We start from the raw sequence: 57,671 nt of genomic DNA, 5'->3' as shown, positions 1-57,671 counted from the left end.
GCTTCATCCGTCGTGATGGCTTCGGCATCACCGAAAAAGCACGCGCGTACCTGCAACCGCTGATCAAGGGCGAAGCGCCACTTCCCTACGGCCCGGATGGACTGCCGAAGTACGTCACCCTGAAGAATCTCGCGGTGAAGAAGAAACTGGACGCGTTCGCCGGGTAAGCATGCGGGGGCGTCGCCGCCGAGCATGGCGCGGCGCTACCCGTGCTTCAGTTGCAGGCCTTGCCTTCCATGCTCAGCTGCGCGGCGAACATCGTCACCGGCGGCACCTTGCCGCTTGCGGCCAGCTTCTTCGCGTCTTCCAGATAGATGCGCGACTGGCCCTGGCCGTCGCGCTCTGCAGTCGGCGTCACCGGCAGGCGCCACACGCGGACCACCGCCTGCTGCGAAGGACAGGCCGCCGCCGGCACCCGGATCACGTCATTCAGCTTCCAGCCCTTGTCGCTGGTGGGCTGCGCTTTGGCGTAGTCGACGAACCGGGCACGTGGCTGGCACTGCTCACTGGTACGCACCGGGGCGAATCGATAGGGCTGCGCCGCGTCACCGGTGAAGGTGCCTTCCAGCCGTGCACAGGCCTCGGGGATCTGCCGCAGTGTATGCACCGCACCCACCGCCTGCGCCGCACCCACCGCACGCTGCAGCTCGGGCGTTTCAGCGGCCAGCACCGGCAGTGACGGCAACAACAGGGACATCATCAACAAAGGCAGGCGCATTGGCGTTCTCCACGGCAGGAATGGCCGAACAGTCGCAGCCTCCGGCTTAACGGCGCGCAAAGACGCTGGCGCCCCCGCACGGCGGCCCGCATACTGCGGCCACCAGGGAATGCTGAACACCGCCATACGTCGGACGACCGCCAAGGTCGGCACGGGTCGGTTCCAACGTTGCAGCCCGTCGTCCCCCTCGTGGTGAAGTTCACCACCGCTGGATGCCTATCATCCACCTCGGAGGGGTCATGCTCGAACGTCATGGACTGTCATTGGCGCTGGTCTGCGCCGTCATCGCCATTCTTTACGGCATCATTTCGGCGCGCTGGATCCTGCGCCAGCCCAGCGGCAACGCGCGCATGGCCGAGATCGCCGAAGCCATCCAGGAAGGCGCGCGCGCCTACCTCAATCGCCAATACCTGACCATCGGCATCGTCGGTGCCGTGCTGTTCGTCCTCGTCGGCTTCTTTCTGAGCTGGTACACGGCAATCGGCTTCGCCCTCGGCGCGGTGCTCTCCGGTGCAGCGGGCTACATCGGCATGAACGTGTCGGTCCGCGCCAATGTGCGTACCGCCGAAGCGGCGCGCCACGGGATCAGCGCCGCGATGGATGTCGCGTTCCGCGGCGGTGCCATCACCGGCATGCTGGTGGTCGGGCTGGGCCTGCTCGGCGTGGCCGGCTACTACGCACTGCTGCTGCGCCTGGGGCTGGATGTCGCCCAGGCCCTGCATGCACTGGTGGGCCTGGCGTTCGGCTCGTCGTTGATCTCGATCTTCGCCCGCCTCGGCGGCGGCATCTTCACCAAGGGGGCCGATGTCGGTGCTGACCTGGTGGGCAAGGTGGAAGCGGGCATCCCCGAAGACGATCCGCGCAACCCGGCGGTGATCGCTGACAACGTCGGCGACAACGTCGGCGACTGCGCGGGCATGGCGGCCGACCTGTTCGAGACCTATGCCGTGACGGTGATCGCGACGATGCTGCTGGGCAGCCTGATGATCAGCGAAGCTGGGCGCAATGCCGTGCTGTACCCGCTCGTGCTGGGCGCGGTATCGATCCTCGCATCGATCGTCGGCGCGATGTTCGTCAAGGTGAAGGACGGCGGCTCGATCATGGGCGCGCTGTACAAAGGCGTGATCGTGTCGGCGGTGCTGGCGGCCATCGCGTTCTATCCGGTCACGACCGCGTTGATGGGTGACAACGTGCATGGACCCTACGCGCTGTACGGGTGCGCGCTGATCGGCCTGATGCTGACAGGTCTGATCGTCTGGATCACCGAGTACTACACCGGCACCCAGTACAAGCCGGTGCAGCATGTTGCGCAGGCATCGACCACCGGGCACGGCACCAACATCATCGCCGGCCTGGGGATTTCGATGAAGTCGACCGCCTTGCCGGTGATCGCGGTATGCGCCGCGATCTGGGGCGCGCATGCGCTGGGCGGGCTGTACGGCATCGCCATCGCGGCCACGGCGATGCTGTCGATGGCGGGCATGATCGTGGCACTGGATGCCTACGGACCGATCACCGACAACGCGGGCGGCATTGCGGAGATGGCCGAACTCCCGCCCGAGATCCGCGCCATCACCGATCCGCTGGATGCCGTGGGCAATACCACCAAGGCAGTGACCAAGGGCTATGCGATCGGCTCTGCCGCACTGGCGGCGCTGGTCCTGTTCGCCGATTACACCCACAACCTGCAGGCGGCGAATCCCGGCCAAGAGTTCCGTTTCGATCTGTCCGACCACACGGTGATCATCGGCCTGTTGATCGGCGGGCTGATTCCCTACCTGTTCGGCGCGATGGCGATGGAAGCCGTGGGACGCGCAGCGGGTGCCGTGGTGGAGGAAGTGCGTCGCCAGTTCCGCGAAATCCCCGGCATCATGCAGGGCACCGGCAAGCCCCAGTACGACCGTGCGGTGGACCTGCTTACCCGCTCGGCGATCCGGGAGATGATCCTGCCGTCGTTGCTGCCCGTGGTGGTGCCGGTGGTCGTCGGCCTGCTGCTGGGGCCGCGTGCGCTGGGCGGGCTGCTGATCGGCACCATCGTCACCGGCCTGTTCGTCGCCATTTCGATGACCACCGGAGGCGGTGCCTGGGACAACGCCAAGAAGTACATCGAAGACGGTCACTTCGGCGGCAAGGGCAGCGAGGCACACAAGGCAGCGGTGACCGGCGACACCGTCGGTGACCCCTACAAGGACACCGCAGGCCCAGCAATCAATCCGTTGATCAAGATCATCAACATCGTGGCGTTGCTGCTGGTTCCGCTGCTGTAACCCCGTCAGATGCCGGGCGACGGATGGCTGTCCGCCGCCCGGCACTGCGCACATCCGTCACATCACGGCGTCGTGGCCGCCCGGCATAATGCGGGTCGATACTGAAAATGAGACTGACGCCACGATGATCACCACCGAACCGAACATGACCAACCTGTTCCTGCAGCTTGGACTGGATGAAAGCGAAGAAGCCATTGCGGCGTTCATCGTCGGCAATCAGCTGCCCTCGGACGTGAAGGTCACCCAGGCATCGATCTGGAGCGAGAGCCAGCGTCAGTTTCTGTCCGAGTCGCTGAAGTCCGACGCGGCGTGGGCCATCGTCGTGGATGAATTGAACGAAGCGCTGCATTCCGATGCAGACAAGGCGTCATCCGGGCACTGAACGCCGCTGGCGATCACAGGCAATCCGTCAACGCGTCGTAGGTACTGATATCGCGACCGGGCAGACGCGTGTCCAGCGCATCGCGTCCGCTGAGCGTGCTGAGCAGCACCGGCAACGGCGTTCCCGGTGCAAGCGGCACACGACAGATCCACGTTCTGGCCTCCACCACCGGCAGCGGATCGTTGCCGGTGACGGCGGCATGGCTGCCCGCGAAGCTCCACGCGCACTCCGCTACGATGCCGCTCCGGGCGGTGACGGCACAGCGCAGTTGCAGCGCGCGCAGATTGCCGTAGTCGCCTTCGCAGAACGTGTCGCCACAGATGTCATCGAACCCGCGCACCAGGGCCTGCTCCATGGCCGCAAAGGCCGCGGCGCCCTGGCCAGGCAGAGGGTAATCTCGCGCGTCCACATACGCCGGTGACGGCGACATCGCGGCGATGACCAGCATCAGCAGGGGCGTCATGTGCGGCTCCCCGGCGCCGCCAGGCAGTCCTGCACGCCCTGCCGCAACGTGGCGGATGCCCCGGGCAGGCGTACCGACAACGGGTCCTGCACCTCCAATGCCGCATGGAACTGCTCCACCGCGATGGACGTAGGCATCGGCAGCAGGCACCGCCAGACGATGACGTCGGGCGTGATGTGGCCCGTCGCGCTTACCGTCAGATGGCTTCCTGCAATGACCCAGGCGCAGGCGGCCACCGTGGCCTGCGGCGTCTGCACCGAACAGCGCAACTGCATCGGCCAGAGGAAACGGCGCGGTGCACAACCGCCATCGGCACAGGCGTCATGGAAAGCGCTGGCCAGGCGATCTTCCAGCGAATGGAAGCGGTCCCAGTTGGCCTCCTGGGTCGGGTAGTCGATGAGGTCGACGAACGCGACGCTGGAACCGGCCGCAGCCACGATCGGCGGCGAAGGGGCGATGGCGGCCAGCAACGCCGCCCCGCCTGCCCGCTGCAAGCCTTTGAACGAAAACATGAAATAGCCCCCTCTGCGGTGACTGTCAGCATCCCGCTTGCAGAGCCGCAGCACGATCGGCACAGGGCCCTGCGCGCCGTGGGTGCCGCGCACCCGGCGCTGTCGGACGTTGCCACGACACGTGGCGCGGCAAAGGCATAAAATGGAGCTCTTTCGCCCCCCGCAATCGGAGCACCGCAATGGGTCTGGAACTCGTATCCCCCGGCAAGAACCCGCCGGAAGAAATCAACGTCATCATCGAGATCCCGAAGGATTCCGAGCCGGTCAAGTACGAAGTGGACAAGGACACCGGCGCGATCTTCGTTGACCGCATCCTGTCCACCCCGATGCGCTACCCGTGCAACTACGGCTATGTGCCGAGCACCCTGTGTGGCGATGGCGATCCGGCCGACGTGCTGGTGGTGCTGCCGCTGCCGCTGATCCCCGGCTCGGTGGTCCGCTGCCGTCCGGTCGGCGTGCTGAAGATGAGCGATGAAGCCGGCAGCGACGAAAAGATCCTGGCCGTGCCGATCTCCAAGGTGTTCAGCGGCTACGCCCACGTGGAAGACATCGCCCAGGTGTCGAGCCACTGGCTGGAGCGCATCGGCCACTTCTTCGAGCATTACAAGGATCTGGAAAAGGGCAAGTGGGTCAAGCTGGACGGCTGGGCAGGCGCGGCTGAAGCCAAGGCCATCCTGGTCGAAGCCCACCAGCGTTACCTGGACGGAAAGGCCTGATCGAACGGCCTGCAGGCGCTCTGGCGGACCCCGCCAGAGCGATGCAGCGCACGTTTCGGCCTTGTGGCACATCCCCCGTCACGCAGGATCGGTTAAATTGCGACACTTCACATCGACCATGGCCGTTGCCATGGTCCGCCAGGGGAACGTGTCGTGCGCATTCTGTTTGTTGGGGACGAAGCCAGCCTGCCGGCTGAGCTGAGCGAATTCATTGCCGATCTTGGGGAAGACTGGCATACCACTACGGTGATCGATGGGCATGCGGCGATGGCCGCGGTGTCGGCTACCGCGCTGGATGCGGTGATTGTCAGCCCGTACCTGCCCGACATGGACGCGACCATGCTGCTGGGGCAGATCCGCACCCTGCGGCCGCAGACCATCCGTGTGGCACTGATCGATGCACAGCAGGGCACCCGTCCGCCGCCGGCGCGATTGATCGGCGTGGCCCATCGTTTCCTGCCGCTTCCGCTGGCCCCTGAGGTCCTGCTCGAAGCGCTCAGCAGCCTGGAAGAGCTGCGCGAACTGCTGGACAGCCCGCGCCTGCGCGATGCCATCGGCCGCATCGAGAAACTGCCCTCGCCGCCGCACCTGTACATGAGCCTGACCCGCGCGCTGGAGCATGACGACGACGCCGACACTGCCGAAGTCGCCAAGCTGGTCGCCGCCGACCCCGCGATCGCGGCCAAGGTCCTGCAGTTGTCCAATTCGGCGTTCTTCAGCAGCGGGCGTACGATTTCCGACCTGCGCTCCGCCGTCACTCGGCTGGGCTTGGCCACTCTGCGCGATCTGGTGCTGGCCAGCGAAGTGTTTTCCACGCCCACGCTGCCGGTGTCGGAGCGCAATGCGCTGCAGCAGCGCGCGCTGATGGCCTCACGCCTCACCGCGCGCCTGCTGCCGGCCTCCAGTGCCGAACTGGGTGCCACCGCTGCGCTGCTGGCCGACATCGGCCTGCTGCTGCCGGGTGTGCGCAACGAACGCACCGAGCCGGCCGGCGACGAGGATGCGCGGCCCGGCCATGCCGAGGCCGGCGCCTACCTGCTGGGCCTGTGGGGCCTGCCGATGCCGATCGTGGAAGCCGTGGGTTTCCACCTGCAGCCGCAGCGCTCCAACACACGCAGCTTCTGGGTGACCGGCGCGGTGCATGTCGCACTGGCGCTGGTGAACGGTGAAGCGGTGGATGAAGACTATCTGCAGCGCGCCAACGTCCTGCACAAGCTGCCTGAGTGGCGCGAGCAGGCGAACGCCCTGATGGGATTGAGCACGGCCGAGGCGTGATCGGCTGAAGCGGGTCAAGGGCGCGGCGTGGTGTAAGCGCGTACGGCCCGCTGCGCTCGCCGACCATGGGTCGGCGCTACCGTTTCCGGACGCTTCTGTAGCGCCGAGCCACGCTCGGCGGAAGGTATGCGCGGACAGCCCGCTGCGCTCGCCGACCATGGGTCGGCGCTACCGTTTCCGGCGCTCCTGTAGCGCCGAGCCGTGCTCGGCGGAAGGTATCCGCGGACAGCCCGCTGCGCTCGCCGACCATGGGTCGGCGCTACCGGTTCCGGGCGCTCCTGTAGCGCCGAGCCACGCTCGGCGGAAGGTATCCGCGGACAGCCCGCTGCAAACGAACAAAAAAAGGGCGGGCCTTGCGGCCCGCCCTTCTCATTCATGCACCACTGCTTCGATGGATCAGAAGCGCTGGGTGTACTTCATGTACATGAAACGACCCACGTCGAAGCCGCCGTAGTAAGCGAAGCTGCTGTTCGGTGCGGTGTACTGCAGCGCACCGCGGTGGTCGAACACGTTGTTGGCGCCAACGGCGATCGTGGCATTCCACGGCGCGTTGTAGCTCACCTGCAGGTCGTGGAAGGTGTTCGAGCCGGTCTTGCGGATCGGCGCGGTCTCACCATTCTGGAAACGATCCGGGTTGGTGCAACCGATCGCGATGCAGTCTTCCTGGATGCCCGAGTAGTAACGCGCAGTCCAGTTGACGCCCAGGTCACCCTTGGTCCAGCTCAGGGTGGCGTTGGAACGCACGCGGAACAGGCCCGCTTCGCCCACGCGACCGATGGTGATGGTGTCACCGGCGCTGTTCTGGCCTTCTTCGTCATACGACGACAGGTAGCTGGTCTGCCAGTCGATGGCGAAGTTGCCGACCGCGAATTCCGGCAGACGGTACTTCACGCCCAGATCCCAGCCCTGCGTTTCCAGCTTGCCGAGGTTGGCAGTGCCGTAGGTCAGTGCGGTGATGTTGCCGGCCGGACCGCGGACGACGCTGGCGCAACGTGCGGAATCACCCAGCACGTAGCAGTCACGCAGGATGCGGTCGACGCTGTCAGCGATGATCATGTCGCTGATTTCGTACTTGTACCAATCCAGCGACACGTCCAGGCCCTGCACCCAACGCGGGCTCCAGACCAGGCCGGCGGTGGTGCTCTTCGACGTTTCCGGGTTCAGGTTCGGGTTGGCGCCGGAGATGAACTGGTCGTTGGTGGCGCACGGCAGGGTCAGGCAGGGCTGGTTGCCCTGGCCGAGCTGCGCGTAGTTGGCCGGCACGCCAGCGGCGAGGCAGGCGGCATTGCCTGCAACGCTGCCCGGAGCGCCGACGCCGCACGGATCGGTGTAGCTTTCGAAGCTGGAGCTCAGGCCGCCGTACAGATCGCTGATGGTCGGGGCACGGAAGCCTTCGGCGTACGTACCACGGACCAGCAGTTCATCCAGCGGACGCCAGGTGATGCCGAACTTGCTGTTGACCGTGTCGCCGAAGTTGCTGTAGTCCGAGTAACGGCTGGCCAGGTTCAGGCTCAGTTCCTTGGCGAACGGCATGTCCGACAGGATCGGCACGTTCAGTTCGAGGTAGACCTCGTCCAGATCGTACTCACCGCGGGTCGGCTTCTGGCCCAGGCCGGTCGACTGACCCGACTGTGCGAACGCGTCCGGCACGTAGCTGCCTTCTTCCTCACGGTGCTCCACGCCCACGGCGAAGCCGAGGTCGCCGGCCGGCAGGGTCACGATGGAACCGGCCAGGTTGGCGGTGAAGCTGGTGGTCTTGGTCTCACCACGGGTGGTGAAGGTCGGGAACAGGTATTCCTGCAGCGCCGGGTCAGACAGCGAGCCCTGACCCGCGACGCCGAACGGCAGCAGCGGGTTCCACGGCACGCAGTCCGCGATCACCGGGCCGCCGGCAACACCACAGGTCGCCACGCCGGCGCCATTGATGTACGACGGGCCCAGGGCCTGTGCGGTGGAGATCAGGCTGGCATCGCCACGGCTGGTGACGATGGTCTCGTTGCGGTTGTACAGCGCGCCGACATCCCAATCGAAGGTCTTGCCGGCGAAGTCGAAGAAGCCGCTGACGGTCGGCGCGAAGCGCGTGGTCTTCAGCTGGCTGTCGGTGGTGCGCGGCACTTCCCACAGGCGGCGACGGAACTCGACGTTCTGGCCGACCGGGTTGAACGCACTGTCAGCCGACAACGGGGTGTCGAAGGCCTGCGACTGGTACGGATAGCCGGCCAGCTGAGCGAAGGTGTTGCGCTCGTTGTACAGGAAATCGGTGTTCAGGCTGATCGAATCGGTGAAGTCGTAGGTGCCGTTGATGTAGACGGACTTGCGCTCGACACCGGTCAGTACGGTCATCTGCTCGTTGGAGTTGGCGAACTCGCTCGGCGTGATGACGTGGTAGTCAGCCGGGTTCCTCGGATCGCCGCCCGCATTGAGGGTCTGCCACACCGAGGTGGTGGAGGTCGGCGAGCAGTCATAGACCAGCGGGTTGCAGAAGCTGCCGTTCTGGCTCAGTGCGCTCCAGGAAGCCGGGGTCGAGTTCGGACCACGGTTGCCGTCACGGCTGTACCAGCGGTTCTTCGCCCACACCGGATCGGCCTTGGAATACTCAGCCGCCAGGGTCACGCTGCCGCGCTCGCCGGTGGAGCCCAGGGTCATGGAGTACTGGCTGGTGTCGCCGTCGCCTTCGCCGTACTGGCCGAAGTACGCGGTGGCTTCGCCACCCTCAACATTCTTGCGGGTGATCACGTTGACCACGGCAGCAATCGCGTCCGAACCGTAGATGGCCGAAGCGCCATCCTTCAGGACTTCGATGCGCTCCACGGCGCCGATCGGAATCTGGCTCAGATCCTGCAGGCCCGAGGTGCTGGCACCCAGGCGCTTGCCGTTCATCAGCACCAGGGTGCGCTCGGCGCCCAGGTTACGGATATCGACGTAGTAGCCACCGACGTTTTCGCCAGATGCCAGTGCGTCCGAACGCGAGATGGCCGGCGAGCCGGCCGAGGTCAGGTTGTTCAGCACTTCGGCGACCGAGGAGAAGCCCTGCTTTTCCAGGCTTTCGCGGCTCAGGGTCAGCACCGGCTGCTGCGTTTCGACGTTGGCTGCGCGGATGCGCGAGCCGGTAACCGAGATGCGGTCCAGGTCGGTGGTGCCTGCTGCGGCTTCCTGCGCCGAGGCAAAGCTCGGGCTCAGCGCCAGCGCAATGCCGGCAGGCAGCATGCCCAGCCGCACGGCGGGGTTACGAAAATTCATGTCTCTCTCCAAGGTACGTTAGTGGCGTGTTAAAGCGCCCCCAAACGTTACGATTGTGTTGCGGTCCTTGGTTTGCGTGAGGCAGCGAGAGACTTTGCCGACTGTGGCGACAGCTTGTCTGCGTTCACACGGAAGTGGGACGCTGACGTACCAAAACGGGCACGAAACGCCCGCGCAAAGCTGCAACAGTTGTCAAAACCGCTGGCTGCAGCCACTTCGCCGATCATCATGTCGGTATCACGCAACAGGTCAGCTGCGCGCTCCAGGCGCAGGCGTGCGGAAAGCGACTGCGGGCTTTCTTCGTACAGACTCTGGAAGGTCTTGGAGAGGTACCAGCTGGAGAAGTTGGTCAGCTCGGCCAGTTCACCGATCCGCACCACGCGGTGGCTGTTGCCTTCCAGGTACAGGCGCGCGCGCTGCATGCGGCCGAATACCTGGCGTTTGCGACTGCGCGAACGGCCGGGGCAGCGCTGTACGGTACCGGCCATCGTGCGCTGCAGTGAAGCCAGATGCAGCAGCATCGGGCGCAGTGCCTGCGCCGGCAGGCCGCTGTCCAGTGCGTCGCGCCACAAGCGCAAGGCGACCCGCAGCTCCGAGCGGTTCATCTGCCCGCGTCCGGCATACAGCCCGCAATCAGCCAGTTCCATCAGCATGCGCATGGCATCGGTATTGAGCGCAAGGCCGACGCACAGGCCATCGCGTCCGGCCTGGACCAACGGCCGCGATTCCTTCTCGAAGGCGATCCACTCGCCGCGCCGCAGGCGGAAACGCCCTTCCTTGGCCTCCACCCATGCACTGCCCCGCACCTGGATCCAGACCGTGAAGCAGCTGCCGGCCGTCTGCAGACTGCCCAATCGGGCGACGCTCAGGCAGATCGGCGTGGCGTCGTCGAGCGACTTGTCGAGGGAGAGGGACTGGCCGCGATCGGCGAGGGCGAGCTGACGCATAGGGGCACCACGGGTTTGCCAATACAGGGCATCCGTTTTGCCAAATGAGCTGCCAGCGGTCAGGACGTTGCGACGACTTCGCCACGAAATCGACACGAGGAGCCGACGAAAAACTTACGAAAGAAACTAGTCTTTCAGAATCAATGGCTTGATGAAGGCGGGGAACACTTCACCCGTCAATTCGGGCAGCTGCATCACGCCGACATCCGCACCATCGGATACCGCGAGGGCCACGTACAGGTCACTTCCGTCAACGCTGGTACTGAATCCGTTGCCTGAACTCAGGCGACGCGCATCCAGGCAGCGCGTAAGTGGCTCGGCGCCCGTGGTGAGGCGCTGCAGGCCGGTACTGCATCCCGCCCATGCGTCCACATAATCGATGCTGCCATTGCCGGCCACGCTCCACGTGCGGTAGCGCCAACGCGATGGCCTGTCCGCGCTGACCTGCTGCACGCTGGCGGCGGTCAGAGCATCGTCCACCGACCACAAACCGCCCGCCCCGAAGCGGGTGAACAGCACACGCCGACGTGCCGCGTCGAACCGCGCCTGCGACACCCCATCCAGAGTGGCCAGCCGCTGCCACGGCGTACTGCGCCGGTCGTACAGGATGAGTCGCGTGCGCTGCTCGTCATCGCGCTCGATCACCAGTACCCGGCCAGGATCGGCCGTATACAACGCCTGAAGGGGGCGCGACGCGGGAACCGGCAGTTGGGTGACCTGCTCGTCCCGGGGGGTGATTTCGTACACATGCGGCTCGCCATGGTCGTCACGCCCCAAGGCCAACAGGTGGCGGCTGTCCGGCGACCAGTCCGGTGGCTGGCGCGCCTCCGGCCGCAGGCCTTCGATCGGGCGCAGCGACTGTGGGTGCTCTTTGTCTGCCCACCACAACGCATAACTGCCGGAGCGATCGGAGGCGAACACCAGATGCCTGCCGTCCGGCGCCAGCATCGGCTGGCTGTCACGGCCATTGGAGGCGAAGATCCGCTCGGCCTTGCTCACATCCTGCAAAGGCACTTTGTAGAGGGCGAACTGGGCCTTGCGATGGACGAAGGCCAGCATGTTGCCGTTACGCGCCACGGCGGGCCACTGTGCATCGTCCAGGCCGACATCGCGCAGCAGGCGGCTTTCAGTATCCAGGCGGTACAAGCGGACTTCACTGTCCACGCGCCGCCCGAACACGATCTCCCGGCTGTCGCTGAGCCAGGCCCAGCCGCGGATCTCGGCGGAATCATCGGTCAACTGCTCCAGTGGTCCTCCGCCGGCCGGCATCCGCCACAAATCACCGACCTGCGGATTACGTACGAACACCAGCCAACGACCATCCGGCGAAATCCGTGGCGCATAGTCGAAGTCATCGTCCCGGGCGGCGTACGCCAGCGGCTTCCACGCACCGGTGGCCAGGTCCAACAGGCGGATGCCGCGATGCGCGTAGGCGCCGACCATGCTGCCGAAGACCAGCGAACGGCCGTCCGGTGCCCAGTCGAAGCTGAGCAGCTCGGTGCCATCGCAGCGCGTGGCCTGGCGCAGGTTGCCACCGGTCGCGCTGGAAATCAGGACTTCGCAGCGGCCGTCGTCGAAGAAGCGGGCGAAGGCGATCTCGCGACCGTCCGGCGACCAGCTCGGGAACCGGTCCGTTGCCCCTGGCGGACGCTCGACCAGGTCACGCGCCGGGGCATTGCCCGAGGTCTGCACCTTGATCTGGCCGCCCTCCTCCTCATCGCTGGCCTCGTAGGCCACCTGCGATCCGTCCGGCGACAAGGTCGGATAGGTCTCAAACCCGGCCGTAGCGGTGATCAGTCGATAGGGCCGCTGCGGGCTGCCGATGACACGCGTCCCGTTCTCCACGGCCGCATCGACGGGTGACTGCTGCGGAGTGCGCTGCAGCAGCCACGCCATCACACACAGGGCCACCAGCATCGCGACCCCTATCGCCAACAGCACCCACCGGCGCACGCGCCGCCAGGTACCCCGCCGTGAAGCGGGGACCGGCGGCGGCAGATCGGCATTCGGGCGCGTTGCAGCGACGGGCTCGCCTACGGCGGCACCCTCCAAGGCGACGGCGCGTAATTCGGATGGCGCGTCATCGATGATCGCGGCAGGTTCTTCGGCCTCTACCACGCTCACGGCGGCCAGCAGGCGATACCCGCTTTTGGCGATGGTCTCGATATAGGCGGTGGCGCCGTCCTCATCACCACTGAAGGCCTTGCGCAGCTGGGTCACCGCCTGCGTCAGCACATCGTTGGTCGGCAGCGTATCGGGCCACACTTCGGCAAACAGCTCATCGCGGGTGACCACGCGGCCACCGCTGGTCACCAGCACACGCAACACCCCTGCTGCCTTCGGCGTAAGCCTGCGCAGACGACGCACGCCCGGCACCTGCACTTCACGCGACGAGAAGGTCACGGTGCATTCGCCTATGCGCAGGATGTCCGCGTCACGCAGGGAGTTGTTGCTGATGTTCATGTATCTCGAACGTAGGGGCGCACGGGTCGCGGTACAGCCGTGCAGTCATTCCAGGACGTGGAAACCGAACGGCCAGACTCTGCACACACCATGGACGCAAACCGCAAAAAAACTGGAGCGCGCGAATACTAGCCTATGCAGGTTGACCGCACATGCAGCGTCAAACATCCGGCACTCTCTCGCCTACGTATTCAGATAATAAGTTTCATCATTCGCGCTCTCCGGGGCGCGATTTTTTTATCTGGCATTCATTTTCGAGGGTGCTGCAGCATGGTCAATCCCACCAGCCGGGATACCACCAATGCCACGTACATCACCCCGGAAAACTGCGCCAGCATTACCAATGCGCGCGCCTGCGGGTGCACGGGAACCACGTCACTCAGCCCGACCCCGGACAATAAACTGAAGCTGAGATAAAGCAGCTCCATCCACGTGCGGAAATCCGTGCTGCTCGCCGCCAGGAAACTGCCGGGGTACCACTGCTGGCACACGGAAAATGCGAACGCGAACGCCCACGCCAACAGAGTGAACGTGGCACCTGCGGCGAACAGTTCATCGCGCGTGACTTTATGGTCCTGCAGCATGTAGGCGATCAAGGCGCCTGCCGTATAGAAATACAGCAGGCTCTCCAGCAACTGCGCCGCCGTGCCCAGGCCTGTATTGCCCAGCAGCACCGCGGCGATGGAAAACACCACCGACGGCACCGCCAGCAACAGCGCCAGCCAGGTTCCCAGCGGGCTGCGCTGCACCACCCACAGGGCAAGGCCAAGCACCGCGATGCCGAAGGTGCCCACCGCCGCACGCCCTGCGGCTGTCTCGTCCATCGCCGGATACATCAACACGCCGAGCAGTTGCACGCCGAGCAGCCACGCAGAGGGGTGGCGACGGGCAATGGCCAGCCAGCGAAGGGTGGGCGGAATGGGCATGGGCGGGCCTCTCGGAGCGATCGCGGCAGCATACCCATGAAGGGCGTGATGGGGTCATCCAGCCTGGTCACGCACCTCCTGGCTGATCTTCATCGAGCAGAAGAGCGGCCCGCACATCGAACAGAAATGGGCACTCTTGTGCGCGTCCTTAGGCAGGGTCTCGTCATGGAAGGACTTCGCCTTCTCTGGATCCAGGCCGAGATTGAACTGGTCCTCCCAGCGGAATTCGAACCGCGCCTTGCTCAAGGCGTTGTCGCGCACCTGGGCACCGGGGTGGCCCTTGGCCAGGTCGGCGGCATGCGCGGCGATGCGGTACGCCATGATGCCGTCACGCACGTCCTCGCGGTTCGGCAGTCCCAGGTGCTCCTTCGGCGTGACATAGCAGAGCATTGCCGTGCCGTACCAGCCGATCATGGCCGCGCCGATCGCACTGGTGATGTGGTCATAGCCCGGAGCGATATCGGTGGTCAGTGGCCCCAGGGTGTAGAACGGCGCTTCGCCGCACACCTGCAACTGCCTGTCCATGTTCTCCTTGATCAGGTGCATCGGCACGTGGCCCGGCCCTTCGATCATCGTCTGCACATCATGTTGCCAGGCGATCTTTGTCAGTTCGCCCAGCGTGTCCAGTTCAGCGAACTGCGCCGCATCGTTGGCGTCGGCGATACAGCCCGGGCGCAGGCCGTCACCCAACGAGAACGTCACGTCGTAGGCTTTCATGATCTCGCAGATCTCTTCGAAGTGCGTGTAGAGGAAGTTCTCTTTGCCATGCGCCAGGCACCACTTGGCGAGGATGCTGCCACCTCGCGAGACGATCCCGGTCACCCGGTTGGCGGTCAGCGGCACATGGCGCTGTAGTACCCCCGCGTGCACGGTGAAATAGTCCACGCCCTGCTCTGCCTGCTCGATCAGCGTGTCGCGGAAGATTTCCCAGCTGAGTGCTTCCGCCTGTCCGTCGACCTTTTCCAGTGCCTGGTAGATCGGCACCGTGCCAATAGCTACCGGCGAGTTGCGGATGATCCACTCGCGGGTCTCGTGGATGTGCTTGCCGGTTGACAGATCCATCACCGTATCGCCGCCCCAGCGGATCGCCCAGACCAGCTTCTCCACCTCTTCGGCGATGCCCGAAGACACCGCACTGTTGCCGATGTTGGCGTTGATCTTGGTCAGGAAATTACGGCCGATGATCATCGGCTCACTTTCCGGATGGTTGATGTTGTTCGGCAGCACCGCCCGCCCGCGTGCGATCTCGTCGCGGACGAACGCCGGGGTGATGCTCTGCGGAATCGAGGCACCAAAGGCCTGCCCGCGATGCTGCTGCAGCAATCCGGCATCCCGCACCTCCTGCAGCCGCTGGTTCTCGCGGATCGCCACGAACTCCATCTCCGGGGTGATGATGCCGCGCCGTGCGTAGTGCATCTGGGTGACGTTGGCGCCGACGACCGCGCGGCGCGGTGGGTTGCGGGAGCCGAAGCGAACGGCATCCAGGCGCGCGTCGAGCTCGCGCGAACGACCGAAGGCGGAGGTGACGCGGCACAGCGCTTCCGTATCGCCGCGCTCTTCCACCCAGCCCGCCCGCAACGCCGGCAAGCCCTGGGACAAGTCGATGCGCACATCGGGATCGGTGTAGGGACCGGACGTGTCATAGACCGTCAGCGGCGCATTGTCCGCGCCGCCGAACATCGCCGGGCTGGGTGCCAGCGTTATTTCGCGCATGGGCACCTGCACATCGTCGCGGGACCCCGCGACGTGCACCTTGCGGGATCCGGGAATGGGCCGGGTTACGGCGGCGGAGAGCTGCTGTGCCTGCTGCTGCAGGCTGTCATGCGGTGCGTTCATCGGGCATCGTCCAGTAAGGTCAGGGACGAAGCGGCGGCGCACTGGCGCACGCGCACGGACACGCCAGGGCGGACTCCACGCACGGTCGGCATTGCGAAGCTTCCCTACGCCGGTATCAGCCGGATCAGGTTCCAAGGGACTATCTCAACCGCAGCCCTATGGCCGCGGTACCCCCGCTTCGGCGCGCATTACAGCACACAAGCGCTGTCGCCAGCGACACTGACAGCGCCGTGACGATGCAGCACGTACACTGCGCCCGCGCGTTCCTGCGCCTGCCCTCTGGTCCCAACCGCTGGCAATCCGTCTGCATTGCTGGCTTTTCGCTGGCATTGCGCTGCAAGCTTCTGCTCGCTCCCTCATGTCCTGAACGGAGAAGCCCCTTCATGGTGTTTCGAATTTCCATCGCACTGGTCGCCGTACTGGTGCTGCTCGCCGGCCTGATGCCCGGCCCTTTCAATTCCGTCGTACAGACGGTGCTCGCTGAAGTAGTGCGCGGGGCGGGCTGGCTGTACCTGCTGGTCGTGTTCCTTACCCTCTCCTTCCTGCTCTATCTCGCGTTTGGCCGGTTCGGCGCTCTGCGTATCGGCGGAGAAGACGCGGAGCCGGATTTTTCCCGCGCCAGCTGGATGTCGATGCTGTTTGCCGCAGGCATGGGCATCGGTCTGGTGTTCTGGGGCGCTGCCGAGCCGGTATCGCACTTCGTCAAGCCACCGGAGGGCCTGGAGCCGCTTGGCATGGAGGCCGCACGCGCGTCGATGCGTTACTCCTTCTTCCATTGGGGCCTGCACCCGTGGGCGATTTACGCGCTGATCGGCCTGTCGATGGCGTGGTTCCAGTTCAACCGCAACGGGCGCGGTCTGGTCAGTGACATGCTGCAACCGATCATCGGCCACCACCATCGTGGCTGGATCGGCCAGATCGTCAACATTGCCGCCGTCGTGGCGACCGCCATCGGCGTGGCGACCACGCTGGGCTTCGGCACCATCCAGATCGCCGCCGGGCTGGAGCGGGTGTTCGGCATTCCGGCCAGCATCCCGACCCAGATGGTCATCATCGCCGTCGCCTTCGTGCTGTACATGGCCTCGACCATGAGCGGCGTGGACCGCGGCATCAAGTGGTTGTCCAACTTCAACCTGGGCCTGGCCGCCCTGCTGCTGGCCATGGTGCTGGTGCTGGGCCCGACCGGCTTCATCTTCGATACGTTCACCACCACGCTGGGTTCCTACCTCAACCAACTGGTGACGATGAGCCTGCGCATGTCGCCGTTCTCGGGCAGCACGTGGGTGGCGGACTGGACGATCTTCTATTGGGCGTGGTGGATCGCCTGGGCGCCCTTCGTCGGCTCTTTCATCGCGCGCATTTCCCGCGGCCGCAGCGTGCGCGAGTTCGTCATCGGCGTGGTGATCGCGCCGACCGTGCTCGGCTTTGTCTGGTTCTCCGTCTTCGGTGGCACGGCGTTGTGGTCGCAGTTGTTCGGCCACGTGGACCTGGTGGCGGCATTGGGCAACGGCTACGAGACCGTCCTGTTCACGATGTTCGACAGCCTGCCGATGCCGACGGTACTGGCCAGCGTTGCGCTGGTGCTGCTGATGATTTTCTTTGTGACCTCGGCGGATTCCGCCGTGCTGGTGCTGGCCAGCATGTCGACCGACGAAGCCGGTGATCCGCCGCTGAAGCGGAAGATGGCGTGGGGGGTGGCGATTGCCTTGATCGCCGGGGCCCTGCTGCTGGCCGGTGGGTTGTCGGCCCTGCAGGGCATGATCACCATCGCCGCGTTGCCCTTCGCCCTGCTGATGATCCTGGTGATGATCTCGCTGTACCGCGTGCTGGACCAGGAATGGACACGTGAGCGGCGCAAGGCACAGCGCGCGCGGCACATGATCGAATCCTGGATCGAACGCGAGATGGCCGCACAGGAAGAGACCCGCGAAGAGTCTGCACGGGCCGCAGCGCGCGACTGATCGGTGTGGGGGTGGGTGCCGGGCTTGCAGCCCGGCGGCCCGCTTGAAGCAACGGCCACTGCAAGTGCAACTGCAACTGCTGTGCAGTGCTGCTTGCTGGCGGGGCGGGGTGGGTTGGCGGGGGGCGGCAGAAGCCGCATCCTGCGGGCCTCGTTTCGCGCCATCCATGGCGCGGGTCCACGTCATCGCATTCGCGCTGCCGCTCCCACGCTTTGCTTCGCAAACCGCGGGCCCCGTCTCACCAGCACCCACACCCCGCCGCCTCGCGGCCGCCCCTGACTCAGGGGCCCCCTCCACCCGACGGGTCAACGAGGCCTGCGGTAGCGCCGAGCCGTGCTCGGCGGAATGTCCCCGCCAACGGCCCGCTGCGCTCGCCGACCATGGGTCGGCGCTACCGCTTTTCTCTTTTTTCATACGCGGCGGGCGGCCACGGAATCTGTCAGGGCCGGGTGGGGGAGGCTGGGCGGGGGCGTTGAGTGCCATGGATGGCACGAAACGAGGCACGCATGGATGCAGCTCTTGCCGTCCCCCGACCAGCCTCCCCCAACCGGCCCAAGCTCAGCTGTGGCTCTCCCGCCCGCCACGAGGGGGTCTCACCCGTTCGACGTCAGTAACCCGCCGCCTGCCCGTCCTTGCGGCTCTCCGACGCGCCGTAATACACGCCGGTATCGGGGTCGCGCATGATCGCCTGGTAGCCACCGTACGGACCGTCTGCGAACACGACCCGATGGCCCTTGCGCATCAACGCCCGGATCGTGTCATACGCAAATCCGGTCTCCAAGTTCACCTCGCCCCCGTCGATCATCGCCGTCGCCTGGCCCGTCGGCTCGGTTGACCCTTCGTGCTGGATCCGCGGCGCATCGCCGGCTTCCTGCAGGTTCATGCCGAAGTCCACCAGGTTCATCACGATCTGCGCATGGCCCTGCGGCTGCATCGCACCGCCCATCACCCCGAAACTGGCGTACGGCTTGCCGTCCTTGGTGATGAAGCCCGGAATGATCGTCTGGAAGGGCCGCTTACCCGGCGCATACCCGTTGGGATGGTCCTTCTGCAGCACGAACATCTCGCCACGGTCCTGCAGGATGAACCCCAGTCCCGGCGGGGCCATGCCGCTGCCCATTCCGCGGTAATTCGACTGGATCAGGGAGACCATCATCCCGTCCGCATCGGCGACGGTCAGATAGATCGTATCGCCTTCCTCCAGTTGCTTCGGCGTGCCCGGCTGTACTTCCTTCAATGCCTTGTCCATCGAAATCAGCGCGCGTCGCTCGGCCGCGTACTCCTTGGAAATAAGCCTGGCCACCGGTGCGGCGGGCTGGAATGCCATGTCGGCATAGAAGCGCGCGCGATCGGCGAACGCCAGCTTTTTCGCTTCGACGAACAGGTGCACATGCTCGGGCGAGCCAAACGGAATCTTCGAGAAATCGTAGCCTTCCAGCACGTTGAGGATCTGCAGCGCGGCGATGCCCTGGCTGTTGGGCGGCAGCTCCCATACATCGAAGCCGCGATAGTTGCTGCTGACCGGCTCGATCCATTCCCCGTGGTGCGCGGCCATGTCATCGAAGCTCAGGTAGCCGCCGTTGGCCTTGAAATAGGTACCGATGGTGCGCGCGATGTCGCCCTTGTAGAACGCATCACGCCCGCCGTCGGCGATCGTCTGCAGCGTGTCGGCCAGGTTCGGGTTTTTCCACATGTCGCCCTTGCGCGGGGCATGGCCGTCCACCGTGAACTGTTCCTTGAATCCCGGGTACACGGACAAGCGCGGCACGGAGCGATCCCAGTAGTAGGCGATCACTTCAGCGACCGGATGGCCTTCGCGCGCGTAGCGGATCGCCGGCGCCAGGTTGTCCGCCATCGGCTTGCGGCCGAACCGTTCGTGCAGCGCGAACCAGCCATCCACCGCACCCGGGACCGACACCGGCAACGGACCCGTGGCCGGAATTTCCTTCAGTCCACGGCGCTTGAACTCCGCCAAGGTGAGTGAACGGGGTGAACGCCCCGAGCCGTTGTAACCATGCAGTTTCTGCGTTTTCGGATCCCACACGATCGCAAACAGATCACCGCCTACCCCATTGCCGGTGGGCTCCATCAGGCCCAGCGCGGCATTGGCCGCAATGGCCGCATCGACGGCGCTGCCGCCGTTCTTCATCACATCCAACGCAATCTGCGTCGCAAGCGGCTGCGAGGTGGCGGCCATCGCGTGCGGGGCGATCACCTCCGAGCGGGTGGCAAACCCCTGGCCGGTAATGCGATCAGCCGCCAACGACAGTGTCGGCAAGGCAGCGAGCAGGGCGGCGGCGAGCAGGCCGCGGGCAATTCGTCGGGTCACGTCGGGGGCATCCATGAGGAAGATGATCGATAGTCGCGCGTCTGCGCGCTGCTGCCTATGCGGCATAGGTCACCCTGGGAAGGTGGGCGCTGGGGATATCGCGCGGATGACGCGATCGACGTTTGCGAGACCATGGCTCACAGGTCGTTTCAGGCGCAACAATGCAGGCCCGACAAGGGTTTCGCATGGATGCACGGGTAACCAATCCGCGTGTTCCGCGAAGGGTTGACAGACCCCGTCGCGCATGTTTTCCTCGAACCCATGTTGCAGCGCCACACGCCACCGCCGACGAACTCCGAGCCCGCCATCACCGGCGCCGCCTCGCTGCGTTCGCTCCTCGTACTCGTACTTATTAGCCAGCCCACCGGAGCGGGACGAGCCAGCGTGTAAGCAACAGACACACAGGTACTCGATCAAAACCCGCACCGGTCCCGGCGCGGGTTTTTTCGTTTCAGAACATGGCAACACCCTCCCTCCTTACCCAACACCTCTGCAAGGAACCACCACGATGAGCACCAACGACCTGCCCCAGACCAAGATCGCTGTCGTCGGCTACGGCAGCCAGGGCCGCGCGCATGCGCTGAACCTGCGCGAATCCGGCTTCGACGTGGTGGTGGGCCTGCGCCCCGGCGGTCCGACCGAAGTAAAGGCACAGGCCGATGGCTTCACCGTCAAGGCACCGGCGGAGGCCGTCAAGGACGCTGACCTGGTCGCCGTGCTGACCCCGGACATGGTGCAGAAGAAACTCTACGAGGACGTGCTGGCGCCGAACATGAAACAGGGCGCGGTACTGCTGTTCGCGCATGGCCTGAACGTGCATTTCGACATGATCACCCCACGCGATGACCTGGACGTGGTGCTGGTCGCGCCCAAGGGACCGGGTGCGTTGGTCCGTCGCGAATACGAGATCGGCCGCGGCGTACCGTGCATCTGGGCCGTCCACCAGGACCGCAGCGGTAACGCCGCCGCGCATGCGTTGGCCTATGCCACCGGCCTGGGTGGCGCACGCGCCAATCTGATCCAGACCACGTTCAAGGAAGAGACCGAGACGGATCTGTTCGGCGAGCAGGCCGTGCTGTGCGGCGGTGCCTCGGCGTTGGTGCAGGCAGGATTCGAGACGCTGGTGGAAGCCGGCTACCAGCCGGAGATCGCGTACTACGAGGTGCTGCACGAGCTGAAGCTGATCGTCGACCTGTTCTACGAAGGCGGTATCTCGCGGATGTTGGAGTTCATCTCGGAGACGGCGCAATACGGTGACTACGTCAGTGGCCCGCGGGTGATCGATGCCGGCACCAAGGAGCGCATGAAGGAAGTCCTGAAGGACATCCAGGATGGCACCTTCACCAAGAACTGGGTGGCCGAGTACGAAGCGGGCCTGCCGAACTACAACAAGTTCAAGCAGGCCGACCTGGATCACCCCATCGAAAAGGTAGGCAAGGAACTGCGCGCCAAGATGGTCTGGTTGCAAGGTCAGGCCGCGTAACCCGCGCGGCCCTCCCCCACCCGCTCTGCAAGGTTTCCCATGAACAACCCCGCACCACGCAGCGCGCCGCCCAACGGCGCGCGCTGGCTGACCCAGGCCCTGGAGGCCGAAGGCGTGCAGACGCTGTTCGGCTACCCCGGTGGCACCATCATGCCGTTCTACGATGCACTGGTGGATTCGCAGCTGAAACACGTGCTGGTCCGCCACGAACAGGGCGCTGCGCTGGCTGCCAATGGCTTCGCCCGTGCCAGCGGCCGCGTCGGGGTGTGCATCGCCACCTCCGGACCGGGTGCGTCCAACCTGATCACCGGCATCGCCGATGCGATGCTGGATTCGGTCCCGATGGTCTGCATCACCGGCCAGGTCGCCACGCCGCTGCTGGGCACCGACGCATTCCAGGAACTGGACGTGTTCGGGCTGACCCTGCCGATCGTCAAGCACAGCTGGCTGGTCCGCAGCGTCGATGATCTGCCGCGCGTGGTCGCCGATGCCTTCCGCATCGCCCGTGAGGGTCGCCCCGGGCCGGTGCTGATCGACCTGCCCAAGGATGTGCAGGTCGCCGACGCCAGCCATCTGCCGGCGCACGTGCCGGCCGCCGTGGAGCCGCCGCCGGCTCCCGCCGAGCAGGCCATCGCCGACGCCATTGCCGCGATCGCCGCGGCGGAAAAGCCGGTGATCTATGCCGGCGGCGGCATCGCCCTGGGTGATGCGGTGCAGGCCCTGCGCGATTTCGCCGAGGCCAGCGGCATCCCTGCCGTGCTGACCCTGCGCGGCCTGGGCGCCCTGCCCGCCGGCCATCCACAGTCGCTGGGCATGCTGGGCATGCACGGTACCCGGGCGGCCAACATGGCCACCCAGGAAGCCGATCTGCTGCTGGTGCTGGGCGCACGTTTCGATGACCGCGCCACCGGCAAGCTGGGGGAGTTCGCACCGTTCGCCCGGGTCGTGCACATCGACGCGGACGCCTATGAAATCTCGAAGCTGCGCACGGCTGACATCGCCGTGCCCGGCAACGTGGCCCATGCAATCCGTGCCCTGCACGCGGCCTTCCCGGCGCCGCTGGCCAACCACGCCGCATGGCGCGCGCGCTGCGCGCAGAACCGCGAGAAGTTCATCGCGCGCTACGACGCCCCTGGCAAGCACATCTACGCTCCGGCGCTGCTGAAGCGGCTGAGTGAACTGGCGCCGGCCGATGCAGTGATCGCCTGCGATGTCGGCCAGCACCAGATGTGGGTCGCCCAGCATTGCCGCTTCAACCATCCGCGCAACCACCTGACCAGCGGCGCCCTGGGCACGATGGGCTTCGGCCTGCCGGCGGCAATGGGCGCGCAGTTCGCCTGCCCCGACCGCACCGTGGTGCTGGTGTCCGGTGACGGCAGCTTCATGATGAACGTCCAGGAGCTGACCACCATCGCCCGCTGCCGCCTGCCGGTGAAGATCGTGCTGCTGGACAACAGCTCGCTGGGCATGGTCCGGCAGTGGCAGGAACTGTTCTTCGCCGAGCGCTACAGCGAGATCGACCTGTCCGACAATCCCGATTTCGTCGCCTTGGCCAAGGTGTTCGGCATTGCCGCCACACGCATCGATGCGCGTGACGATGTCGAAGGCGGCCTGGCCGCGCTGCTCGCCGAGCCGGGCCCGGCGCTGCTGCATGTCGGCATTGATGCGCGCGCGAATGTCTGGCCACTGGTGCCACCGAACACCGCCAACAGCACGATGCTGGAATCCAACCCCGCCCATGTCAGCCAGGAGACCCCCAATGCAATACCGGCTTGATCTGGTGCTGCACCCGGCCGAAGGTGCCCTGCTGCGGGTGATCGGCATGGCCGAGCGCCGTGGCTTCGCACCGCGCGCCATCCATGGCGCCCCCGATGCGCAGGACCAGGGCCGCTGGCACCTGCAGTTGGTGGTGGACGGTACGCGCCCCCCGGAGACGCTGTGCCGCCAGATCGAAAAGATCTACGACTGCGTATCGGTGCAGGTCACCGCACTGGGAGTCGCCGCATGAACGCCCGCACCTCCAATGGGGTGCTGGCACGGGGGCGTCTTCTTCGCCGCCCGCCGCCGTCACCGTTCGCGCCGCGCGTGGATCGTCATGCCCGCCCCTGACCGCGCTGCCAGCGAGCCCGACGTAGGCGATGTAACCGTCGCCGACGTGCTGGCCGCGCAGGCCCGCCTGCGCCGCTTCCTGCCGCCGACGCCGCTGCACCATGCAGAACGCTTCGGCACCTGGCTGAAGCTGGAGAACCTGCAGCGCACCGGTTCCTACAAGGTGCGCGGCGCACTGAACGCGCTGCTGGCCGGGCGCGAGCGCGGCGACGCACGGCCGGTGATCTGCGCGTCGGCCGGCAACCATGCCCAAGGCGTGGCGTGGGCCGCTCACCGGCTGGGCGTACAGGCGATCACCGTGATGCCCCATGGCGCACCGGCCAACAAGATCGCGGGCGTGGCCCATTGGGGCGCCACCGTCCGCCAGCACGGCGACAGCTACGACGACGCGTGGGCGTTCGCCGTGGAGCTGGCCAAGCAGCACGACTATCGCTTCCTGTCTGCGTTCGACGACGCCGATGTCATCGCCGGTCAGGGCACGGTCGGCATTGAACTGGCCCCCTATGCACCGGATGTGGTGATCGTCCCCATTGGCGGCGGCGGCCTGGCCTCCGGCGTCGCACTGGCACTGAAGTCGCAGGGCGTGCGCATCGTCGGCGCACAGGTCGAGGGCGTCGATTCGATGGCCCGCGCCATGCGCGGTGACATCCGCCCCATCGCACCCGTTGCGTCACTGGCTGACGGCGTGCGGGTGAAGATCCCCGGCTTCCTGACCCGCCGCCTGTGTGCCTCCCTGCTGGACGACGTGGTGATCGTGCGCGAAGCCGAACTGCGCGAGACCTTGGTGCGGCTGGCCCTGGAAGAGAACCTGATCGCCGAAGGCGCCGGTGCGCTCGCGCTGGCTGCTGGCCGCCGCGTCGCCGGCCGACGCAAATTTGCCGTCGTCTCCGGCGGCAACATCGATGCCTCCGTGCTGGCCGGCCTGCTGACCGACGTGCGCCCACGCGCGCCGCGCAAGCCGCGCCGCCGTCGCCCTGAAACCCTGCGAGCGCCTGCCATGGCCGTCGCCCTTCCCCCTTTGAAACCTGCTGCTTCCCCTTCCCATTTGAACGCCGCACTGCCCGTTGTCGAGGAGACCTCCCCATGAACACGCCGACCATCGAACGAATTACCCCGCCGCGCATCCGCATCTTCGATACCACCCTGCGCGACGGTGAACAGTCCCCGGGCTGCAGCATGAGCCCGCAGCAGAAGCTGGTGATGGCGCGCGCGCTGGACGAGCTGGGCGTGGATGTGATCGAAACCGGCTTCCCGGCCAGTTCGCAGTCCGACCGCGAAGCAATGACGATGATCGGCCGTGATGTGCAACGCCCCATCCTGGCCGTGCTGTCGCGCTGCCTGGCCGCTGACATCGAAACCTCGGTACGCTCGCTGGATTCGGCGGCGCATCCGCGCCTGCACGTGTTCCTGTCCACCAGCCCGCTGCACCGTGAGCACAAGCTGCGCATGACCCGCGAACAGGTGCTGGAGTCGGTGCGCAAGCACGTGGCGCTGGCGCGCTCGTACATCGACGATGTCGAGTTCTCCGCCGAGGATGCAACCCGCACCGAACTGGATTACCTGATCGAGGTATCACGCGTCGCCATCGCCGCCGGGGCCACCACCATCAACCTGCCCGACACCGTGGGCTTCACCACCCCGGAAGAGATCCGCGCGATGTTCCAGCAGGTCATCGCCGGTGTAGCCGACGTCACCGGCGCCGACCGCGTGGTGTTCAGCACCCACTGTCACAACGATTTGGGACTGGCCGTGGCCAACTCGCTGGCCGCCATCGAAGGTGGCGCACGCCAGGTGGAGTGCACGGTGAACGGCATCGGCGAGCGCGCCGGCAATTGTGCCGTGGAAGAAATCGCCATGGCGCTGAAGGTGCGACAGGCCTTCTACGAGCAGGACACCGCGATCAACACCCAGCGCATCGTATCCACGTCGCAGCTGCTGCAGCGGCTGGTCGGCATGCCGGTGCAGCGCAACAAGGCCATCGTCGGCGCCAACGCGTTCGCGCATGAATCGGGCATCCACCAGCACGGCATGCTGCGTCATCGCGGCACCTACGAAATCATGCGGCCCGAAGACGTGGGCTGGGAGGATTCGCAGATGGTGCTGGGTCGCCACAGCGGCCGCGCGGCCGTCGAGCAGCGTCTGCGCGCACTGGGCTTCTGGCTGGAAGAAGACGAGCTGAAGCTGGTGTTCGAGCAGTTCAAGGCGTTGTGCGAGCAGCAGCGCGTGGTCACCGACGCGGACCTGCAGACGCTGATGCAGGGCGGTGCCAGCGCCCCCGGCTATCGCCTGGCCTCGATGACCATCAGCGATGTCGGCAGCCGTGCCAATGCCCTGGTCGAACTGTCCGACGCCGATGGCAACCGCGTGGCCGAGACCGCCCAGGGCGACGGGCCGGTGGATGCACTGTTCGGCGCGCTGTCCTCGGCCACCGGCGTCAGCCTGCAGCTGGACAGCTACCAGGTGCACAGCGTGGGCATCGGCGCCGACGCGCGCGGCGAGGCCAACCTGAGTGTGCGCAACGGCGATGAGGTCTTCGAGGGGACCGGCACCAGCCGCGACATCATCGAAGCCTCCGCCCTGGCGTGGCTGGACGTCGCCAATCGACTGCTGCGCCAGCGCGATGCCGTTGTGGCCAGCAACGAAGCCCCCCACCCCGCCACGGCCTGAGGACACTTCGATGAACGCTTTCGACACCGCCGCGCCACCTGTGGATGCCGGCCAGCGCTGGAACGCGCAGGACTACGCCATCGATGCCGGGTTCGTTCCGGTGCTCGGCGGTGCCGTGGCACGCCTGCTCGATGCGCGCAGCGGCGAACGCGTGCTCGACCTGGGCTGCGGGGACGGCGTGCTCAGTACCGAACTGGCGCTGACCGGCGCCCGGATCACCGGCGTCGACGCATCGCCCGAGCTGGTGATCGCCGCCCGTGCACGTGGCCTGGACGCGCAGGTGATGGACGGCCATGCCCTGACATTCGACGGAGAGTTCGATGCGGTGTTCAGCAATGCAGCACTGCACTGGATGCGCGAGCCGGACCGCGTGCTGGCTGGCGTGCGCCGCGCGTTGAAGCCCGGCGGACGCTTCGTCGCCGAATTCGGGGGACAGGGCAACGTGGCCACCATCGTCGGTGCCATCCAGGCCGCACGCGTGGCCCACGGTCATGGCGAAAGCCCGTTCGCCTGGTACTTCCCTACCGCTGACACCTACAGCGACCGCCTGCGCCAGCATGGATTCCATGTGCAGTTCGCCGAACTGATCGAGCGCCCCACGCCCCTGCCCACCGGCATCGAAGGCTGGTTGCGCGTGTTCGCCAGCCCCTTCCTGGATGACCTGCCGCCTGGCGCCGCCGCGCGCGTGCGCGAGGGCGCCGCCGCACTGCTCAGCGAACTGCCCCGGGATGCGTCCGGACAGCCGTTGGCCGACTATGTGCGCCTGCGGGTGCTCGCGCGTCGCCGCTGACCTTGACCGCTTCCCGTTCTGCCTTGATGTTCACCACCGTATCAACCTGCCAGGCCATCGCATGACCCCCGCACCCCGCACCCTGTACGACAAACTGTGGGACACCCACGTGGTCGTCCCCGAATCCGACAGCGCACCTGCCGTGCTGTACATCGACCTGCACCTGATCCACGAAGTCACCTCGCCGCAGGCATTCACCGAGCTGCGCGAACGCGGTCTGTCGCCGCGCCGGCCCGACCTCACCAAGGGCACCATGGACCACTCCACGCCGACGCTGCCCGCGCGCGCCGATGGCTCCCTGCCCTACGCCAGCGCCGCCTCCGAAGCCCAGGTGGCGATGCTGGCGCGCAACTGCGCCGAGTACGGGGTTGAACTGTTCGACATGGCCTCGGCCAGCCGCGGCATCGTGCATGTCATCGCGCCGGAACAGGGCTTCACCCAGCCCGGCATGACCATCGTCTGCGGCGACAGCCATACCTCCACGCACGGCGCCTTCGGTGCGCTGGCCTTTGGCATCGGCACCAGCGAAGTCGGCCACGTGCTCGCTACGCAGTGCCTGCTGCAGCGCAAGGCCAAAACGATGGCGATCACCGTCGAGGGCGCCCTCCCCCCCGGCGTAGGTGCCAAGGACGTGGTCCTGCACATCATCGGCGTGATCGGCGTCAACGGTGGCACCGGCCACGTGCTGGAGTTCCGCGGCAGCACCATCGCCGCCATGGACATGGAGCAGCGCATGACCCTGTGCAACATGTCCATCGAGGCCGGTGCACGCGCCGGCATGGTGGCCCCGGACCAGATCACCTTCGACTGGGTCGCCGCCACCCCGCGCGGGCCCAAGGGGGCTGATTTCGATGCCGCCGTGGCGCGCTGGTCGCAGTTGCGCAGCGATGAAGGCGCACGCTTCGATGCCGAGGTGTCGATCGATGCAGCGGACATCCGCCCCACGTTGACCTGGGGCACGCATCCCGGCACGGCCATCGCCGTGGATGCACCCATTCCCGCCGCCCACGATGCCGCCGCGCAGAAGGGCCTGGACTACATGCAGTTCCATGCCGGTGACACCCTCGAAGACACGCCGGTGGACGTGGTCTTCGTCGGCTCCTGCACCAATGGCCGCCTGAGCGACATGCGCGAAGTCGCGCACGTGCTGCAGGGCCGTCGCGTGGCCGACCGCGTGCGCATGCTGGTGGTCCCCGGTTCGGAGATCGTCAAGCGCCAGGCCGAAGCCGAAGGCATCGACGCGATCGTGCGTGCGGCCGGGGCCGAGTGGCGCGAGCCAGGCTGTTCGATGTGCATCGCCATGAACGGCGATCTGGTCGCGCCGGGCCAACTGGCGGTGAGTACCAGCAACCGCAATTTCGAGGGCCGCCAAGGGCCGGGCTCGCGCACCCTGCTGGCTTCGCCGATGACCGCCGCGTGGGCGGCGGTGAACGGCCACGTTGCCGACGTCCGTGACCTGTTCACCCAGGAGGTGGCGTGATGCCCGGCTTCCGTACCCTGAGCTCGGCCAGCGTCGTGCTGCGCCAGACCAACATCGATACCGACCAGATCATCCCGGCGCGCTTCCTGTCCACGACCGAGCGTGCCGGCCTGGGCCGCAATGCCTTCAATGACTGGCGCTGGACCGCCGACGGCACGCCCAATCCGGATTTCGCCTTCAACCAGCCAGAGAATGCAGGCCGCAGCATCCTGCTGGCCGGCCGCAACTTCGGCTGCGGCTCCTCGCGCGAGCATGCGCCGTGGGCCCTCACCGATCTCGGCCTGCGCGCGATCATCAGCAGCGAGATCGCGGATATCTTCCGGGGCAACGCGCTGAAGAACGGCCTGCTGCCGGTAGTGCTGGACGAGGCCGACGTGCAGGCGCTGATGCAGCGCCCGGACGATACCCTGACCCTGGACATCGCCGCGCGCGAGGTCCGCACCCCCGATGGTCGCGTCTACACGTTCCCGCTGGACGGCTTCTCGCAGACCTGTCTGCTGGAAGGTGTCGACCAGTTGGGCTACCTGCTGGGCCGTGTCCCCGACATTGAACGTTACGAGAGTGAACATGCACGCTGAGATCGTCGTATTGCCCGGTGATGGCATCGGCCCGGAAGTAGCTGCTGCCGGTGTCGCCGTGCTGGAAGCCATTGCCACCCGTTTCCATCACAGCTTCAGCTTCAAGGAACACGACATCGGCGGCATCGCCATTGATCGCCATGGCGCGCCGCTGCCGGCCAGCACCCTGGATGCCTGCCGTGCCGCCGACGCGATCCTGCTGGGTGCCGTCGGCGGCCCGAAGTGGTCCGATCCCAACGCCACCGTGCGACCCGAGCAGGGCCTGTTGGCAATCCGCAGGGCGCTGGGCCTGTACGCGAACCTGCGCCCGGTACGCACGCACGAAGCCGCGCTGCACGCTTCGCCGATCAAGCCCGAGCTGCTGCGCGGCGTCGACTTCGTGGTGGTTCGCGAGCTGACCGGCGGCATCTATTTCGGTGAGAAGACCCGCACCGCGGATGCGGCCAGCGACCTGTGCAGCTACAGCGTGGTGGAGATCGAGCGCGTGCTGCGCAGCGCGTTCCAGCTGGCACGCCAGCGTCGCGGCAAGGTCACGTCGGTGGACAAGGCCAACGTGCTGGAAACCTCCCGCCTGTGGCGCGACGTCGCCACCCGTCTGGGCCGCGACGAGTTCGCCGACGTGTCGCTGGAGCACCAGCTGGTCGATTCGATGGCCATGCACCTGCTGGCCAAGCCGCGCGAGTACGACGTGATCGTGACCGAGAACATGTTCGGCGACATCCTGACGGACGAAGCGTCGATGCTGGCCGGCTCACTGGGCCTGCTGCCGTCGGCATCGCTGGGTGAACCCGGCGCGGTCGGCATCTACGAGCCGATCCACGGCTCGGCACCGGACATCGCCGGCAAGGGCATCGCCAATCCCTACGCGACGATCTTCAGCACGGCGATGCTGCTGCGCCACTCGTTGGGGCTGGACGCGGAGGCCGCTGCGGTGGAAGCGGCGGTGCACGCGGCGCTGGATGCCGGTGTGTTCACGGCGGACCTGGCAGCGGCCGGTGCGGCGGTGTCGACGCAGCAGGCTACGGCGGCGGTGGTCGCACGACTGCAGGGCTGAGGGGGTTGCCGGGCTGCGCCCGGCACCCGCAGAGGCAACTGCAAGTGCAACTGCAACTGCAAGTGCAACTGCAACTGCAACGTCAACGTCAACGTCAACGTCAACGTCTGCAGGGTCGTGGGTTGGTGGGGCGGGGTGGGTTGGCGGGGGACGGCAAGAGCTGCATCCATGCGGGCCTCGTTTCGCGCCATCCATGGCGCTCAACGCCCCCGCCACCCCACCCCACCCCACCCCACCATTGACAGGTCCATGGCGGCCACGGAACGTTCGGGCCTGCGGCCATCGGTAGCGCCGAGCCGTGCTCGGCGGAATGTTCCCGCCAACGGCCCGTTGCGCTCGCCGACCATGGGTCGGCGTTACCGGTGACAGTAAATCGTCTGGTGGGGGGAGCCCCTGAGTCAGGGGCGGCCGCGAAGCGGCGGGGTGTGGGTGATGGTGAGACGGGGCCCACGGTTTGCGCAGCAAAGCGTGGGAGCGGCAGCGCGAATGCGATGACGTGGACCCGTGCCATGGATGGCACGAAACGAGGCACGCATGGACGCAGTTTTTGCCGTCCCCCGCCCAGCCCCACCACCCGGCCCACCCGCAGATGCAACTGAACGTAGCCAACCGCGAGGGGGCTCAGCCCGTTCGACCGTCTTCCTTCCGCACCCGGAACCACGCCGCGTACAACGCCGGCAGGAACACCAGCGTCAGCACCGTGCCGACGATCAGTCCGCCCATGATCGAAATCGCCATCGATCCGTAGAACGCGCTGCGTGACAGCGGAATCATCGCCAGCACCGCCGCCAGCGCGGTCAGCACGATCGGCCGGAAACGGCGTACCGTCGCGTCCAGGATCGCATCCCAGCGGTCATGCCCGGCGTCGATGTCCTGCTGGATCTGGTCGATCAGGATCACCGAGTTGCGCATGATCATGCCCGCCAGTGCGATCGTACCGAGCAGCGCGACGAACCCGAACGGCACCCGGAAGATCAACAGGAACAACGTCGCGCCGATGATGCCCAGCGGTGCGGTGACCAGCACCATCGCCGCGCGGGAAAAGCTCCGCAACTGCAGCATCAGCAACGTCGCCACCACTACCAGGAACAACGGCATGCCGGCCTTGATCGAGTCCTGGCCGCGTGCCGAATCTTCCACCGTACCGCCGGTTTCCAGCAGGTACCCACTGGGCAGCTCGCTGCGCACGTCATCCAGGGTGGGCAGGATCTGCTGCACCACGTCCAGCGGCTGCATGCCATCGCCGATGTCGGCGCGCACCGTCACGGTCGGCAGGCGATCGCGGTGCCAGATGATGCCGTCCTCGAAGCCCTGCTCCAGCGTCGCCACTTGCGACAGACTGATGCTGCCACCGCTGGCGGTCGGCATCGACAGGCTGGCCAGCAGCGCCAGATGGGCACGCTCGTCGGCCGGGCCGCGTACCAGCATTTCGATCTGCCGGTTGCCCTCGCGGTACACGCTCACGCTCTGCCCGGCCAGTGAACTGGCCAGGAACTGGCTGACCTGCGCACTGCTCACCCCCAACGCGCGGGCGCGGTCCTGATCGATCACCAGCCGCACCACCTTGCTCGGCTCGCTCCAGTCCAGGTTGACGTTGATCGTATGCGGATTGGCGCGCACCTTTGCCTCGACCTGGCGGGCCAGCGCTTGTACCTGGGCCACATGTTCGCCCGACACACGGAACTGCACCGGGTACCCGACCGGCGGACCGTTCTCCAGCCGCGTCACCCGCATCTGCACGTCCGGGAACTGCGGAATCACCTCGTCCATCAACCAGTCCCGGGTGGTTTCGCGCGCTTTGGTGTCGTTGGCCAGCACGACGAACTGGGCGAAGTTGGTGGCCGGCAGTTGCTGGTCCAGCGGCAGGTAGAAGCGCGGTGAACCGGTGCCGACATAGGCCACGTAGTTGCGGATGCCCTCACGACCCGCCAGCAGTTTCTCCAGCTTGATGGCCTGGTCGCGGGTAGCGTTCAACGACGCGCCTTCGGCCAGTTCGATGTCCACCATCAGCTCCGGCCGGGTGGAATCCGGGAAGAACTGTTGCGGCACGAAGCGGAACAGCACCAGCGAGCCGACGAACAGCAGCGCGGTGGCGGCGATGACCCACCAGCGGTGCCACAGGCAAGCGTCGAGGAAGCGACGGAAGCGCACATAGAACGGCCGCTGGTAGGGATCGTGGTCGTGGCCGTGCTGCGGCGGCGCGACCAGGTTCGATACGGCCGGCCAGCGGTCCGCCCACGCCTGCCGGCGTGCATGCCAGCGCGCGGTGAAACTGCCCGGTTTCGGCGGCTGGCGGTTGAACAGGTCCGGCAGCATCTTGTCGCCGAGGTAGGGAATGAACAGCACTGCTGCGATCCACGACACCACCAGCGCGATGGTCACCACCTGGAACAGCGAACGGGTGTACTCGCCGGTGCTGGAGGCCGCCGTCGCGATCGGCAGGAAGCCGGCCGCGGTGATCAGCGTCCCGGTCAGCATCGGGAAGGCGGTGGACTCCCACGCAAAGCTGGCCGCACGCAGGCGATCGTAGCCCTGCTCCATCTTGGTGGCCATCATCTCCACCGCGATGATCGCATCGTCCACCAGCAGGCCGAGCGCCAGCACCAGCGCACCCAGCGAAATCTTGTGCAGGCCGATGCCGAAGTAATGCATGACGAAGAAGGTCATCGCCAGCACCAGTGGAATGGTCACGCCTACCACCAGCCCGGTGCGCAGGCCCAGCGAGAAGAAACTGACCAGCAGCACGATCACCACCGCTTCGGTCAGCACCTGCACGAACTCACCCACCGACTCTTCCACCGCCTTGGGCTGGTCGGACACCTTGCGCAGCTGCATGCCCGCCGGCAGGGTCTTCTGCAGTCGTTCGAACTCCGCATCCAGATGCGCACCGAGGGCGAGGATGTCACCGCCGTCCTTCATCGCCACCGCCAGACCGATCGCATCGGCGCCCATGAAGCGCATCTTCGGCGATGCCGGATCGGCGAAGCCCCGCTTCACCTCGGCGAGGTCGCCCAGGCGCACGGTACGTTCACCGGCACGGATCGGGAACGCGCGTATCGCCTCGATGCTGTCGAACTGCCCGCTCACCCGCAGCTGCACGCGGTCGGTGGCGGTTTCGAAGAAGCTGGTGCCGGTGATCGCGTTCTGGTCGGCCAGCGCCTGCTGCACCTGCTGCATCGACACACCCAGCGTGGCCAGCTTGGCGTTGGACAGCTCGATCCAGACCTTTTCATCCTGCAGCCCGACCAGGTCGACCTTGCCCACGTCCGGCACCCGCTGCAGCTCCAGCTGGATGCGGTCGGCGTAGTCGCGCATCACCGCATAATCGAAGCCTTGGCCCGTCAGTGCGTAGATGTTGCCGAAGGTATCGCCGAACTCATCATTGAAGAACGGACCGACGATCTCCCGTGGCAGCGTGGCCTGGATGTCGCCCACGCGCTTGCGTACCTGGTACCACAGGTCTGGGATCTGCTTGGAGCGCAGGTCGTCGCGGGCCATGAAGATCACCTGCGATTCGCCGGGGCGCGAATACGAGCGGATGAACTCGAACTCGCCGGTGTTCATCAGCGCTTTTTCGATCGGCTCGGTCACCTGCCGCGACACCTGCTCGGCCGTGGCACCGGGCCACAGCGTGCGCACCACCATCGCCTTGAACGTGAAGGGCGGATCTTCGGACTGACCCAGATGCTTGTAGGACCACACCCCGATCAGGGCGAAGGCCAGCATGGCGAACAACACAAGCGGGCGGTTGGCCAAAGCCCATTCGGAAAGATTGAAACGGCGCACGGGCTTACTCCTTGCCCTTCGGCGCAGGGGCAGGACCGCGGACGGCCGGCTTCAGGACCGGCTGGTTCTGCCGGTCCACGGCCACCACCGGTTGTCCGGCGCGCAGCAGATGGCCACCGGCGGCAACCACCCAGTCCTGCGCGGTGATTCCGCTCGACACGGGCACGCTGTCGCTGCCGTAGGCACCGGTGGTCACGCTCACCGCCTTCAAGGTGGCGGTGTCGGGATCCACCACCCACACGCTGGCACGGCCGTCGGCACCGCGCTGCAGCGCGGCCAGCGGCAGCTGCAGGGCGCCGGCACCGGAGCCCGAAGGCGCCACATGCACGCGCGCGCTCTGCCCCAGGCTCACGTCGGCCAGCGCATCCGCCGCCAGGCTGACGCGCGTGGCATAGGTGCGCGACTGCGGATCAGCGGCGGCGGCGATCTCGCGGATGGTGCCCGGCAACATCGCCCCGGCACGGTTCCACAGGTCCACCTGCACGGCCTGGCCCACGGCAAAGTCACGCAGCGTGGCTTCCGGCAGATCGATCAATACCTCGCGCCCCCCATCGGCGGCCAGGTTGAAGATGGTCTGCCCGGCCGTCACGACCTGCCCGGCTTCGGCCTCGCGGCTGGCAATCACCCCGTCCGTCGGCGCGCGCAACTGCGCATAGCCGGCCTGGTTGCGCAGCACATCCAGATTGGCCCGCGCCGCATCCGCCTGGCCCTGCGCCGCTTTCAACGCAGCGGACTGCTGGTCCAGTTCGGAGCGGCTGACCAGCTGCTGCGCGGCCAGTGCCTCATAGCGCCGATGGTCGTCGCGTGCGCGCACCAGGTCGGCCTGGGCGGCGGCCAGCTGGGCCTGCGACGCACGCGCCTGCAGGGCGAAGTCGGCCACATCGAGCTCGGCCAGGACCTGGCCTTTGCTGACGCGTTGGCCGGCATCGACGTCGCGTTTGACCAGGTTGCCGCCCACCCGGAACGACAGCGCGCTTTCCTGCCGCGCGCGGACTTCACCGGGGAACACGGTGCCGCCCTGACCGGTCACCACGCCAGGATGCACGACGAGCACCGGGACGGCAGCCACCACCTCCTCCTTGTTGCCCGAGCAGGCAGCGAGCACAGCCACACCCAAGGCAAGTCCCATCCAGCGCACGATCTTCATCGATAGTCGTCCTGATAACGCGTTCAAAGTGGTGGCGGCCACGCGGTGCGGGGCGCCGGGCGATTAGTAAACCCGGCGGTATAGTATAAATATCGAACCGATTGGTCTAGTATTAGCGTGATGATGTGTCCCTTCTCCCCCAAGCGTGCCGCGAAACCTGCTGGCAAGACGGCCGGTCCCGGTCGTCCCAAGGACCTGGGCAAGCGCGCCGCGATCCTTGATGCCGCCAAGGCGCTGTTCGTCGAGCAGGGCTACACCGGTGTCAGCATGGATACGATCGCCGCCCAGGCCGGTGTCTCCAAGCTCACCGTCTACAGCCATTTCGGCGACAAAGAAGCCCTTTTCACCGAAGCGGTGAAGTCCAAGTGCATCGAGATGTTGCCCGATACCCTGTTCGTGGCAGACGCCGAAGGCCCCCTGCGCGACCAGTTGCTGGGGATCGCCCACGCCTTCTTCGACATGGTCACCTCCGATGCGGCGGTGTCCGTTCAACGGGTGATGATGGCGCCGGAGACCGACGACCGGCTGCGCGAAATGTTCTGGCAGGCGGGCCCGAAGCGCACCACGGATGCGCTGGCCGAGTTCCTGCGTGCCCGCGCGACGGGCGGTGAGCTGGAGATCGACGACTTCCCCACGGCCGCGCTGCAGTTGATGACGCTGGTCAAAGGTGAGCTGCATACGCACCTGATGTGCGGCCTGATGCCGGCGCTGGCGGCCTGCGATGCCCGCACCCATGTTGCGGCCAGCGTGGACTTCTTCCTGCGTGCCTACGCGCCGCGCCCCGTGGCCGCGGCACCCGGCGGTGGCTGATCCGTACAACCTGAACAAGCCGGAGGTCGCGATGACTTCCGGCACTGCGTCCCCGGCCGCCCTGAATACATGCTCTGGGCGCGCCGACGGCCTCCGGCACCGGTAAAATGGCCGGCCCACTGCGCTGGATTGGAACCTCATGACGATTGACTACGCACACGCCCGTGAACTGATGGTGGAACAGCAGATCCGTCCCTGGGACGTGCTGGACATCAAGGTGCTCGACGTCCTGGCCCGCCTGCCGCGCGAAGCCTTCGTGGCTGAAGCGCACCGCGCGCTGGCTTATGCGGACATCGAGCTGCCGCTCGACGGCGGGCAGAAGATGATGAAGCCGGTGGTGGAAGGCCGCACGCTGCAGGCGCTGGATCTGCAGCCGGGCGACGAAGTGCTGGAAATCGGCACCGGCAGCGGCTACCTCTCGGCCTGCCTCGGCGCGCTCGCGCGCGACGTACTGAGCCTGGAGATCGACCCGGAGCTGGCTGCCACCGCGCGTGCGCGACTGGACAGCACCGGGCTGGGCACCAATGTGCGCGTGGAAGTGGCCGACGCCCTGGCGTGGCAGACCGAGCGCCGCTTCGATGTGATCTGTGTCACTGGCGCAGTGGACAAGGTGCCGTCACAGTTCGCCTCGTGGCTGCGTCCCGGTGGTCGCCTGTACATCATCCACGGCCGTTCGCCGGTGATGGAAGCGATCCTGGTCAACGCCGATGGCAGCACCGAATCGCTGTACGAAACCGATATCGATTACCTGCGCGGTGCCGCGCCGGCCCCCCAGTTCCACCTCTGAGTCCAAGGAAGCCGCAATGATCCGCCGAACCCTCGCTATTGCGCTGGCCACCGTCCTGCTGCCGTTGTCCGCCCATGCCGCCGACCTGCTGCAGGTCTACGAAATGGCCCGCAATGGCGATCCGCAGCTCTCGGCTGCCGAGTCCACCCGGTTGTTCGACAAGGAAGGCGCCGTGCAGGCACGCGCCGCCCTGCTGCCGCAGATCAACGGCGTCGCCTCGTTGAACCGCTCGCGTACCGAAGACCGGGGCAACAACACCGGCACCTTCGAAAGCCGTCGCCGCACCTACACCATCGATGGCAGCCAGACCCTGTTCAACTGGAGCCAGTTCAGCACGCTGCGTGCGCAGCGCGAGCTGAGCAAGGCGGCTGATTTCACCCTGGATTCGGCCAACGACAACCTGATCGTCCGCACCTCGGCCGCCTACTTCAACGTGCTGGTGGCGATCGAATCGCTGAACGCGGCCAAGACCAACGAAGAAGCGGCCAAGAAGCAGTTCGACTTCGCCGACAAGCGTCTGGAAGTCGGCCTGGCGCCGATCACCGACGTGCATGAAGCGCGCGCCCAGTACGACCAGGCACGTGCCAACACCATCGTCTCGCAGAACACCCTGGCCGATGCCTACCAGGCGTTGACCGAACTGACCGGCCAGCCGGTGACCAACCTGCGCGGCCTGCCGGAAGACTTCCGTCCGGAAGTGCCGGCCAACCGCGGCAACGTCGACCAGCTGGTACAGAGCGCCGTCGCGCAGAATCCGGCGCTGAAGGCGCAGGAACTGCAGGTCAGTGCCTCCGAAGCCAGCGTGCAGTCCGCACGTGCCGGCCACCTGCCGACGCTCGCGCTGGGCGCCAGCGTGGGCCAGGGCGCAACGTGGGGTGACAGCGTCGGTTCGGGTGGCCTGAGTCCGGACACGCGCACCAACAGTGTTGGCCTGACCTTGAACGTACCGATCTTCTCCGGCGGCGCCACGCAGTCCGCGGTGCGCCAGGCGCTGGCCCAGCGTGACATCGCCCAGGACGGCTACGAGCAGCAGAAGCGCGCGCTGGACCGCAACACGCGCAATGCCTACCAGACCCTGGTGGCCGGCATCAGCGAAGTGGAAGCGCGGCGTCTTGCCGTGGTGTCCGCGCAGAGCGCGTACGACGCCTCGCAGGTCGGCCTGGAAGTGGGTACGCGCACCGTGCTGGACGTCATCCAGAACCAGCGCATCCTGTTCTCCGCGCAGCTGGACTACGCGAACGCGCGTTATACGTTCCTGCAGAACCGCCTGCTGTTGAGCCAGGCCGTGGGTGGCCTGGACATCGCCGAACTGCAGGAGATCAATCGCCTGCTGACCGTCGATGCCGGCAACCCGAGCACCACCGTCGGCAACTGATCACCGCTGCGGTGTGAACACAGGAAAGCCACCCGCATGCGGGTGGCTTTTTTCGTCATGACGGCCGCGGGCCGTCAGCCCATCACCAGACCATGTTCACCGCGACCTGCGGCACGACCACCGCACTGCTGTTGCGTCCGGCAAGCGACACCTGCGCGCCGGCCACCAGGGCGACATTGTCGTTCCAGTGGTACTGCACCGCCGGCACGACCGAGAAGCGCCAGCTCGACGGGTCACGCCGATGGAATTCCTCGCGCCCCGCGGCTGCCGGCTGCGTGCCATGCAGACTGCTCTCACTCTCACGCTCGTGCAGCAGTTCGCCCGCCAGCACCCAGGTGCGTGACAGGCTGTACTCGGCGGCCAGCAGGCTGGTCATCGCCGCACCCATCCGCACCCGCCCATCGAAACCGCTCGGGGTGCCGAAGGCGCTCTGCCCGCGCACACCGGCGTTGGCACCGGGCGTGCGCCACAACGTGCTGGCGCGCAGGCGCAGATGGCCATCGACGAAATACGCCTGGCCGTGCAGACCGAAACTGGTGGCCCCCACGCCGGTACCACTGGCCACCGAAATGGGGCGCTCTTCCAGGCGGTCGTGATGGCCGGTGGCGATGCTCTGGCGCACCGCGAGGGTCAGCGTCGGGCGGTTCGGGCCGTCGCCTTTGTACAGCCCGATCAACGCCGACAAGGTCGTATCGCCGATGTCGAACGCACGCGAGTGATCGCCATCGCGGTTGTACGACGCGTTGAAACTCGCGGCGACGGTGACCCGCTCATGCAGGCCGTACTGCACCGGCACGGCCAGGTACCACCCGTCGGGGCCACTCGCATCGTGTCGATCGCCTTGCCCGTCATACACACCGCGCAACTGGCTGTTGATCAGGTACGGCTCGATGTTGAGCATGCCCACCGGCAGCGGGGGCGCAGGACTCAGCAGAGGACCGGCGAAACGGGGCGACGATTCGGCGAAAGCGGCAGGCGTCGTCATGACGCTGCCCAACAGCAGCAGGCAGGCGCGTGACACGTGCTGCCGGGTGGTTCGTTCGTGCATGGTGTTCCTCTCTCCAAATCAGGCGTTTTTGCCTGCGCTGACGACGCTAGAGCGCGAGGCGCCGGGCGGACATGGGGAAAGTTGGAATATGAAAATACGAACTCTATCGAAAGGCACTAAACCGAACGTCACCGCTATCGACGGCATCCCACAGCGCAGACAGCATCGCGCTGCCATGTCGTATATGACGCCTCGCGACAGGTGGCAGTGGCCTGCCATTACGCAGATTCGTGCCGCATCGCACGGATATGCGCGCTTTGCAGGGATTCCGCTTGACCTCCGCGTGCCCGCCTGTCCACCATGCGCGCACTTCATCGCCCCGGGGGCCCCTGCTTGGACAGTCACAGTAGATTCTGCTTTTACTGAGCGGATCCGACACTGCCAGGCAGGTCGCGTCCGCCAGGACGAGGCCCTGCGCCGTCCCTTGCCGACGGCCTGATCTTCGAACATCGCATTCTTTACCTTCGGCCCAAGTGGGAGCCGCTGGCGTATCCGTTTTGTTTTCCGGAGTACGACCATGCGCTTCACCTCTCTTCGCCTTGCCCCGCTGTGGGCGACCCTCACCGTCAGCGGCCCCTCGCTCGCTGCGGCCAGCCTGCTGGTGGACGACGCCGGCACCACGCCCGAATCCAGCTGCCAACTGGAAAGCTGGATCCGCAACAGCACCGGCCATAGCGAACGCACCGCCGTGCCGGCGTGCACCGTGGCAGGCACGGAGTGGTCCTTCGCGCTGAGCCATCTGCGCGGTAGCGGTGATACCCCGTGGGCCATTGGTGCCAAGCGCACGCTGCGCGGTTGGCACGCTGACCGGATCCAGTTGGCCGGTGCCCTCCAGACCGGGGGTGACCTCCGCCACGGTGGGGCCCGCGGGTGGGCAGTCAATGTCCCGTTGAGTATCGCGGTGGATCGGCAAGGCGACGTGTTGATCCATGCCAACACGGGCTGGGTGCGATCACGCACCGAACGCGGGCTGACCTTCGGTGCCGGCACTGAAATCCGGATCGCACCCCGCTGGTCCGTGCTGGCCGAGCAGTACCGCGATGCCGCTCGCCAACGCAGCAGCCAGCTCGGCGTGCGCCGCCTCCTACGCAACGACGCCTCGCTGGATCTGCTCGTCGGCTACCCGCACGGCGCGGCTTCTGATTCGTGGCTCACGGTGGGTCTGAACCTGCCACTGAGCCGATAACCCTTCCCCATCAACGCCGCTGTTCGCGGCTACCTGCCTATCGCACCCTGTCCAGGAGACTTCCCATGAACCGCGAAGAGATGATGTTCGCCGTCCGCCGTTTCGCCCACGCCCCCGATCGCGCGGGCTTCGCCAAACTGGTCCGCATCTGCCACCCGTCCGATCTCGCCGATGCCCTGCAGGCGATCGGCGTCCGCCCTGCTTCGACCTTGCTGCAGCTTCTGGAGACGCCACAGCGCGCGATGCTGTTCTCGCACTTCGACGCCGAACGGCAGGATGCGCTGGTTGCCGTGCTGCCGGCCAAGGCGCTGTCGGAGCTGTTCGCGCAGATGCCAGCCGACGACCGCGCCGACCTGTTCAACCGGCTGGATGCCCCGGGGAAATCCGGGCTGTTGGACGGCCTGGATGAGATCGAGCGCGATGACGTCCTGGCATTGTCCGCCTACCCGGAATCCGCCGTCGGCTCCGCGACGACATCGGATTTCGTGGCCATCGGCAGCAGCATGACCGTCAGCGCAGCACTGGACCATATCCGCGCGACGGCGCCGGACAGCGAAACGGTGTATGTGCTGTACGTGCTCGATGCCCAGCGGCACCTGCAGGGGACGGTGTCCCTGCGCGACCTGGTGGTGGCGAAGGCCGACACCCGCGTGGCCGAGCTGCTGCGGCCGGATGCGGTGTTCGTGCGTGCGGCGTGGCCACGCGTGCAGGCCGCTGACCTGATCCGCCGTTATGACCTGCTCGCGGTACCCGTGCTGGATGACAAGGACCGCATGATCGGCATCGTGACCGTGGACGATGCGATGGACATCGACAAGCAACAGGATGCCAATCAGCTCGCACGCTTTGGTGGCACGTCCACCGGCAAGGGGGGCGACCTGGATGTGATGACCACCCCCCTGCGCAGGATGTTCAGCGTGCGCGTGTTCTGGCTGGCCGTGCTGACCTTCTTCGGCATCATCACCAGCACCTTCGTCGCCGCCCAGGAGGAACTGCTGAGCCAGGCCATCGTGCTGGCCGCCTTCATCGCCCCCATTGTCGACATGGGCGGCAATACCGGCAGCCAATCCGCCACGCTGGTGATCCGCGGCATGGCGCTGGGTGAGCTGGGATTGAACTGGCGCCACGTGGGGTTCGTGATCCGCCGTGAACTGCCGGTGGCGGCCATGCTCGGCATCACCATCGCCCTGCTGGAAGCCGTGCTGGCGTACTTCAGCAAGGGCGTGGGCACGGACGTACTGCTGGTGGTGGGCCTGAGCATGCTGGTCTGCACCGCACTCGGCGGCGTCATCGGCGCACTGCTGCCGTTCCTCGCGCGGCGCTTGGGCACCGATCCGGCGACGCTGTCCTCGCCGCTGATCACCTCGGTCATGGACCTGATCGGCGTGTTCGTCTACTTCGGCTTTGCGTGGGCGTTCCTCGGTGACCAGCTGACCGGGGCGGCGGGCTGATGCGCCTGTTGCAGCACCTGGACGTTACCGCCACGCTGGATACCGTCACCAGCCTGTCCTTGGCCTTCCTGCTGGGGGGCCTGGTGGGCCTGGAGCGGCAGTACCGGCAACGGACTGCCGGCCTGCGCACCAACGTGCTGGTTGCCGTCGGTGCGGCGCTGTTCGTCGACATCGCGATGCGTTTCCACGCACATTACGGCGGTACGCCGAACCCGCTGCAGGTGGTGGCCTATGTCGTATCGGGCGTGGGCTTCCTGGGGGCCGGCGTGATCATGCGCGAGGGAGGCAACATCCGCGGCATCAATACCGCCGCCACGTTATGGGGGTCGGCCGCGATCGGCGTGGCCGCAGGCACCGGCATGCTGGCAGAGGCCGTGCTGGGAACGGTATTCGTGCTCGCCGCGAACACCCTGCTGCGGCCGATCGTCAACGCGATCAACCGCCGTCCACTGGATTCGGACACGGTGGAAGTGACCAACATCGTGCATGTGATCGTAGGACGCCACCGCCAGCGCGAACTGATGGCAGCGCTGGAAAGCGCGCTTGAGCGGCACGCCTATCCGGTCACCGATCTGCAGGTGACCGCGTTCGGCGAAGAGGACGTGGAGATCGAAGCCGTCCTCACGGCAACGTCCGTGGATGCCGATGCCATGGACGGCATGGTGCATGCGTTGCAGTCGCTGCCTGGCGTGCGCCAGGCATTCTGGAGTCCAAGCACGAGTGGCTGATGGGCGCCGCGCCGCTACCTTCATGGCAGCGGCGCGGCCGGCATGGCCGGGGTCAGAACGCGACGTTCAACGCAACCTGCGGCGCCACGATGGCACTGGCGTTGCGCCCGGCAACGCCCAACTGGACGCCCCCGATGACGCCGACCTGGTCGCTGAAGTGGTACTCCACCGCAGGCAGTACAGACAGCCGCCATGAGGTGGGATCCCGCCTGTCCAGCGCTTCACCCTCGGCCATCCGTCCGCTTACATGCGCGCCACGATCTTGTTCGTACAGGGCCTCGGCCACCAGGGTCCAGCGCGGATGCACGCTGTATTCGGCTGCGACGCTGGAGCTGAAGGTGCTGCCCAGCCGCGCCGAACCGCTGAATCCGGCGGCAGTACCGTATACGCTCTGCCCGCGGATGCCGGCGCGGCTGCCTGGAAGGCGCCAGCCTGCCACGGCGCGTGCGCGCAGCATGCCGTCCAGGAAGTAAGCCTGGCCCTGCACGGAAAGCGCCGTGGTCTGCGCACCACTGCCACTGCCTGCGCGGTCGGTGTACTGCAGGCGATCATGGCGCCCGGTGGGCAGGCCACGCTGCGCGGTAACCGCCCACGCGGTGCGGTGGCACCCTGTACTGGCATACACCGCGTACTGGGCTTTGACTGACGTATCGCCAATGACCAGATCACGCCGTCCATCAGCGCCCTGATCGTACTGGCCAGCGAGGGTGGTGCCGAGGGTCAGTCGATCGGTGACGCCCACGTTCATCGGCACGACCAGGTCCCACTGCGCGGGCGCATCACGGTCGAGCCGATGACCGTCCGCATCGAAGCGGGACGACGATGTGCTGTTGATCAGATAGGGTTCGATGTTGACCATCCCTTTCGGCACCGGCTGGCCGCCACTGGCCAAGGGACCGAGGAATCGGGGGTGTGCGTCGTCGTTGCGATCCTGCGCCAGCAGTGAGGCGGGCAGCAGCAGGGCAGACAGCACGCCGATACGGACGTGCGACACGGGTGAGAGGTACATCGGCTTCTCCGGGAGACGCAGCCGGTGGCTGCTCTCCCGAAGCTAGGCAGGACGCGTGGACCAGAAAATCGGAAAAAGCCTAAAAACGCGGTAATCGAGCCGATTACAACTCAAGTGCTGGCGGCAGGTGGGGTTCCACCAACGCGATCGTCCGCTTCAATGCACCGCGTCCATTGCTCACCAACGCACAACCGGCCTGCGCCATGTCTTCACGTGCCGCCGCGTCAGCCAACAGGTGATGCAGGTGATCACCCACCGCCTGCGGGTCATTGCCGACAAGCAGCGCGCCGGCTTCAAGCATGCGCCGCGATATCTCGGCGAAATTGTGCAGGTGCGGCCCGGTCACCGCCGCTGTGCCCATCGCGGCCGGCTCCAGCAGATTGTGGCCGCCGATGGCCTGCAGGCTGCCGCCGACGAAGGCCACCTGCGCGCACGCATAGAAAGACATCAGCTCACCGAGTGTGTCGATGACGAAGACGTCGTCGCCTCCGCCGGGCCACTGCTGCGCGCGGCGGGTGGTCACCTGCCAGCCCTGGTCGCGGGCCAGCGTTTCCACCCGGGCGAAACGCTCTGGGTGGCGCGGGGCCCAAAGCAGCAACAGCCCGGGATGCTGCAGGCGCAACTGTCTGTGCAGTTCGATCACGGCCTGCTCTTCGCCCTCGTGCGTGCTTGCCGCGATCCACACCGGCCGATCACCGGCAACGGACTGCTGGAAGCGTTCGACGAATGCCTGCACGTTGGGCGTGGCGATATCGAACTTCAGGTTGCCCAGCGCCTGCACCTGCGACGGCGACGCGCCCAGCTGGATGAAACGCTCTGCATCGTCATCGGACTGGGCTGCAACGCAGGTGACCGTGCGCAGCGCGCGGCGGATCAACGCCGCCAGTACCCGGTACCCGCGCAGCGAACGCGCCGACAGCCGGGCGTTGAGGATGTAGACCGGAATGTCGCGGCTGCGGCAGCCGAACAACATGTTCGGCCACAGCTCGGTCTCCAGGATCAGCGCCAGGCTCGGCTGGAAATGATTGAGGAAGCGGCCCACGCTGCCCGGCACGTCGTAGGGCAGATAGACGTGGTCCACCGCCTCGCCCCACAGCGAGCGCACCCGCTCCGACCCGGTCGGCGTGATGGTGGTGATCACCCAGCGGATGTCCGGGCGCAGCGCCCGCAGCGCATTGACCAGCGGCGCCGCCGCGTTGACTTCCCCGACCGATACCGCGTGCAGCCACACACGGGGCTGGCAGCTGGAGTGGGGATAGGAGGCATACCGCTCGTCCCAGCGCCGGAAGTACTCGCGGACCCGGAAGCCGCGCCAGACCAGGTGGTACACGGTGATCGGCAGCAGCAGGTAGAGCACGGCCGAGTACAGGCCGCGCAGGATCCATTCGACGGGGTCTTTGCGCATCGCCAAAGGATACGGGAGCCCTACCGGAAAGACACGCAGCGCGCCCGCAGCGCCTTGCTAGAATGCGGGTCATGTCTGATGCCACCACCGCCCCCCGTCCGTCGCTGCGCGAACCGCGCAACTGGCCCATGTTCGCCGCCATGTTCGGTGCCTTCGCGATCGCGCGGCTGCCGTGGTTGCTGCAGCGTGCGCTGGGCCGCGGCGTCGGCTGGGTGGCCTGGCGGCTGGCCGGCAGCCGTCGGCGCGCGGCCGAAGTGAACCTCGCCCTGTGCTTTCCCGAAAAAGATGCGGCGTGGCGCCAGCGCCTGCTGCGCGACAGCTTCGATGCGCTGGGCGTGGGCATCTTTGAATTCGCCCGCGCCTGGTGGGGCAGCATCGATGCGATCCGCCCGCGCGTGCACGTGGAAGGGGTTGAACACCTGCATCGGCTGAAGGCCGAAGGCCGCGGCGTGCTGCTGGTGTCGGGACACTTCATGACTCTGGAGATGTGCGGTCGCCTGCTGTGCGACCACGTCGAGCTGGCCGGCATGTACCGCAAGCACCGCAATCCGGTGTACGAGTGGGCGGTGAAGTTCGGCCGCCTGCGCTACGCCAGCGCGATGTTCGCCAACGAAGACATCCGTGCGAGCGTGCGCCACCTGAAGAAGGGGGGCTTCCTCTGGTACGCACCGGACCAGGACATGCGGGGCAAGGACACCGTATTCGTGCCGTTCTTCGGCCATACCGCCTCCACCATCACGGCCACCCACCAGTTGGCGCGGATGACCGGCTGCGCCGTGGTGCCGTACTTCCACCGTCGCGAAGGCGGCGATTACTACCTGAAGGTGGGCGCGCCGCTGGAAGATTTCCCGACCCAGGACGTCGAGGCCGACACCGCGCGAGTCAACCAGGCCATCGAACAGATGGTGCGCGAAGCACCCGACCAGTACCTGTGGATCCACCGGCGCTTCAAGCGCCAGCCGGGCGGCCGCAGCGATTACTACCAATCATAGGTAGAGCCGACTTCAGTCGGCTGTCTCCGCCAATGCAGCCGACTGAAGTCGGCTCTACCAGTGCATTCCGCGCATCCCGCGCAACCAATGCGTTCCGCGCATTCCGCGCAGCCGCGAGCAGCCGACTGAAGTCGGCTCTACCCCGCCCGCCCGCCCGCCGGCTCTACCGTGCGCTTGGCGCCTCTTCGTCCCGTGCCAGCAGGCTGCCGGCATACAGGGCCGCGAGCAGCACCGTCAGGCCGCCCCAGAACGTGGAGTGGAAGGCCAGGTGGGTGTTCAAGGGGAACACGGTAACCGCCAAGGCCAGCATGGCCGGGCGCGCCCGTTCGCGCGCCTGCGGTGGGGCAAATCGCCACGCGCGCCACGCCTGCGCGAAGGCGGCCAGCCACAGCAGCAGGCCGATCACACCGGTTTCGGCAAGGATTTCCAGGACGATCTGATGGGCGTGCAGGGCCGGACCTTCGCCCCAGACGCCCTGCGTCCCGGCCTGCGGATCACAGGCGGGATAGGCATCGCGGAACCCCCGCGCGCCGACGCCGTTGATTGGATGCGCCCGGATCATGCAGCCCGCCGCGGACCATATCCGTCCGCGCCCGGACAGCGCCTGCTCCACGCCATCGTCGTTGCCTTCCCAGGCCTGCGCGGTGCGCACCACGCGGTCGCGCAGCTGCGGCACGCTGTACGCCAGCCCCGCGGCCAACACCGCCCCCAGCGCACCCAGCAACACCAGCTGTCGTCCGCCCAACACGCGCCAGCCGCTGTACACAGCGACCAGGCCGAAGGTGATCCATGACGCACGCGACCCGGCCAGCAGCAGCACGATACCCACCGCGCCTGTGGCCAACAACCAGCCGGGACGCCCGAAACGCGCAGCGACCGGCAACAGAAGGAAGGCGGACAGACTGGCCAGCACCTGGCCGAACTTCAGATTGCAGGGACCCAGTGCACCGCTGAGGCGGTCGGCCAAGGCCGCTTCCGCCGGGCTGCACAAGCCGTGCCCGCTGACCAGCTGCTTCACCTGGTCCAGCGACCAGAACCACGGGCTGGTACCGGCCACTGCCTGCACCACCGCATCCAGCGTCCACGCCGCGGTGATCACGGCGAGGCCACCGAGGGTCAGCGCGCGTCGTTGCGGACTGGCCACGGCAATCGCCACCAGCCACATGAAGGGGAGATAGCGCAGCCCGGCGGCCGCCTTGGTCCAGGCCGCGGCGGGGTCCACGGCATCCGGTGCGGAGATTGCCTGCGGCAGCCAGTACCCCAGGAACAGGATGCTGGTCAGGGCCCATGCCGCTGTACTGAGCAGGTGCGGTTGGCCGCGCAGGCGTCGCATCACCATCCGCGTGGCGGCGTAGATCGCCCCCAGCGCCAGTACGCCTTCGGCGATGCCGGGCAGCGGCCACAGGGCCACGAACGCCAGCACCACCCACGGGGCCCAGCGACCGGCGCGGTCGTCGATCAGGGCAAAGCGGGAGTCAACCGGCGAGGTCGGCATAGAGTCGGAGCGTGTCGCGTTGCATGGCCTGCAGCGTAAACGGGATGCGGCTCGGCAGCGACGGGGGCTGTGCAAGCAACGCAAGCGCGCGTTCACTCAATGCCTGCGCGTCACCCAGCGCGACCGCGCCTGAGGGCTGAAGCTGACGCAGGAGTTCGCCCACCCCGCCGTGGTCCCAGCCCAGCACTGGCCTGCCCACTGACAGGGCTTCCACCACGGTGCGACCGAACGCTTCGGGCTTGTCCGACAGCTGCAGGACCAGATCGCAGGCGGCGTAGGCCTGGGCGATGCGCGAGGTGGGCGGGCTGATGTGCAGCGCCGCCTCCACGCCCAGCTGCTGGGCCTGTGCACGCAGTTCGCTCAGATACGATTCGCGCCCGGGTTCATCGGTCCCCAGCATCCACAACCGTGCAGGCACGCCGGCCGCGCGGATCCGCGCCAGCAACGCCAGTGCATGGACGTGGCCCTTCAGGCGGGTGCCCCGTCCCGGCAGCAGCAGCAGGGGGCCCTGTTCTTCAAGCAACCACGGGACGTCCTTCGCCAGCGCCTGGCGGGGCCGCAGGTCGTTGCGCGCCACGCGCGGAAACTGGGCGGTATCCACACCGCGCGGTATCACCTGCAGGCGTTCGGCCGGCACCGCGGGGTAATGCTGCTGGACGAAGCGGCGTACGGTGTCCGATACACAGATCACCCGCTCGCCGGTGGTCATCACCGCGCTGTAGCGACCCGGCGTGTTGAGCCCATGCACCGTCGTTACCCAGTGCGGGCGACGGTCCACGGGCAGGCCGCGCACCGCATGCAGCCCCAGCCACGCCGGCAGTCTGGAGCGCGCATGGACGATGTCCGCGCCTGTCTCGGCGAACAACCGCCGCAGGGTCGGCATGTGCCGCAGCGTCAACAGCGACTTGCGGCCGATATCCAGGGTGAGATGTTCGGCGCCGCTGTCCAGCAGCGGCTGCACCAGGCGTCCTCCCGCCGACACCACCACGGCGCGGTGGCCGGCGGCGACCAGCGCGGCGGCGATTTCCAGCGTAGAACGCTCTACCCCGCCGGAGTGCAGCGCCGGCAGCAACTGCACCACGGTCAATCGACGCATCGGTGCGCGCTTCCGCTCAGTCGGCCAGCACGAAGACGGCGCCGCAATAAGCGCACTTGGCCTCGCCGTTGGGCTCGTCTTCGATCGGCAGGTAGACGCGCGGATGTGAGTTCCACAGCGCCATCTCCGGGGTCGGGCAGCTCAGCGGCAGGTCGCCGCGGTGCACGGTGTAACGCTTTTCAGCGTTGGCGGGAGCAGTGGCGGTATGGCTCATGGCAGGCATCGTGAAGGGAAGTACGAGGACGATGATTCTAGCATCCGCGTCGGCGCGAGGCCGTCCCGCTTGCCATGCGGTCCGCAACCCCGAATCGAAACATGGATCGATCCATATGGCGCGCCGCAGCATCCGCTTGAAACAGCAACGCAGCGATTTGGATCGAACCAAATGCACTTGTCAGCGCCAACTTGCCTGTAGCAGGATGGTCCGCGTTGCTCTGGGAGGAGAACGCAATGCCCCTGTCTGTGCCCCACCGTGCGCGCCGTGCGCCCCTGTTCGTTGCACTGGCCCTTGTGCTGGTTCCGGTGGCTCACGCTGCCCCGTTGTTGACCTCGTTCGAGCCCGGCCAGCCATCGCTGGTGTCCGGCCAAGCCGGTCCGCTGCAACTGCGTGTCGGCGCGGGCCCCCGCGATCCGTACGCGGCCAAGGCCGGAATGGGCTACACCGGGCTGCACGCAGTGCACTACGCCAGCCCCGGCGGCGCGGCGCGGCAGGTACTGCTGCAGACCGACCAGGTGATCGAGGCGGACACCACGCTGAGTTGGCTGGTGCTGCCGGAGATCGTCGACGGCGACACGGTGTCTTCCACCTACGCGTCGCTGGACCTGCTGTTGGACGATGGCCAGCGTGTATCGGCCAGCGCAGCGCGGGACCAGCATGGGGTGGCGCTGGGCGCGCGTGCACAGGGCGACTCCAGGACGTTGTATCCGCAGCAGTGGGCGCGCAAGGCGGTGCGGTTGGGCGATGTGCCCGGCCTGCAGGGACGCCGCGTGGTCGCCGTGGAGCTGGAAGTAGCCAGCGCCGCAGGTGCGCCGGTGTCGGGCTGGATCGACGACGTGCAGCTGGCGCCGCAGCCCATGCGGGCCCCGCAGCGCCCTTCGGACTGGGTCCTGACCACGCGCGGCACCCAATCGAACGGCCGGTTCTCGCGCGGCAACAACATCCCCGCGACGGCGGTACCGCACGGCTTCAACTTCTGGACGCCGGCCACCGATGCCGGCGTGATCAACTGGCTGTACCGCTGGAACGAGCACAACGACACCGACAACCGGCCCCGCCTGCAGGCCCTGTCGCTGAGCCATCAGCCCAGCCCGTGGATGGGTGACCGCCAGACGTTCCAGGTGATGCCGTCCGCCAGCCGCGGTGTGCCGGAGGCAGACCGCCGCAAGCGCGCGCTGGCCTTCAGCCATGACCAGGAAACGGCGCGCCCGCATCGCTATGACGTGCGCTTCGACAATGGCATCGGCGCGTCCATCGCGCCGACCGACCACGCGGCCCTGTTCCGCTTCGAGTTCCCTGCAGAGGGGGATGCCAATCTGTTGTTTGACAATGTGGATGCGCGCGGCGGGTTGACGCTGGATGCCGCCACGCAGACGCTTACCGGCTACACCGACGTGCGCAGCGGGCTGTCCAACGGCGCCACGCGGATGTATGTGGTGGCCAGCTTCGACCGGCCATGGCGCAGCAGTGGGGCGATTGAAACCGGACGTCCCACCGGCTACATCAAGTTCGATCCGGGCAGCGAGCGGCGCGTGCACATGCGCATCGCCACGTCGTTGATCTCGGTGGAGCAGGCGCGACACAACCTCGCCCTTGAACTGGCCAGCGACGATGACATCGAGCGCGTGGCCGGACGCGCGCAGGATCTGTGGGATGCACGGCTGGGCGCCTTCGACATCGGCGATGCCAGTGCGGACCAGAAGACCACGCTGTACTCCAACCTCTACCGGCTGTACCTGTACCCGAACTCGGGCCACGAGAACGTGGGCAGTGCGCAGTCGCCGGAATGGCGTTACGCCAGCCAGGCCAGCGCTGCGGAAGACAATACCGATGGCAGCGCGGTGCGCAGCTTCGCGCCCATCCGCGATGGCCGGGTGTACGTCAACAACGGCTTCTGGGATACCTTCCGCACCACGTGGCCGGCCTACGCCCTGTTCCGCGCCGACGACGCCGGCAACCTGGTGCAGGGGTTCCTCGAACAGTATGCCGCTGGCGGCTGGGTGGCCCGCTGGTCTTCTCCGGGCTATGCCGACCTGATGGTCGGCACCAGTTCCGACGTGGCCTTCGCCGACGCCTGGCTGAAGGGCGTACGCGGTTTCGACGTCGATCAGGCCTATAACGCGGCGCTGAAGAACGCGACCGTCGTTCCGCCGGACCGCCATGTCGGACGCAAGGGCATGGACCGCTCCACGTTCCGTGGCTTCGCCAGCAGCGATGTGCACGAAGGCATGTCATGGACCATGGAAGGCGCGCTCAACGATTTCGGCATCGCCAACATGGCGAGCGCACTGGCGACGTCTGCCAGCACGCCAGCGCAGCGCGAACGCCTCGCCACCGAAGCGGACTATTTCCGCCACCGCGCGGCAGGCTACGCGACGATGTTCGATGCCACCGCAGGTTTCTTCCAGGGCCGCCGTGAGGATGGCAGCTGGCGCGTGCCATCGAAGGACTACGATGCCCGCGTCTGGGGCCACGATTACACCGAATCCAACGGCTGGACGTTCGCGTTCACCGCCGCGCACGATGGCGAAGGACTGGCTGCGTTGTACGGTGGACGCGAAGCCCTTGCAGCGAAGCTGGATGCATTCTTTGCTACCCCGGAGACTGCGGATCCCGCCCTGGTCGGCTCGTACGGCGGCGTCATCCACGAGATGACCGAGGCCCGCGATGTACGCATGGGCATGTACGCGCACAGCAACCAGCCTTCTCACCATATCCCCTGGATGTACCTGTACACCGGGCAGCCGTGGAAGACGCAGAAGCATGTGCGCGAGATCCTTGCACGCTTGTACGTGGGTAGCGAGATCGGCCAGGGCTATCCGGGCGATGAAGACAACGGCGAAACCTCCGCGTGGTACCTGTTCGCCTCGCTCGGCCTGTATCCGTTGCGCATGGGTGCGCCGGAGTATGCGATCGGCTCGCCGCTGTTCCGCCATGCGAAGGTGACGCTGCAGGATGGCGCGGTGTTGACGGTGAATGCCGCCGACAACTCACCGGAGAACGTCTACGTGCAGTCGCTGAAGGTCAACGGCAAACCATGGACGAAGACCTGGCTGCCGCATGATGTCATCGCTGCCGGCGCAACGCTGGACTTCCAGATGGGCCCGCAGCCCTCACGCTGGGGAACCGGCGCGGGCGATGCGCTGCCCTCGCTGACCCCGCGTGGTGCCCGCCCTGCCCTGCTGCACGACCTGCTGGCACGTGGTGCGAAGGCCGCGCTGGAAGACGGACGCGCGCTGGACGCCCTGCTGGATGATGATGCCGGCACCGCGGTTCCGCTGGGTGCGAAGGCGTCCGTGGTGTTCACCGGTGCGGCAACGGGTGTGCCGTCGATGTATACGCTGACCAGCGGTGACGGCGCGATCCGCGGTGGTGAGTGGACACTGGAAGCGCGTACCACGAACGGCCGCTGGACCACGCTGGACGCGCGCAAGGCGGAAGATTTCGCCTGGGCTCGACAGACCCGGCCATTCCGCATCGCCAAACCCGGTCATTACGCCGAGTACCGGCTGCGCATCAACGCACCCGGTCGCCTGCAACTGGCCGAGGTGGAACTGCTGGCACCGGGAGCCACGCCGTGATCCGCGTCGCGCGTGCTGCCCTACCGCTCAGTCTGGCTACGTTGGCCCTGTTTGCCTCTGGGGCTGCGTACGCATTCGAGGCGACCCAGCGCCAAGGCGACGTGACCCTGCACTATCAGGACGCCAGCGACGCTGTTCCGGAGGGCGTCCGCACGCGGATCATCGATACGTTCTTCAAGGCGTATCTGCCGCAGCGCGCGGACTTCCATCCGCACGCCGCCTCCGAGTTGGCAATCGTCATCGATCCGGCTTACGACGGCATCGCCTACGTCGGCGAGAAGGCCAAGGCGTCGACGATCACCCTCAATCCGGCCTGGCTGTCCAAGCATCCGGGTGACACTGATCTGGTCACCCATGAAGCCATGCACATCGTGCAAGGCTACCCGGAATACGCCAACGCACGCGTCCCGGGCTGGCTGGTGGAAGGCATCGCCGACTACGCGCGTGACCGCTACGGGGTCGACAACGCCGCCGCCGGATGGGCACTACCGCTGACGGTGAAGGAAGGACAGACCGCCGAGACCGGTTACCGGGTGACGGGCGCCTTCCTGAAGTGGAGCGAAGCCGCCCACCCCGGACTGGTGAAGGCCCTGGACGGCGCACTGCGCAGCGGGCGCTACACCCCCGCCCTGTGGCAGACGCACACCGGCCACACCCTGCCGGACCTGTGGACCGCGTACGCCAAGGCGGCCACGCGGTAGAGCCGACCGGTAGAGCCGACTTCAGTCGGCTGCGCCCAGCGGACCGAATACCTGAAGCCAGCCGACCGGTAGAGCCGACTTCAGTCGGCTGCGTCCAGCGGATCGAATACCTGAAATCAGCCGACTGAAGTCGGCTCTACCTTCCCCGTCCAGCGGATCGAATACCTGAAGCCAGCCGACCGGTAGAGCCGACTTCAGTCGGCTGCGTCCAGCGGATCGAATACCTGAAGCCAGCCGACTGAAGTCGGCTCTACCGGTTCCGCTGCGAAAAAGGCCGTCAGGCCTTTTTCTCGGCTTCCAGCTGCTTGCGGATCTGTGCATCCACCGCCGCAATCGCGGTCATGTTGAGGATGCGGCGCGAGGTCGCGCTGCTGGTCAGGATGTGTGCCGGCTTGGCCACGCCCATCAGGATCGGGCCGATCGCTACGCCGTCGGTGAACACGCGAACCAGGTTGTAGGCAATGTTCGCCGCTTCCAGGTTCGGCAGCACGAACAGGTTCGCACGACCGGTCAGCGTGGAGCCCGGCAGCAGCTTCTGGCGCAGCGCTTCATCCCACGCGGTGTCGCCCTGCATCTCGCCATCCACGTTCAAACGCGGGTTGCGCTTGAGCAGCATCTCGCGGACCTGGCGCATCTTCAGCGCGTCCTTCGAATCGTGGCTGCCGAAATTGGAGTGCGACAGCAGCGCGACATTCGGCTCGATGCCGAACAGCTTCATGCGGTAGGCCGCCTGCAGCGTGGCTTCGGTCAGCTGCTCGGCCGTCGGATCTTCCTGCACGTGGGTGTCCACGAAGAAGAACACGCCCTGCTGGTTGATCACACCGGTCATCGCCGAGGTCGAGGTGACCTTCGTTTCCAGCGGCAGCACGCTGCGCACATAGCCCAGCTTCTTGTGGAAGCGGCCGACCACGCCGGTCAGCAGCGCATCGGCTTCACCGCGCGCCACCATCACCGCAGCGATCAGCGTCGGCCGCGAGCGCATCAGGTTCTTCGCCGCCGCCACGGTCACGCCACGGCGACCCGTCAGCCCGTGGTAATACTGCCAGTACTCGTTGAAGCGCGGGTCGTCATTGATGTTGGTGACCTGGATGTTCTCGCCGATCTTAAGGCGCAGGCCCAAGCGCTGGATACGCGCCTCGATGACGTCCGGGCGGCCGATCAGGATCGGGTGCGCCAGGTCTTCGTCCACCACGTTCTGCACGGCCTGCAGCACGACTTCTTCTTCGCCTTCGGCGTACACCACGCGCTGCTTGTCGGTGCGCGCGCGGTCGTACACCGGCTTCATCATCAGGCTGGTGCGGTACACGAACTCCGACAGCTTCTGCCGGTAGGCGGACATGTCGGCGATCGGCCGCGACGCTACACCGGAATCCATCGCGGCCTGGGCCACCGCGGCGGACAACTCCACCAGCAGGCGGCGGTCGAACGGACGCGGGATCAGGTACTCACGGCCAAAGCTCGGCGTTTCACCGCCGTACGCCGAGCCCATGTCGGTGGCGGCACGGCGTGCCAATGCGGCGATGGCGCGCACGCAGGCGATCTTCATTTCTTCGTTGATCGCGGTGGCGCCCACGTCCAGCGCACCGCGGAACAGATACGGGAAGCAGAGAACGTTGTTGACCTGGTTCGGGTAATCCGAACGGCCGGTGCCGATGATCGCGTCGGCGCGTACCGCGCGCACGTCTTCCGGCATGATTTCAGGCGTCGGGTTGGCCAGCGCGAAGATCACCGGATCCGGCGCCATCGTCTTGACCATGTCGGCAGTGAGGATGCCCGGCGCCGACAGGCCCAGGAAAATATCCGCGCCGTTGACGATTTCAGCCAGCGTGCGCTTGTCCGTGTCGCGCGCATAACGCAGCTTTTCCGGATCCAGGTCGGTACGACCGGTATGGATCACGCCCTCACGGTCGAAGGCCAGGATGTTGTCCGGCTTCAGGCCGAGCTGCACCAGCATGTTGACGCACGAGATGCCAGCCGCGCCCATGCCCGTGGTCGCCAGCTTCACTTCTTCGATCTTCTTGCCGGTGATCGCCATGGCATTCAACACCGCTGCACCGACAATGATCGCGGTGCCGTGCTGGTCATCGTGGAACACCGGGATCTTCATCCGCTCGCGCAGCTTGCGCTCGACGATGAAGCACTCCGGCGCCTTGATGTCTTCCAGGTTGATGCCACCAAAGGTCGGCTCAAGCGAGGCGATGATGTCGACCAGCTTGTCCGGATCCATCTCGTCCACTTCGATGTCGAACACATCGATGCCGGCGAACTTCTGGAACAGCACGCCCTTTCCTTCCATTACCGGCTTGCCGGCCAACGGGCCGATGTTGCCCAGGCCGAGCACGGCGGTGCCGTTGGAAATCACAGCGACGAGGTTGCCGCGCGCGGTGTACTCGCTGGCCATCGCCGGATCGGCCTTGATGGCTTCGCACGCATACGCGACGCCGGGCGAGTAAGCCAACGACAGATCACGCTGGGTCAGCATCGGCTTGGTCGCCGTGACCTTGATCTTGCCCGGCGGCGACATGCGGTGGTAATCGAGGGCGGCCTGCTTGAAATCTTCGTTGGACATCGACGTTGGGCACATGAATGGGCAAGAGGGACAGGGGATCATACCCCCGTTGTACGTTGCGGACCTGTCGCTGGGCTGTCGCTGCGGATGCTGCAGCGCACCACCCAAGGGATTCTGCCCGCATGCCGCGCGTGGTCCGGCGCGGCGGGTCAGCTCTGAAAAAAACGGCGGGGCCACGTCATCACTGACGGGCCCCGCCTCCTGACGTGGAAGGGGTCAGATGTTCGCGGTCACGGCGGGCAGGGGCGCATCCACCGGCGGCGGCAGCTCGCTTTCGCGGCCGTCCAGCGCCAGTTTCAGGCGGTCGCGATCCAATGCGCCTTCCCAGCGCGAGACCACTACCGTCGCCACGGCATTGCCGATGAAATTGGTCAGCGAGCGACACTCGCTCATGAAGCGGTCCACCCCCAGGATCAGGGCCATGCCGGCCACCGGCACTTCCGGCACCACGGCCAGCGTGGCCGCCAATGTGATGAAGCCGGCGCCGGTAACGCCTGCGGCGCCCTTGGAGCTGAGCATCGCCACCAGCAGCAGGGCGATCTGGTGACCCAGGGTCAGTTCGGTATTGGTGGCCTGCGCGATGAACAGCGCCGCCAGGGTCATGTAGATGTTGGTGCCGTCCAGGTTGAACGAGTAGCCCGTGGGGACCACCAGGCCGACCACCGACTTGCTGCAGCCTGCACGTTCCATCTTTTCCATCAGCGACGGCAGCGCCGACTCGGAAGAAGACGTGCCCAGCACCAGCAGCAGCTCGGCCTTCAGGTAACGGGCCAGCTTGAATACCGAGAAGCCGCACAGGCGCGCCACCGCGCCCAGGATCACCGCCACGAACAGGAACGCGGTCAGGTAGAACGAACCGACCAGCCAGGCAAGGTTGATCAACGAGCCGACGCCGTACTTGCCGATGGTGAACGCGATGGCGCCAAACGCACCGATCGGGGCGGCCCGCATGAGGATGTGCACCAGCTTGAACACCGGGGCGACCAGCGCTTCGAGGAAGGACAGCACCGGCTTGCCTTTCTCACCGACCAGGGCCAGTGCGATACCGAACAGCACCGCCACGAACAGCACCTGCAGGATGTTGCCATCCACGAACGCGCTGACCAGCGTCTTCGGGATGATGTCCATCGCAAAGCCCACCAGGGTCAGGTCGTGCGACTTTTCCACATAGCTGTTGACCGCGCTCTGGTCCAGGTCGGCCGGATTGATGTTCATGCCGGCACCGGGCTGCACCACGTGCGCCACGATCATGCCCACCACCAAGGCCAGGGTGGAGAAGAACATGAAGTACGCCATCGCCTTGGCGAAGACCCGGCCCACGGTGCGCAGGTGGGTCATGCCGGCGATGCCGGTCACGATGGTCAGGAAGATGACCGGCGCGATGATCATCTTCACCAGGTTGATGAACGCATCACCGAGCGGCTTCATCTTTTCGCCGACCAGCGGCTCGTAATGGCCAAGAACGGCGCCCAGGACGATGGCGACCACCACCTGGAAATACAGTTGGCGATAGAACGGCAGCGGCTTGGTGGGCACCGGTGTGGCGGTGGGAACGTGCATGACGAGCTCCGGTAGGTGAAAATGGCGCTTCCGGCACGTTGCGTGCGTGGCGCGGCATCTGATGGCGCTCTTTGTACGCGCCCGGGGCCCGGTAGCAGATAGCCTATTGGTACTACCCCCCCGGTTCAGGAAGATTCCCTGCCGGTTCTGCCCCTACACTGCGCCGGTCGCGACGTACCCGCCCACGCGGATGACGTGTTGTTCCACTTCCCGAATAGAGATCCGCCGTCCCATGCGAATGACCCCTACCCTGCTTGCCCTGTCCTTGGCCGCGAGCCCCCTGCTGGCCAACGCGGCCGGCTTTGACAACTGGCCGACCAAGGTGGCGTTCGCTGACGGCACCGAGTTGGCCGCCACCGGCAACATCGCCTACGACTGGAACAACTTTTCCGGCGACATCGAAAACGCCGACGCCGTGCGCCGCAAGGAATTCGGCGCCACGCTGAAGAAGAAGGGCGTGTACGACGCCATGGTGTACTACGACTTCCAGTCCGACACCTGGCTGGACGTGTTCCTGCGCGTGGAAAGCAAG

Annotated in this window: 44 protein-coding genes and 1 riboswitch (2 of these 45 only partly in view); of the genes, 25 read left to right on the top strand and 19 right to left on the bottom strand. The window is 66.5% G+C overall.

Features of this window, described 5'->3' with window-relative positions; genetic code table 11:
* Nucleotides 1-167 carry the 3' portion of a 6-phosphofructokinase gene (locus IFT65_RS10075; RefSeq protein ID WP_192081327.1) on the top strand. The gene continues 1,090 nt to the left of window position 1, outside the view, so 167 of the gene's 1,257 nt are visible here — the last part of the coding sequence; its start codon lies beyond the left edge, outside the window; its stop codon occupies nucleotides 165-167.
* A 47-nt stretch (nucleotides 168-214) separates the two neighbouring features.
* Here IFT65_RS10075 and IFT65_RS10070 read toward each other — a convergent pair whose 3' ends face one another.
* Entirely contained in the window at nucleotides 215-718 is a 504-nt protein-coding gene (locus tag IFT65_RS10070) for a hypothetical protein (RefSeq protein ID WP_192081326.1), read from the bottom strand.
* Between the two features lie 239 nt (nucleotides 719-957).
* Here IFT65_RS10070 and IFT65_RS10065 point away from each other — a divergent pair, with 239 nt between their 5' ends.
* Together IFT65_RS10065 and IFT65_RS10060 are read left to right on the top strand one after the other, a co-directional pair.
* Nucleotides 958-2,985, top strand: a complete 2,028-nt coding sequence (locus IFT65_RS10065) for a sodium-translocating pyrophosphatase (protein WP_192081325.1) — start codon at nucleotides 958-960, stop codon at nucleotides 2,983-2,985.
* Nucleotides 2,986-3,109: 124 nt separating this feature from the next.
* Complete coding sequence (locus tag IFT65_RS10060; protein ID WP_188326256.1) at nucleotides 3,110-3,367, top strand: DUF2789 domain-containing protein; 258 nt, start codon at nucleotides 3,110-3,112, stop codon at nucleotides 3,365-3,367.
* 13 nt (nucleotides 3,368-3,380) lie between these two features.
* On the opposite strand, the gene IFT65_RS10055 is transcribed toward IFT65_RS10060, so the two are convergent.
* A complete protein-coding gene (locus IFT65_RS10055) occupies nucleotides 3,381-3,830 on the bottom strand; it encodes a hypothetical protein (RefSeq protein WP_192081324.1) in 450 nt (149 codons plus the stop codon).
* Nucleotides 3,827-4,342: a hypothetical protein gene (locus IFT65_RS10050; RefSeq protein WP_192081323.1), complete on the bottom strand. Its 516-nt coding sequence runs from the start codon at nucleotides 4,340-4,342 to the stop codon at nucleotides 3,827-3,829. The genes IFT65_RS10055 and IFT65_RS10050 overlap by 4 nt, the downstream gene beginning before the upstream one ends.
* A gap of 179 nt (nucleotides 4,343-4,521) precedes the next feature.
* On the opposite strand from IFT65_RS10050, the gene ppa reads away from it, so the two are divergent.
* Together ppa and IFT65_RS10040 are read left to right on the top strand one after the other, a co-directional pair.
* Complete coding sequence (gene ppa / locus IFT65_RS10045) at nucleotides 4,522-5,058, top strand: inorganic diphosphatase (protein ID WP_042614993.1); 537 nt, start codon at nucleotides 4,522-4,524, stop codon at nucleotides 5,056-5,058.
* A gap of 153 nt (nucleotides 5,059-5,211) precedes the next feature.
* Entirely contained in the window at nucleotides 5,212-6,333 is a 1,122-nt protein-coding gene (locus tag IFT65_RS10040; RefSeq protein WP_192081322.1) for an HDOD domain-containing protein, read from the top strand.
* A 396-nt stretch (nucleotides 6,334-6,729) separates the two neighbouring features.
* Here the strand turns inward: IFT65_RS10040 and IFT65_RS10035 are convergent, their stop codons facing one another.
* The 5 genes from IFT65_RS10035 to thiC form a co-directional block, all read right to left on the bottom strand.
* A complete protein-coding gene (locus tag IFT65_RS10035) occupies nucleotides 6,730-9,573 on the bottom strand; it encodes a TonB-dependent receptor (protein WP_192081321.1) in 2,844 nt (947 codons plus the stop codon).
* Between the two features lie 47 nt (nucleotides 9,574-9,620).
* A complete protein-coding gene (locus IFT65_RS10030; protein ID WP_192081320.1) occupies nucleotides 9,621-10,520 on the bottom strand; it encodes an AraC family transcriptional regulator in 900 nt (299 codons plus the stop codon).
* A gap of 126 nt (nucleotides 10,521-10,646) precedes the next feature.
* Nucleotides 10,647-12,983: a winged helix-turn-helix domain-containing protein gene (locus IFT65_RS10025; RefSeq protein WP_192081319.1), complete on the bottom strand. Its 2,337-nt coding sequence runs from the start codon at nucleotides 12,981-12,983 to the stop codon at nucleotides 10,647-10,649.
* Between the two features lie 248 nt (nucleotides 12,984-13,231).
* Nucleotides 13,232-13,909 carry an ion channel gene (locus tag IFT65_RS10020; RefSeq protein WP_188326249.1) on the bottom strand — a complete coding sequence of 226 codons (678 nt, stop codon included), beginning with the start codon at nucleotides 13,907-13,909 and terminating at the stop codon, nucleotides 13,232-13,234.
* Between the two features lie 54 nt (nucleotides 13,910-13,963).
* On the bottom strand, nucleotides 13,964-15,745 hold the full coding sequence (gene thiC, locus IFT65_RS10015; protein ID WP_192081318.1) for a phosphomethylpyrimidine synthase ThiC: 1,782 nt from the start codon (nucleotides 15,743-15,745) through the stop codon (nucleotides 13,964-13,966).
* 83 nt (nucleotides 15,746-15,828) lie between these two features.
* A riboswitch (TPP riboswitch) is annotated at nucleotides 15,829-15,930 on the bottom strand.
* Nucleotides 15,931-16,128: 198 nt separating this feature from the next.
* Here thiC and IFT65_RS10010 point away from each other — a divergent pair.
* Entirely contained in the window at nucleotides 16,129-17,706 is a 1,578-nt protein-coding gene (locus tag IFT65_RS10010; protein WP_192081317.1) for a BCCT family transporter, read from the top strand.
* A 607-nt stretch (nucleotides 17,707-18,313) separates the two neighbouring features.
* Here IFT65_RS10010 and ggt read toward each other — a convergent pair.
* Complete coding sequence (gene ggt / locus IFT65_RS10005; protein WP_342029536.1) at nucleotides 18,314-20,035, bottom strand: gamma-glutamyltransferase; 1,722 nt, start codon at nucleotides 20,033-20,035, stop codon at nucleotides 18,314-18,316.
* A 508-nt stretch (nucleotides 20,036-20,543) separates the two neighbouring features.
* Here ggt and ilvC point away from each other — a divergent pair.
* The 9 genes from ilvC (at nucleotide 20,544) to leuB (ending at nucleotide 30,196) form a co-directional block, all read left to right on the top strand.
* Nucleotides 20,544-21,518: a ketol-acid reductoisomerase gene (ilvC, locus tag IFT65_RS10000; protein WP_192081316.1), complete on the top strand. Its 975-nt coding sequence runs from the start codon at nucleotides 20,544-20,546 to the stop codon at nucleotides 21,516-21,518.
* A 39-nt stretch (nucleotides 21,519-21,557) separates the two neighbouring features.
* Nucleotides 21,558-23,294, top strand: coding sequence for an acetolactate synthase 2 catalytic subunit (ilvG, locus tag IFT65_RS09995; protein WP_192081315.1), 1,737 nt, complete (start codon nucleotides 21,558-21,560; stop codon nucleotides 23,292-23,294).
* Nucleotides 23,278-23,526: an ACT domain-containing protein gene (locus IFT65_RS09990; RefSeq protein WP_188326245.1), complete on the top strand. Its 249-nt coding sequence runs from the start codon at nucleotides 23,278-23,280 to the stop codon at nucleotides 23,524-23,526. Before ilvG ends, IFT65_RS09990 begins: the two co-directional genes overlap by 17 nt.
* Nucleotides 23,527-23,613: 87 nt before the next feature.
* Entirely contained in the window at nucleotides 23,614-24,714 is a 1,101-nt protein-coding gene (locus IFT65_RS09985; protein ID WP_192081314.1) for a threonine dehydratase, read from the top strand.
* Nucleotides 24,711-26,294, top strand: coding sequence for a 2-isopropylmalate synthase (locus IFT65_RS09980; protein ID WP_192081313.1), 1,584 nt, complete (start codon nucleotides 24,711-24,713; stop codon nucleotides 26,292-26,294). Before IFT65_RS09985 ends, IFT65_RS09980 begins: the two co-directional genes overlap by 4 nt.
* 10 nt (nucleotides 26,295-26,304) lie before the next feature.
* Entirely contained in the window at nucleotides 26,305-27,084 is a 780-nt protein-coding gene (locus IFT65_RS09975; protein WP_192081312.1) for a class I SAM-dependent methyltransferase, read from the top strand.
* Between the two features lie 61 nt (nucleotides 27,085-27,145).
* The gene (gene leuC / locus IFT65_RS09970; protein ID WP_192081311.1) at nucleotides 27,146-28,564 is read left to right on the top strand and encodes a 3-isopropylmalate dehydratase large subunit; all 1,419 of its coding nucleotides are present in this window, start codon (nucleotides 27,146-27,148) and stop codon (nucleotides 28,562-28,564) included.
* Complete coding sequence (leuD, locus tag IFT65_RS09965) at nucleotides 28,564-29,142, top strand: 3-isopropylmalate dehydratase small subunit (RefSeq protein ID WP_192081310.1); 579 nt, start codon at nucleotides 28,564-28,566, stop codon at nucleotides 29,140-29,142. Before leuC ends, leuD begins: the two co-directional genes overlap by 1 nt.
* Nucleotides 29,132-30,196 (top strand): 3-isopropylmalate dehydrogenase, encoded by a 1,065-nt coding sequence (leuB, locus tag IFT65_RS09960; RefSeq protein ID WP_188326239.1) that lies wholly within the window; start codon nucleotides 29,132-29,134, stop codon nucleotides 30,194-30,196. Before leuD ends, leuB begins: the two co-directional genes overlap by 11 nt.
* Nucleotides 30,197-30,817: 621 nt before the next feature.
* Here leuB and IFT65_RS09955 read toward each other — a convergent pair.
* On the bottom strand, nucleotides 30,818-33,982 hold the full coding sequence (locus IFT65_RS09955; RefSeq protein WP_192081309.1) for an efflux RND transporter permease subunit: 3,165 nt from the start codon (nucleotides 33,980-33,982) through the stop codon (nucleotides 30,818-30,820).
* A gap of 4 nt (nucleotides 33,983-33,986) precedes the next feature.
* Nucleotides 33,987-35,129, bottom strand: a complete 1,143-nt coding sequence (locus IFT65_RS09950) for an efflux RND transporter periplasmic adaptor subunit (RefSeq protein ID WP_192081308.1) — start codon at nucleotides 35,127-35,129, stop codon at nucleotides 33,987-33,989.
* Nucleotides 35,130-35,249: 120 nt separating this feature from the next.
* On the opposite strand from IFT65_RS09950, the gene IFT65_RS09945 reads away from it, so the two are divergent.
* From IFT65_RS09945 to IFT65_RS09935, 3 genes are all read left to right on the top strand, one after another.
* Nucleotides 35,250-35,939 carry a TetR/AcrR family transcriptional regulator gene (locus tag IFT65_RS09945; protein WP_192081307.1) on the top strand — a complete coding sequence of 230 codons (690 nt, stop codon included), beginning with the start codon at nucleotides 35,250-35,252 and terminating at the stop codon, nucleotides 35,937-35,939.
* Nucleotides 35,940-36,078: 139 nt separating this feature from the next.
* Nucleotides 36,079-36,726: a protein-L-isoaspartate O-methyltransferase gene (locus IFT65_RS09940; protein WP_188326235.1), complete on the top strand. Its 648-nt coding sequence runs from the start codon at nucleotides 36,079-36,081 to the stop codon at nucleotides 36,724-36,726.
* Nucleotides 36,727-36,742: 16 nt separating this feature from the next.
* The gene (locus IFT65_RS09935) at nucleotides 36,743-38,101 is read left to right on the top strand and encodes a TolC family outer membrane protein (RefSeq protein ID WP_192081306.1); all 1,359 of its coding nucleotides are present in this window, start codon (nucleotides 36,743-36,745) and stop codon (nucleotides 38,099-38,101) included.
* 82 nt (nucleotides 38,102-38,183) lie between these two features.
* Here IFT65_RS09935 and IFT65_RS09930 read toward each other — a convergent pair whose 3' ends face one another.
* Nucleotides 38,184-39,149: a hypothetical protein gene (locus IFT65_RS09930; RefSeq protein ID WP_192081305.1), complete on the bottom strand. Its 966-nt coding sequence runs from the start codon at nucleotides 39,147-39,149 to the stop codon at nucleotides 38,184-38,186.
* Between the two features lie 517 nt (nucleotides 39,150-39,666).
* On the opposite strand from IFT65_RS09930, the gene IFT65_RS09925 reads away from it, so the two are divergent.
* The 3 genes from IFT65_RS09925 (at nucleotide 39,667) to IFT65_RS09915 (ending at nucleotide 42,514) form a co-directional block, all read left to right on the top strand.
* On the top strand, nucleotides 39,667-40,335 hold the full coding sequence (locus IFT65_RS09925) for a hypothetical protein (RefSeq protein ID WP_192081304.1): 669 nt from the start codon (nucleotides 39,667-39,669) through the stop codon (nucleotides 40,333-40,335).
* Nucleotides 40,336-40,400: 65 nt separating this feature from the next.
* Nucleotides 40,401-41,786, top strand: a complete 1,386-nt coding sequence (gene mgtE / locus IFT65_RS09920) for a magnesium transporter (RefSeq protein WP_192081303.1) — start codon at nucleotides 40,401-40,403, stop codon at nucleotides 41,784-41,786.
* Complete coding sequence (locus IFT65_RS09915; protein ID WP_192081302.1) at nucleotides 41,786-42,514, top strand: MgtC/SapB family protein; 729 nt, start codon at nucleotides 41,786-41,788, stop codon at nucleotides 42,512-42,514. The genes mgtE and IFT65_RS09915 overlap by 1 nt, the downstream gene beginning before the upstream one ends.
* Nucleotides 42,515-42,566: 52 nt before the next feature.
* Here IFT65_RS09915 and IFT65_RS09910 read toward each other — a convergent pair whose 3' ends face one another.
* The gene (locus IFT65_RS09910; protein WP_192081301.1) at nucleotides 42,567-43,523 is read right to left on the bottom strand and encodes a hypothetical protein; all 957 of its coding nucleotides are present in this window, start codon (nucleotides 43,521-43,523) and stop codon (nucleotides 42,567-42,569) included.
* 103 nt (nucleotides 43,524-43,626) lie between these two features.
* The gene (waaA, locus tag IFT65_RS09905; protein ID WP_192081300.1) at nucleotides 43,627-44,928 is read right to left on the bottom strand and encodes a lipid IV(A) 3-deoxy-D-manno-octulosonic acid transferase; all 1,302 of its coding nucleotides are present in this window, start codon (nucleotides 44,926-44,928) and stop codon (nucleotides 43,627-43,629) included.
* Between the two features lie 71 nt (nucleotides 44,929-44,999).
* Here waaA and IFT65_RS09900 point away from each other — a divergent pair, with 71 nt between their 5' ends.
* The gene (locus tag IFT65_RS09900; protein WP_192081299.1) at nucleotides 45,000-45,920 is read left to right on the top strand and encodes an LpxL/LpxP family Kdo(2)-lipid IV(A) lauroyl/palmitoleoyl acyltransferase; all 921 of its coding nucleotides are present in this window, start codon (nucleotides 45,000-45,002) and stop codon (nucleotides 45,918-45,920) included.
* A 163-nt stretch (nucleotides 45,921-46,083) separates the two neighbouring features.
* Here IFT65_RS09900 and IFT65_RS09895 read toward each other — a convergent pair whose 3' ends face one another.
* The 3 genes from IFT65_RS09895 to IFT65_RS09885 are packed head-to-tail and all read right to left on the bottom strand — an operon-like array spanning nucleotide 46,084 to nucleotide 48,725.
* Nucleotides 46,084-47,415 carry an O-antigen ligase gene (locus tag IFT65_RS09895; RefSeq protein ID WP_192081298.1) on the bottom strand — a complete coding sequence of 444 codons (1,332 nt, stop codon included), beginning with the start codon at nucleotides 47,413-47,415 and terminating at the stop codon, nucleotides 46,084-46,086.
* Nucleotides 47,396-48,511, bottom strand: coding sequence for a glycosyltransferase (locus IFT65_RS09890; RefSeq protein WP_192081297.1), 1,116 nt, complete (start codon nucleotides 48,509-48,511; stop codon nucleotides 47,396-47,398). Before IFT65_RS09890 ends, IFT65_RS09895 begins: the two co-directional genes overlap by 20 nt.
* A gap of 16 nt (nucleotides 48,512-48,527) precedes the next feature.
* Nucleotides 48,528-48,725 (bottom strand): zinc-finger domain-containing protein, encoded by a 198-nt coding sequence (locus IFT65_RS09885; RefSeq protein WP_042614687.1) that lies wholly within the window; start codon nucleotides 48,723-48,725, stop codon nucleotides 48,528-48,530.
* 236 nt (nucleotides 48,726-48,961) lie between these two features.
* Here IFT65_RS09885 and IFT65_RS09880 point away from each other — a divergent pair, with 236 nt between their 5' ends.
* Nucleotides 48,962-52,309 carry a GH92 family glycosyl hydrolase gene (locus IFT65_RS09880; RefSeq protein ID WP_192081296.1) on the top strand — a complete coding sequence of 1,116 codons (3,348 nt, stop codon included), beginning with the start codon at nucleotides 48,962-48,964 and terminating at the stop codon, nucleotides 52,307-52,309.
* Nucleotides 52,310-52,350: 41 nt separating this feature from the next.
* Nucleotides 52,351-53,010 (top strand): basic secretory family protein, encoded by a 660-nt coding sequence (locus IFT65_RS09875; protein WP_249405129.1) that lies wholly within the window; start codon nucleotides 52,351-52,353, stop codon nucleotides 53,008-53,010.
* A 277-nt stretch (nucleotides 53,011-53,287) separates the two neighbouring features.
* On the opposite strand, the gene IFT65_RS09870 is transcribed toward IFT65_RS09875, so the two are convergent.
* Both IFT65_RS09870 and IFT65_RS09865 read right to left on the bottom strand, forming a co-directional pair.
* A complete protein-coding gene (locus IFT65_RS09870) occupies nucleotides 53,288-55,579 on the bottom strand; it encodes an NADP-dependent malic enzyme (RefSeq protein WP_192081294.1) in 2,292 nt (763 codons plus the stop codon).
* Between the two features lie 216 nt (nucleotides 55,580-55,795).
* Nucleotides 55,796-57,139: a dicarboxylate/amino acid:cation symporter gene (locus IFT65_RS09865; RefSeq protein WP_188326221.1), complete on the bottom strand. Its 1,344-nt coding sequence runs from the start codon at nucleotides 57,137-57,139 to the stop codon at nucleotides 55,796-55,798.
* A gap of 232 nt (nucleotides 57,140-57,371) precedes the next feature.
* Between IFT65_RS09865 and IFT65_RS09860 the strand changes: the two genes are divergently transcribed.
* Nucleotides 57,372-57,671: the 5' portion of a porin gene (locus IFT65_RS09860; protein ID WP_188326220.1), read on the top strand. The gene runs 861 nt beyond the window's last position; the window shows 300 of its 1,161 coding nt (coding positions 1-300); it begins with the start codon at nucleotides 57,372-57,374; its stop codon lies off the right edge, out of view.

The organism is Stenotrophomonas sp. CFBP 13725, assembly GCF_014841935.1.
Classification (GTDB): domain Bacteria; phylum Pseudomonadota; class Gammaproteobacteria; order Xanthomonadales; family Xanthomonadaceae; genus Stenotrophomonas.
Note: the sequence above shows the minus strand (reverse complement) of the source record. Positions and strands in the feature narration are given on the sequence as shown.

Bases quoted from the DNA above. Each gene is read 5' to 3' on its own strand.
- IFT65_RS10070 (WP_192081326.1), bottom strand. From the start codon at position 718: ATGCGCCTGCCTTTGTTGATGATGTCCCTGTTGTTGCCGTCACTGCCG.
- IFT65_RS10065 (WP_192081325.1), top strand. From the start codon at position 958: ATGCTCGAACGTCATGGACTGTCATTGGCGCTGGTCTGCGCCGTCATC.
- IFT65_RS10060 (WP_188326256.1), top strand. From the start codon at position 3,110: ATGATCACCACCGAACCGAACATGACCAACCTGTTCCTGCAGCTTGGA.
- IFT65_RS10055 (WP_192081324.1), bottom strand. From the start codon at position 3,830: ATGACGCCCCTGCTGATGCTGGTCATCGCCGCGATGTCGCCGTCACCG.
- IFT65_RS10050 (WP_192081323.1), bottom strand. From the start codon at position 4,342: ATGTTTTCGTTCAAAGGCTTGCAGCGGGCAGGCGGGGCGGCGTTGCTG.
- ppa (WP_042614993.1), top strand. From the start codon at position 4,522: ATGGGTCTGGAACTCGTATCCCCCGGCAAGAACCCGCCGGAAGAAATC.
- IFT65_RS10035 (WP_192081321.1), bottom strand. From the start codon at position 9,573: ATGAATTTTCGTAACCCCGCCGTGCGGCTGGGCATGCTGCCTGCCGGC.
- IFT65_RS10030 (WP_192081320.1), bottom strand. From the start codon at position 10,520: ATGCGTCAGCTCGCCCTCGCCGATCGCGGCCAGTCCCTCTCCCTCGAC.
- IFT65_RS10025 (WP_192081319.1), bottom strand. From the start codon at position 12,983: ATGAACATCAGCAACAACTCCCTGCGTGACGCGGACATCCTGCGCATA.
- IFT65_RS10020 (WP_188326249.1), bottom strand. From the start codon at position 13,909: ATGCCCATTCCGCCCACCCTTCGCTGGCTGGCCATTGCCCGTCGCCAC.
- thiC (WP_192081318.1), bottom strand. From the start codon at position 15,745: ATGAACGCACCGCATGACAGCCTGCAGCAGCAGGCACAGCAGCTCTCC.
- IFT65_RS10010 (WP_192081317.1), top strand. From the start codon at position 16,129: ATGGTGTTTCGAATTTCCATCGCACTGGTCGCCGTACTGGTGCTGCTC.
- ilvC (WP_192081316.1), top strand. From the start codon at position 20,544: ATGAGCACCAACGACCTGCCCCAGACCAAGATCGCTGTCGTCGGCTAC.
- ilvG (WP_192081315.1), top strand. From the start codon at position 21,558: ATGAACAACCCCGCACCACGCAGCGCGCCGCCCAACGGCGCGCGCTGG.
- IFT65_RS09990 (WP_188326245.1), top strand. From the start codon at position 23,278: ATGCAATACCGGCTTGATCTGGTGCTGCACCCGGCCGAAGGTGCCCTG.
- IFT65_RS09985 (WP_192081314.1), top strand. From the start codon at position 23,614: ATGCCCGCCCCTGACCGCGCTGCCAGCGAGCCCGACGTAGGCGATGTA.
- IFT65_RS09980 (WP_192081313.1), top strand. From the start codon at position 24,711: ATGAACACGCCGACCATCGAACGAATTACCCCGCCGCGCATCCGCATC.
- IFT65_RS09975 (WP_192081312.1), top strand. From the start codon at position 26,305: ATGAACGCTTTCGACACCGCCGCGCCACCTGTGGATGCCGGCCAGCGC.
- leuC (WP_192081311.1), top strand. From the start codon at position 27,146: ATGACCCCCGCACCCCGCACCCTGTACGACAAACTGTGGGACACCCAC.
- leuD (WP_192081310.1), top strand. From the start codon at position 28,564: ATGCCCGGCTTCCGTACCCTGAGCTCGGCCAGCGTCGTGCTGCGCCAG.
- leuB (WP_188326239.1), top strand. From the start codon at position 29,132: ATGCACGCTGAGATCGTCGTATTGCCCGGTGATGGCATCGGCCCGGAA.
- IFT65_RS09950 (WP_192081308.1), bottom strand. From the start codon at position 35,129: ATGAAGATCGTGCGCTGGATGGGACTTGCCTTGGGTGTGGCTGTGCTC.
- IFT65_RS09945 (WP_192081307.1), top strand. From the start codon at position 35,250: ATGATGTGTCCCTTCTCCCCCAAGCGTGCCGCGAAACCTGCTGGCAAG.
- IFT65_RS09940 (WP_188326235.1), top strand. From the start codon at position 36,079: ATGACGATTGACTACGCACACGCCCGTGAACTGATGGTGGAACAGCAG.
- IFT65_RS09935 (WP_192081306.1), top strand. From the start codon at position 36,743: ATGATCCGCCGAACCCTCGCTATTGCGCTGGCCACCGTCCTGCTGCCG.
- IFT65_RS09930 (WP_192081305.1), bottom strand. From the start codon at position 39,149: ATGCACGAACGAACCACCCGGCAGCACGTGTCACGCGCCTGCCTGCTG.
- IFT65_RS09925 (WP_192081304.1), top strand. From the start codon at position 39,667: ATGCGCTTCACCTCTCTTCGCCTTGCCCCGCTGTGGGCGACCCTCACC.
- mgtE (WP_192081303.1), top strand. From the start codon at position 40,401: ATGAACCGCGAAGAGATGATGTTCGCCGTCCGCCGTTTCGCCCACGCC.
- IFT65_RS09915 (WP_192081302.1), top strand. From the start codon at position 41,786: ATGCGCCTGTTGCAGCACCTGGACGTTACCGCCACGCTGGATACCGTC.
- IFT65_RS09910 (WP_192081301.1), bottom strand. From the start codon at position 43,523: ATGTACCTCTCACCCGTGTCGCACGTCCGTATCGGCGTGCTGTCTGCC.
- waaA (WP_192081300.1), bottom strand. From the start codon at position 44,928: ATGCGCAAAGACCCCGTCGAATGGATCCTGCGCGGCCTGTACTCGGCC.
- IFT65_RS09900 (WP_192081299.1), top strand. From the start codon at position 45,000: ATGTCTGATGCCACCACCGCCCCCCGTCCGTCGCTGCGCGAACCGCGC.
- IFT65_RS09895 (WP_192081298.1), bottom strand. From the start codon at position 47,415: ATGCCGACCTCGCCGGTTGACTCCCGCTTTGCCCTGATCGACGACCGC.
- IFT65_RS09890 (WP_192081297.1), bottom strand. From the start codon at position 48,511: ATGCGTCGATTGACCGTGGTGCAGTTGCTGCCGGCGCTGCACTCCGGC.
- IFT65_RS09885 (WP_042614687.1), bottom strand. From the start codon at position 48,725: ATGAGCCATACCGCCACTGCTCCCGCCAACGCTGAAAAGCGTTACACC.
- IFT65_RS09880 (WP_192081296.1), top strand. From the start codon at position 48,962: ATGCCCCTGTCTGTGCCCCACCGTGCGCGCCGTGCGCCCCTGTTCGTT.
- IFT65_RS09870 (WP_192081294.1), bottom strand. From the start codon at position 55,579: ATGTCCAACGAAGATTTCAAGCAGGCCGCCCTCGATTACCACCGCATG.
- IFT65_RS09865 (WP_188326221.1), bottom strand. From the start codon at position 57,139: ATGCACGTTCCCACCGCCACACCGGTGCCCACCAAGCCGCTGCCGTTC.